Below are 57,024 nucleotides of genomic sequence, written 5' to 3'. Positions count from 1 at the left end.
AGCGGCGCGCTGTCCCCGGCGGGCTCGGGACCGGCGGACTCCGTACGGCGCCAGGCGAGCGGCACGACGAGCGGCGGGCCCTGCGGAGGAACCGGCGCGGAAGCCGAGAACGCCTCCGGCCGGGCGGAGTTGAGCGCGAGGGACCGCTCGCCGAGCAGTGCCCTGGCCGGCCGCGCCGACGGTCCCGGGGGCGCGGGCAGCGGCACCGGCGCGGGCCTCCGCCCGGGCGCCTGCACGGGGGCGGAGGGCGTGCCCGGGGTCGCCGCACGCCCCTGTCCCCGGCCGCCGGGCCCGCCCGGTGTGGCGCCGGGTCCCGCCGGGGACGCGGGGGCGCCTGCCGGGTTCCCCGCCCCCGCCCGGGAAGGACCGCCGCCGGGCCGCCCGGCACCGGAGGGACGGCCGGAGAGCCCACCGGAGGACCGCTGCCCGGCCGGACCGGTCGACGGGGCCGCGCCGTCGGCTGCACTGCGCTGGACCGGGGCCCGGCGGGCGGCAGACGATGCCGGGCCGGGTGTGGTCGCGGTGGACGGCAGCGAGGGCAGCGGCGCACCGATGCCCGCCCGACGCGGCCGGGGCCCGCTTCCCCCGGAGCCCGGTGGCTCGCCTTCGGCTCCGGGCGCGGTGGGCCGCCGGTCCCGGGACACCTCGTTCGCACGGGTGTCCCCCGCCCGGGACGGCCCGGCTCCGGCGGTCCTGCCACCGGCCCCGGGCGTCCGCCCCGCAGGTTCCTGCGGCTTCGGCTGCGGGGCATCGCCCGTCTCCGGGGCCTTCTGTACGGACGCCGTGGTGTCCCGGCCCACCACGGGCAGCGGGGCGGACGGCTCCGGAGCGGAGGGGCCGCCGGCGCCGGACGCGGGTGCCGGTACGGCGCCGGGAGGCAGCGCGCCCAACGGCGCGCCCAGACCGGGCCGCACCCGGCGCGGCCCACCGGCCCCGTCCGCGGCCCCCTCCGCGATCCCGTCCCGGGGCTCGTTCCCGTGCCCGTCCCCCGGCGTGGGCCGTACGGCTCCGTCCACGGTGGCGCGCTGGACGGACGGCTCCGCTCCCCCGGTCCCGCCCGGTGGTGGGGCGTCCGCCGGTCGCCGTCCGGCGGCCTCCGGGAGGGGATCGCCGTGGGCCGTGGCGGCGCGCCCCGCCCGGGAGCCGGGCGAGGAGTCGTCGGGGTCCTGCGCACCGTCCGGCCGGAGGGCGACGAGTGTCCGCAGCGGCACGGCCGGGCGCCGGGCCACGATCAGCGAGGGCCCGGTGCGGACGGGACGCACAGCGGCAGGCCGTACCGCCCGCGAACCGCCCGCCGTCCCGGAGCTCGCGCTCCCCGAACCCGCCGCCCCGGGGCCCGAGTTCCCGGAGCCCGCGTTCCCGAGGCCCTGGCGGCCGGAGCCCGGTGTACCGAACTCGCGCGGCCCGGCGCCCCGGTCGGCAGAGCCCGTCGCCCCGGAACCGTGCCCCCGACCCGAACCCCCGGCATCCGCACCCTGGTTGGTGGAGCCCGTCGTCCCGGACCCGTGGCGGCCGGAGTGGTCAGGGCGACCGGAGTATCCGGAGCGGCCGGAGCCGTGGGTGCCTGTACCTGTGCCCGTGCCCGTCGCTCCGGCGCCCCGGGAGCCCTGGCCGGAACCTGTGACGCCGGAACCCTGGTGCCCGGAACGGGAGGAACCGGATCCTGTATGGCCGGAGCCGGAACCCGGGGAAGCAGACCCCGGGGAGCCCGATCCGGGGCTTCGGGAAGCGGTGGTGGCCCCGGTGCGCCGGGCGCCGGACCCCGCACCGGGCCCCGATGTGCGCCCCTGCCCCGGCGTACGGCCCGACCCCGACACGCCCGCGCCCCCGGAGCCGGGCTCAACCACCGCACGCTGCACAACCGTTGCGGGCTCCGTCCCCTGCGCGGCGGTGGTGTCCGGGCCCGGGGCGGGGCGCACGGCGCGCAGGAGCAGTGGTGTGCTCCGGGGTGATGCGGGGCGCGGCGGTGTGGCGCTCGGCGGTACCGGCCGGGCGACGCCGTGCAGCAGGCCGGGGGGCGCGGAGGGCAGCACCGCGTGGCCGAGCCCGGTACCGAACCGGGGGTTCTGCCAGGAGGCCAGCGAGGACCGGAAGCGCAGGCCGTCGCTGACGCCGAGGGCGCCGGACGAGAGCGTCGTGGACGGCGGGGCCACCCGCCGCCATCCTCCGTCCCAGCCGTCGACGGCGGCCGGGGGCGCACCACCGGACACCGCACGCTCCCCGGCGGGCTCCGCACGCACTCCACGCTCTTCCCGCGCCTGGTGAACTCCGCGCGCCTCGCGGACTCCACGGTCCGGGCGAGCCCCACGCGCCTCGCGCGCCTCGCGCGCCGGCGCTGCCGCCGCCCCGCTGCGCCGCCGTCTCCGAAAAAGGAACCCCACCTGATCAACCGCCTTCGTTCACACGGGTGTTGATCCGCGCGATCTCCCGCACCCACTGCTGACGCTCCGCGTGGGTGAGGTCGAGGATGTCCTCGCGCTGCCAATGGAAGTGGTAGGCGACGTACGCGATCTCCTCCCGGAGCCTGGGGAGGGCGTACGTCACGATTCCCCCAGGCGCCCACCGGACAGGTCCACCTCGAACGAGCCCTGGCACAGGGGGCAGGTCACGGCGGCGTGCGTGTGGCCCTCGCTGTTGATGCGGCGGTAGAAGTCCTGGAGGAACGCGACGTCCGTGGCGTACATCCGCTCGACGACTCCGGCGTGCACATCGGTGACGGTGCCCAGCCGGGTGATGACCTGGCTCAGCAGCACCACACCGAGGTAGGCCGGGTTCTCCTTCACGCGCAGGTCGATCTGCGGCCGCAGTTCGTCCCGCGCGGTGGCCAGCCGCATGGCGCCGGTGCGGTGCACGGTGCCGTCGTCGTCGACGTATCCGCGCGGCAGCTCGAAGGTGAACTCGGTGCCCGGCGTGGGCCCTCGGCCGCCCGCCGGCGCCTCCGCCGCGGGGGACGGCGCCGGTTGCGGGAGGGCGGACGGTGCGGCCTCGTGCGGTGCGTCGCGCTGCCCGGACGGCGCGGTGGCCTCCAGGAACTCTTCGAGGTTGCTGGTGGAGACCTTCCTGCGTTTCATTCGACCACGATCTCCTCGAAGGTGATCGTCACGCTCTCGGTCGCGGCGCTGGACTCGCCGGCCTTGAGGGACGGTCCTTCCCATTTGCTCGCCCAGCCCTGCATCAGCTGGATACGGCGGATCGTCTCGCCCGTGGAGTCCTTGATCTCGATCGTGAGGTTCTGCCGCGCGGTGTCGACGGCGCCGTTGTTCAGCGTCTCCTTGATCCACTTGGTGAATTCGCTGCTCTTGTCGAGGCCGCGGGTGATGGTCACCTCGCCCGACTGCCGGGCGCCGGGCTGCTTGCGGATGATCTGCTTGCCGTCGGAGGAGACCTGGCGGACCTCGACGACCTCCTCCTCCACGGTCAGACCGCTGACCTCCTGGATGGATTCGACGAGATAGCCGCCCAGTTGCACGCCGAACACATGGGTGGAAAGAGCGTCGCCCTCAGCCATGGATGCTTGTCACCTTTCCCGGTACCGGACCCTGCGGGTCACTCGTTGACGAGGCTCGTGCTGTCGGAGAACTGGGCCAGCCGGAAGACCACGAACTCGGCGGGCTTCACGGGCGCCACCCCGATCTCGCACACGACCTGACCCAGGTCGATCGACTCGGGCGGGTTGTTGTCGCGGTCGCACTTCACATAGAAGGCTTCGGCGGCCGTGCTGCCGAACAGCGCGCCACGGCGCCACTCCTCGGTGAGGAAGGCGGTGATGTTGCGCCGGATGCTCGACCAGAGCCGGTCGTCGTTCGGCTCGAACACCACCCACTGGGTGCCCAACAGGATGGACTCCTCCAGGTAGTTGAAGAGCCGGCGGACGTTGAGGTAGCGCCAGGCCGGGTCGGAGGAGAGCGTCCGGGCGCCCCAGATGCGGATGCCCCGGCCGGGAAAGGCCCGGATGCAGTTGACGCCGATGGGGTTGAGGAGGTCCTGTTCGCCCTTGCTCAGCCGGATCTCCAGATCCACGGCGCCGCGCACGACCTCGTTGGCGGGCGCCTTGTGCACGCCGCGTTCGCCGTCGCTGCGGGCCCATACCCCGGCGGCGTGCCCGCTCGGCGGGACGAGGGTGTTGCGGCCGGTGGCCGGGTCGAACACCTTGATCCAGGGGTAGTAGAGGGCGGCGTAGCGGGAGTCGAAGGCGGCCTCGTCGTTGCGCCAGGTGCGGACCCGCTGTGCGTTCATACCGGGCGGTGCGTCCAGGACGGCCACCCGGTCGCCCATCTGCTCGCAGTGCGAAAGGACCGCGAGCTGCACGGTCTTGACACCCTCGGCGTCGAGGTCGCCGCGCAGATGGGCGCTCATCAGGTCCGGCACCGCGACCATCGTGATCTCGTCGACCGTCTCCAGGCCGGCGAAGCCGGTGCGGGCGGCGGCGTCGCCGACGTACTCGCTCGCGTCCAGCCGTACCGGGCCGTCGGGGACCGCACCGCCCGCCGTGGACGTTCCCGCGGGTTCGGCGGGCGGTGCGGGGGCCAGGGCGAGGCGCTGCTTCTCGGGCCGGGTCTGGGGTGCGCCGGACTGCTCGGTGATCTCGACGTACTTCGACTCCCGTGCCTGGGTGACGAGATAGCTCTTGACGTTCTTGCGGACCGAGGCGTCGTAGGTCTCGACGGCCTTGTCGCCCAGCCGGACCACCAGCCGGAACCGGTCCTCCGGCGGGTTGTCCCCCTCCGGGTCGGCGACCTCGACCGAGACCGTCCCCTCGACACCGGGCCGCACCGACACCAGGAAGCCGCCGAGCGCCGTGGGCGCGGGGACGGGGGCGACGGCGGGCGCCGTGGTGCCGCCGCCTCCGGCGCCGGGTGCGTCCTCGGCGGGTCCGCCGATACGGACGACGTAGGCGGTGCCGCCGCCGTTGGCGAAGTAGCCGTACACCGCGTGTGCGAGGTAGGTGCCGTCCGTGAAGCCGCCGAAGACCTGGGTGTACTGGTCCCAGTTGGTGACGAGGGTCGGCCGGTGGAACGGGCCCGACTCCGCGAACCCGACGAAGGCGGCGACCGCGGTGCCCACACCTTCGATGGGCCGGGCTCCGGACTGCACCTCCTCCACGTAGACGCCCGGGGTGAGGTACGACGGCATGCTCGCTCCCATCAGGTGGGCCACTGGGTCGCTGCCGAGTCTCGTCCGGCGGCGGACGCGGGCAGTAGGCCCCAGGGTCCCGGCGGCGGGGCAGACATGCTGCCTTCCGGGGCAGTTGGTGCTGCTGCGCACGGCAGCGGGTCAGCCGTCCCGTCCCGCGCCGCCCCGCACGTCCGGCAGCCACGGCTCGAACTCGCCCTCGACGACGAGCCGTCCGAGCTTGCGGTACTCCTGGAGCACGGCGGAGGCGATCTGGGCCATCCCCAGCGGCCGGCCCGACTCCGCCGCGAGGTAGGCGGCGGTCACCGCGCAGGCGCGGATGGAGCCGCCGGACAGCTCGAACCGGCGGGCGCACAGCTCCAGATCGAGTGCGGCGTCGCGGGGCAGGCGCGTGCCGAGGCAGGTGTTCCACAGGGCGAGCCGCTGCTGCTCGCCGGGCAGCGGGAACTCCGCGATCACATCCAGGCGCCGGGTGAACGCCTCGTCCAGGTTGGAGCGCAGATTCGTGGTGAGCACGGCGATGCCGTCGAAGGACTCCATGCGCTGGAGGAGATAGGCGGATTCGATGTTGGCGTGGCGGTCGTGCGCGTCCTTGACCTGGGAGCGTCTGCCGAAGATGGCGTCGGCCTCGTCGAAGAGCAGCACGGCGTTCACCTCGGACGCCTCGGCGAAGATCCGTTCGAGGTTCTTCTCGGTCTCGCCGACGTACTTGTCGACGACCGTGGACAGGTCCACCACGTACAGATCCAGGCCGAGGTCGGCGGCGACCACCTCGGCCGACATGGTCTTGCCCGTACCGGACTCCCCGGCGAACAGCGCGATGACGCCGCGTCCGCGTCCCCCGCCGGGCCGCATCCCCCACTGGCCGAGCACCTGTTCGCGGTGGCGGGCGCGCAGGGACAGCTCCCGCAGCTGCCGCAGCGCGGTGTCGGGCAGCACCAGGTCGTCCCACCCGACGGCGGGTTCGATACGGCGGGCGAGCAGTTCGAGAGCCGCGCCGTTCTGCGCGCGGACGGCGGCACGCACATGGTGCGCGGACACCGGCCGCCCGTCCACGGCGGCCGTGCGGACGGCGACGTCGGCGGCCCTGCGGACCTGTGCGGCGCCGAGCCGGCAGGAGGCGGCGACCTCGCTCAGCGTGTGCGCGTCCGGCGTCCGCACGGCCGCGCCCGGCGCACCCAGCACGCCGGCCGCTTCGGCGAGCGCCCGCTGCCACTGTGCGGCCCGGACGCGCACCGGGGCCGGGCCGACGACGAAGGGCACCGGGCTCTCCCGCGACCACAGCGGATCCCAGCCCGTTCTGCCGTGCAGGACGAGCGGCACACCGGCGGCCGCGGCGCACAGCTCGTGCAGCAGCCGGGCCCGCTCCGGCCGCCCGGGCTCCAGCAGATCCACCGGCCCCAGCACGATGCCGCTCGCCCCGAGGCCCGCCTCCGTGGTCAGTGCGCGCCGTACCCGGGCCGGGTCGGGTGCGGCGAGGAGGCCGGCGAGGTCCACGACGAGGGCGCGCCTGCCGGTGGCGGTGAGCGCGTCGACGGCGACCGACGCGGCGTCCCCGCCCTTCTCCCGCAGATAGACGGGCCCGCCGCCGGTGGCCACGGCGTCCGCCACCCGCCGGGTCAGCTCCGGACCGGCGGCGGCGTCGACGGCGGCATCGGCGTCGGTGTCCGTACCGGTGTCGGTCCCGGTGGCGCTGTCGGTGCCGTCGGTGGCGTGGCCGTCGGCTCCCTGCCCGGTGAAGGCACCGGTGAAGGCTCCGGTGACGGGCTCGGCCCCGGTCCCGGTCGCGCCCCCGTCCTCGGTCGCGGCGGCGGGTTCCTGACGGACGAGGCCCAGCAGGCGGGCGTCGAGCGCGTCGTCGCCGAGCAGATGGGCCGTCACCCGGTCGGGTACCCGCAACACCCGGGTGAGCAGCGGGCGTTCGGCCTCGGTGATCTCCACCAGCCCGCGGGCGACGAGCGGCGCGGCCGGGGCGAGCCGGAAGCGTCCGGGCCCCGCCGGGTGCAGACCGCACAGCTGGAGGGCGAGGCCGACGGTGGGCCGGCGCCGGGTCAGATCGTCGTTGAGGTAGCCGTAGAGCGGCTCGAACCGGGCGTCGAGATCGGGGGCCATGGCGACGAGGAGCAGCTCGGTGTCGAGGGCGTCGAGCGCGTGTCCCGCGGCCAGCCGGCCGAGCCGGGTCGCGGCCGGCGGCGGGGGCAGGTGCGCGGCGTCCACGGCGGCGGCCAGGGCGTCGGGCGGGGACGCCAGGAGGTCCTCGGCGGCCTCCGGGGTGAGGTACTGGCCCCGGTAGGGGTCGTCGGGCTGCGGGTCGACGGCCCGGCGGTCGGCCACCGCCCGTCGCACGCGCTGTTCGACGCGGGCGAGCCCGGCCCACAGGGCGTCGTCCGGCACGGGAGCCGTGCGCGAGGGGCCCGGGTCCGAGAGCTCCTTCAGGCGCACCGTCATCGGGGGTGTCCCCGGCGTCGGCGGCGGGCCGGGACGCGGCGTTCGCGGGGAGCGGCGAAGCCGTCGGGGCCGGGGTCGGCCCTGTCCTCGTACCGCAGCCGGCGGCCGGTACCGGCGGGCCGGCCCTCGCTCTGCTGGGCGGAGCGCAGCACGAGGCCCTCGGTGACCGGCGGGCCGGTGCGGGTCCGGTCGCCGGCGAGCGGTGCGCTGACCCGTACGTCCACGGAGGCCTTCAGCTCACCGCCGAGCGCCGACCACACCTCGGCGGCCGAGGGCCCCTGCCCGCCGCCGCCCGCCGTCTCGATGCCGACGGCCAGGCCGAGTGCGGCGAGGGAGCCGGTGCACAGCTCGGCGGGCAGCACCTCGGTGCCGGCCAGACAGGTCAGCACCTGGGACAGCAGCCGGTGTTCGTCCTGCGGGCGGCTCGTCCAGGCGGTGACGAGGTAGGTCAGGGCGAACCAGCGCGGCGGGGTGCGCCGGCCGACGCACACGCCGTGCTCGTCGTACTCCGGTGCCGTGCCGCTCTCCCGGCGCGCGGGGTCCTCGCGGATGTCGTAGAGGAAGACGCTGACGGTCGGTGCGTTGCGCCGGGCCGCCCAGTCCTTGGTGGGCGCGTCGAAGACCAACTCGACGCCGCTCTCCTGGAGTCCGGAGCCCGCCAGCAGCGCCCGCAGGGCCTCGTCGACTTCGTGGATCACCGGCGTGCCACCTCGTCGGGCGGTGCGACGCTGCCGTTGACGACCAGGAACCGGGTGGTGACCGGGCTGAAGCCGGGTCCCCTGGCGGTGATGGTGCGCGGCCCCGTCTGGTCCTTGGCGAGGATCAGCAGCTGGGCGATGAAGGTCCCGTCGGCGCCGGGGACCGTCGGCGCTGCCGCCGCGGTGATCCCCGGCTTCCAGCTGAGCCGCACCCGGGCTCCCGGCGGGAAGTCCTTGCCGCGCACGGAGGTGACGAACCCGGGTTTGCCGACCTTCGGCACGGCGACGATCCGGGGCTGGAGTATCCGCAGCCGTTCCCTGGCCACGTTGTCGCCCGGGTCGGCGTCGGTGCCGCTGGTGGTGAGCTTCGCGGTGATCGTGGCCCGGAGCGCCTTGTCCGGGGAGAGCACCACGCGGACGACGGTGGAGGCGCCCGGCGCCAGGTCACCGAGCGCGCACTCCCCCGCCGAGCAGCCGGCGGGCAGCGGCCCGGCCGGGACGGTGGCGGGCAGTCCCAGGCGCAGCCGCAGCCCGGTCGCCAGCGCGTTGCGCCCGTTGCGCACCGTGTACGTCACCACGACGCGGCCGCCCACGTAGCCCGGGTCGGGCTGGGCGTCGACCGTCACACCGGGCCCGGCCGACGGCGCGGGCGGCGCCGGCGGTGGCGACGGCGGCGGTGCGGAGGGCGGTGGCGAGGTCTGCGGAGGCGACGGGGTGGGGCCCGGGGACGGCGGCGGGGTCGCCGGCTCGACGGGCACCACGGTGCGTGCCGCGTTGTCGTCCGGCCGGGGATCGACGACCGCTCCGCCGACGGACCAGCCGACGGGCTGGTCGCCGGGCGTCACACCGGTCAGCCGCGCGGTGATCCGTACCTCGGCGCCGGGCGCGAGCACCCCGAGATCGCACCGCAGGGCCGACAGCGAGCACCGGCCCTCGTCCGTGCTGAGCCGGTCCAGGCGCACACCGGCGGGCACGGCGACGGTGAGCCGGGTGCCCGGCGCGTGCGCGGGCCCGTTGTTGGTCACGGTCGCCGTGACGGAGCCGGAGCTGTCCACCTCGATCGGGGGCGCGGTGGCCGGGGCGTCCACCGCCAGATCGACGGACTGCTGGTAGGCGGGCTCCTTCTGCCGTCCGGGGAGCCGGTGGTCGAGCGGGGTCACGCGCCCGGTGCCGGGTTCCAGGACGGACAGCGCCTCGGGCGAGTGCCCGTCCACCGTGCGGCGTGCGGTGAAGACCAGCCGGCTGCCGTCCGGTGACCACGCCACGTCGCGCGGCTGGAACGGGCCGGTCTGCGAGGTGTCCGGCAGAGCGCGGCGGCAGGCGTCCGCGTCGTCGCCCGCGGCGGCGGGCAGCAGGACCCGGCAGCCGTCGCCGTCCACCGGGGCGAGCAGGATGCCGTTGCGTTCGTTGACGCGGCCGCCGCCGTCCTTGCGGTTGAACGCCACGTTCCCGCCGTCCGGGGAGAACGCCGGGCTGTCGTCGATCACTTCGCAGCGGCCGGGGCACATCCGCGCGCTCAGGTCCCGCTGTCGGTCGAGCGCGTCGGCGGGCGCCGTCCACACATGTTTGTTGCCGCCGTGGCCGTCGATCACCTGGGTGCGGGTGAACGCCAGCGTGGAGCCGTCCGATGACCACGCGGGCTGGGCGTCGGCGCTGTCGGTCCGTCCCGGGGGCGGGACGATCCGGTCGACGATCCGGCCGGTGGCGACGTCGGCGATCAGGATGCGTCCCTTCCCCGCGTCCGGCCCGGTGCCGCCGGGCGAACTCCTGGTGAAGGCGAGGAGCTTGCCGTCGGGTGAGAAGGCCGGGTCGGTGTCCCAGACGTCGGGTCCGCGGCCGTCGAGCGGCAGTTCACGGGGGCGGGAGCCGTCGGCTTCGGTCAGCCAGATGCGTTCGGTCCGCCCGGCCTCGGAGTCGAGGAAGCGGGTGACGACGATCTGCCGGCCGTCCGGGGTGTAGCTCTGCCGCTCCGTCCACGGGTCGTACCCCTCGGCGGGCTGGAAGAGCGGGTCGGTTCCGTCCTCGGTGCCGGTGGAGGCGGCGGGGTCCTCCTTGAGGACGGAGAGGCCGAGGTCGCGCGGGTCGGCCCCGTCCTGCCGCATGTCCTGGAGCGTGGCGTGGTACCGGGTCTCGGCGCTGGTGCGGGTGACGACGGCCGTGCCGTCCGGTGTGGAGCCCAGCCAGGTCGGTGAGTCGACGTTGCGGTCCTCGCTCAGCACCAGCTCGGGGTAGCCGGTTTCGTGCGCCCGGGTCCGGTAGACGTTGTCGAAGCCCGTGACGCAGCCGCACGCCTCGTTGGGGCTGAGGAAGAGCAGTTGCTCGCCGTCCGGGAGCCAGGCGGCCGAGCGGGTCCGCCAGCCGGCCTGTTCCCCGTCCAGGAGGGGCTCGTCGGTGCCGTCGCCGTCGGTCACCCGCAGCCGGGGGCCGTTCCCGTCGCCCTCGTCGAGGGTGTAGGCCACCAGCGACCGGTGCGCGGGGTCGTCCACGGGGTTCCACTCCGGTTCGGTGGCGTCGCCGGCGGGCCCGTCGCTGATGCGCTGCGCCGGCCCGCCGGACAGGGCCCGGGTGTAGATCTGTTTGCCGCGGAGGGGGTCGGCGTCGCTGGAGTAGGCGATCCGGGTGCCGTCCGGGGAGAACGTCGGCGAGGTCTCGTCGGCGGGGGTGTCGGTCAGCCGGCGCGCGCCCGAACCGTCGGTGCCGACCTGCCACAGATCGCGCTGGGTTCCGCCGGGGCCGGGCTCGGCCGAGTCGAACACCACGGATCTGCCGTCGGGGGCGAGCGCGGGATGCCCCGCGTCCCTGCCGGTGGTCAACTTCCGTACGGAGCCGTCGGTTCCGCGCAGATAGACCTGCGGTTTCGGGCTGTCGCGCAGGCTGGTGAACACCAGCAGGCCGCCGCGTGCCGAGGACTGCTGGTCGAAGTGGGCGGGGCCGGAGCCGAAGAGTGCCACGCTCTTCGCCTCCGACCCCGGGGCGCCGTCGACCCGGCCCATGCTGCGGTGTTCCGTCCCCGCGAAGACGATCCGGCCCGGGGCCGCCTCCGGTGCGTCCGGCCCGGGCGCGGCGGCGGCGGAGCCGGCCCCCGGGCCGGTGACGGCGGTGAGCAGCGAGGCCAGCAGCACCAGGACGGCCGCAGGTCCGCCCCACCGGGAACGTCCCGCCGGGCCCACAGTGCCGGTCACGGCCCACCTCGCAGTCGCCGGAAGTGTGTTCCGGACGAGCCTTGCCGTGCCCGGCGGGCGGCGCCAGGCCCCGAGTACCCGTGCCGGGGGAAGACGCCGCTGTGCTTTCGGGCAACCGCGCGGGTGCCCGGTACCCGGTCCGGCGGCGCGGTGGGTCAGATGAGCCCGTGGCGCATCGCGTAGCCGACCGCGTGTGCGCGGTTGCGCAGATGCAGCCGGGTGGCGACCTCGTGCAGCACGTTCTTGACCGTGCGCTCGGAGTAGGAGGTCTTCTGGGCGATCTCCGTGGTGTCGAAGCCCTCCGAGACCAGCCGGAGCATGTCGGCCTCGCGGGTCGTCAGGGTGGAGAGCGTCAGCCCGCGCGGATCGAGGACGGTGCGCTGGAGGCTGCTGACGTGGTCGAGGAGCTTGCCCAGCAGGTCCCCGGGGAGGACGCCCTCGCCGTTGGCCATCGCGGTGACCAGGTGCAGCAGCCGCCCCCGGTCGACCTCGGCCCGGCGCAGCACGGCGGCCACCCCGCACTCGATCATCGTCTGTAAGGTGTCCGCCTCGAAGGAGCCGACGACCAGGCCGGTCCGGGTGGCCGTGTTCCGTTGCAGCCGGCGCAGCAGGCGCACGGTGGGCTCGTTGACGCAGTCCACCACCACGAGCGACACCTGGGCCTCGTCGGCGTCCTCGTCGTCGACCAGTTCCAACTCCGGCTGCTGGCGCAGCTGTTGGACGGCGCCCGCGTACAGGATGGCGTCCTCGGCGTACAGGGCGACGGAGATCCGGCCCTGCCGCACGGGGGTGCGGGGTGTGGCCGTCGGCCAGGCGGCGGAGCCGCGGTACTGTCCTGCCGCGGCGGCCCGGTACTCGGTGGTGGTCAACTGCTCGTCACTGGTGTGCTGTTCTTCGGCGCAAGTCATCGCTCGGTACCTGTCTCTTCCGGAGGTTCCCTGTGTGCGGTCTGCTGGCGGGTCCGGCCCCGGCCGCCCGGCGGGGCGCTCCGGTGCTCCGGCCCGGTGCGGTGGTACGGCGGCGGGGGAAGGGCAACGCGCGGGTGTTCCGCGAAGGCACCGGACGTGCCCGTTCTTTGCCCCGGACGCCCCTTCCGCGCGGCGTGCGGCGCTCTACGTTGGCGGCGTGACCACATCTGCCGAACGCGAGATGCCGGCTGTGACGGTGTCGCCCGGGGAGACGGCGACGACCAGCCTGACCATCCGCAACGACACCGACATCGTCGAGGCGTACGCACTCCAGGTCGTCGGGGACTGTGCGGAATGGAGCACCGTCGAGCCGGCACGGGTGTCGCTGTACCCGGGCACTTCCGAGACCGTGACGGTGCGGCTGACTCCCCCGCGCTCGCCCGAGGTGCGGGCCGGCGACGTACCGCTCGGCGTGCGCGTGCTCCCCGGGGAACAGCCGGACCTGGTCACCGTTCCGGAGACGACCGTCACCGTCACCCCCTTCCACGAGCTGCGGCGGGAGCTGGAGCCCCGGCGCCGGCGCGGCTGGCTCGGCGCGCGCTACCGGGTCCGGGTGCGCAACCAGGGCAACGCGCCGGTGACGGTCCCGCTGGCCGGCACCCAGGACGGCGAGGAGCTGCGATTCGCCCTCCAGCAGGGGCAACCGCGCCTGGAGCCGGGCGAGTCGGCCGAGGCGGGGCTGCGGGTGCGGGCCGTCAAGCCGATCTGGTTCGGCGCCCCGGTCACCTGGACCTTCGGCGTGGACACGGCCGGGGCGCTGGACGAGAAGGAGCAGACAGCGGCGGCGGAGGTCCGGCAGCCGCCGCTGGAGGGCGAGTTCGTCCAGCTGTCGGTGTTCCCGAAGTGGCTGCTGGCGCTGCTCGCCGCGCTGCTGGCCCTGCTGCTCGCCTGGTTCGCGCTGGTCCGCCCGGCGGTCCGCAGCACCGCCAAGCAGGCCGCGCACGACGCCGCCGAGGAGCGCGCCGCGAAGGGCGGCGCCGAGCAGGACGGCGACGGCGGCGCCGGCAGCGGCACCGCCCCGGGAGGCAAGAAGGACGGGGCGGGCGGGAAGGCGGACGGCCAGGGCTCCGGCCCGGGCGGCGGCGGGGGCGGCAACGGCGGCACGGTCACCGGTCCGGACGTCGTGCCGGGCAGCGGGCGGCAGAGTTCGGCGACGATCGACGTCCAGTCCGGCGGCGGCGACCGGAAGGCGGGAACGTACGAGGTGCCCGAGGGAAAGGTGCTGGGGATCACCGACATCGTGGTGGCGAATTTCCAGGGCGACGAGGGCCTGGTGACGATCAAGTTCGGCAAGCGGAAGATCACGACGATCGCGCTGGAGACGTTCCGCAATCAGGACTATCACTGGGTCACCCCCATCCGGATCTCCGAGGGCGCCACCGTCACCGCCGACGTGACCTGCACAAAGCCCGGCACACCGGCCACCGGCAAGCGGGCATCCGGCTGTCACGAGGTACTGAACGTGAGCGGCACGCTGAGCGATCTGAAACGGTGAAGAGAGGCTCCGAGGCGTTCACTGCCTGCTGTGCAAGAAGAAGACACCGGAACGTTTCTCGTCCAGGTGTGCCCACAGGAAACGGACGTTCCCAGCCAATCCCGTGCGCAACTTGACGCATTCGATACACCTGCGTGCACGGCCCCGTCGGGCAGGGCCGCACGGGCATCCCCAGGTGCCCCACCGGCCCCTCGAATGTGCCCGCACGGCCCTCGACGCGCACCAACTGCCCGTGTATGCAGGGGCGTTCGGAGCGGTTCCCGCACACACCGGGGCCGCCGCCGGGCCCCGGGAGGCGTTCAGGCCCGCTCGTCCTCCTGGCGGAACGCGGCGACCAGGGCGTGGGGCGCGTCGGCGCCGAACATCCACTCGTGGAGCCGGTCGCCGTCGAGGGCGGCCTCGGTGCCGCGCGGGAACATGGCCCGCTCGTACTCGGCGAGGGCCGCCTCGGTGCGGCCCGGGTGCGCGGCGAGCGCCTTGCCGAGTTCGGCCCCGTCCAGCATGGCCAGGTTGGCGCCTTCACCGTTCGGCCCGGACAGGTGCGCGGCGTCGCCGAGCAGCGTCACACCGGGCACCCGGTCCCAGCGGTGGCCGGCCGGCAGTCCGCTGAGGGGCCGCAGGACCGGAGCGGTGTCGCTTTCGGTGATCAGCGCGGTCAGCTCCGGGGCCCAGCCGTCGAATTCCCGCGCGATCCTTGCGAGAGCCGCCGCGCCGTCGGTGAAGTCGACGGCCGCGAACCACTCCTGCGGTTCGGACAGCGCCAGATAGGTGTGCAGCGTGCCGCCCTTCTCCCGGTGGGCCTGGATCCCCCGGCCCGGGGCGAGCGCCAGGAGCGAGCCGCCGCCGACGGTCTTCGCGGCGGCCGGGTGCCGGACGTCGGCGTCGTACAGCCAGGTCTCGACGAACGACCGGCCGATGTAGGCGGGTACGGCGTCGGAGAGCAGCGGCCGGACGCGGGACCAGGCGCCGTCCGCGCCGACCAGCAGCTCCGTCACGACGGTGCCGCCGTCGGCGAAGGAAACCTCGTGGCGGCCCCCGCCCAGTGCGCGCACGCCGGTCGCCTTGTGCCCCCACCGCACGGTGCCGGCGGGCAGCGAGTCGAGCAGCAGCTGCCGCAGTTCGCCGCGCTGGACCTCGGGGCGGCCTCCCGAGCCGTCGTCGGGCCGCTCCAGCAGGACGTTCGCGTCCCGGTCGAGGATCCGTATCGCCTCGCGGCCCTCCAGGACGAGCTCCCGGAACGCGTCCGTCAAGCCGGCCTCCTCCAGCGCGAGTTGGCCGTTCTCCTCGTGGATGTCGAGCATCCCGCCCTGGGAGCGCGCCGTCGGCGAGGGCTCGGCCTCGTGGACGGTCGCCGGGATGCCGTGGACGTGCAGGACGCGGGCGAGCACGAGGCCGCCGAGTCCGGCTCCGATGATCGTGACAGGGGTGTGCATGGTGACTCCGTCTCCGGGCAGGTCGGCGCGCGCCCCGGCGGACACCGGTGCGGCGAAGGGGTGTTGGGGTGTGTGCGGGTACGTCGGGCGCGGCCGGGCCGCGGGGGTGCGGCTACGACCGGCTCGGCCGGGGCAGCTCCGCGGTGATCTTCGTGAGCAGGGTGTGCAGCGCCTTGCGCTCGGACTCGTCCAGCGGGGCCAGGATCGTCTCCTCCACGGCCTTCACCTCCGACTCCAGGCCGGCGATGAGCTGCCGGGCGGCCGGCGTCGCGTGGACGCGTTTGCTGCGCTCGTTCCCGGGCTCCGTGCGGCGCTCGACGAGACCGCGGCGTTCGAGCCCCCGCAGCAGGCTGGAGACGCTCGCCGGGCTCGTGCGCGTCACCTCCGCGATGTCGCGCTGGATCGCCCCGGGGTTGCGCACCAGATAGCCCAGCACGAAGCCCTGCTCATGGCTGAGTTCGCGCTTCCGCATCCCGTCCTCGCCGACCTTGCGCTGGGCCCACACGATCCAGCGCATGAGGTCGAGGCTGCCGGCTGATGTGACTTCCTCTGCGCCCATGACAGGAACCTTAACAGTTAGAACTCGAACAGTCAAAGCTCGAACATTCCACCCCGCGACAGCACGGAGGAACCGGACACTCCCCTGTTGCTCGTGTTCCGGCGCATGGCAGGCTGCCGTGACATGTCCATAACGGCGTGCGCGCGGGGCCGTCGGCCGGCCGCGGGCGCCGCCGTCCGTCGGGAGGACCCCCCATGCGTGTCTTTCGCGCTCCCCTGACGGCCGCGGTCTCCACCGCGGCCCTGCTGACACTGGCCCAGGCACCGGCCGGCGCCGCGGCCGTCCCCCACCACGCCGCCGGCCCGCCGTCCGCCTACGCCGCACCCGAGGGCTACTACGACGACGCCGAGGGCAAGAGCGGGCCGGAACTGAAGTCGGCGCTGCACGGCATCATCAAGGAGTCCGAGACGCTCTCCTACGACGAGGTGTGGGACGCGCTCAAGGAGACCGACCAGGACCCGGACAACTCCTCGAACGTCGTCCTGCTCTACACGGGCCGCTCCCAGAGCGCCGACGACCACGGCGGCGACGCCGACCAGTGGAACCGGGAGCACGTGTGGGCCAAGTCCCACGGAGACTTCGGCACGTCACCGGGCCCGGGCACCGACGTCCACCATCTGCGCCCGACCGATGTCTCGGTCAACAGCCAACGCGGCAACAAGGACTTCGACAACGGCGGCGAGGAGCTTCAGGAGGCGCCCGGCAACCGCACGGACGACGACTCCTTCGAGCCCCGGGACGAGGTGAAGGGCGATGTGGCGCGCATGGTCCTGTACATGGCGGTGCGCTACGAGGGCGACGACTCCTTCCCCGACCTGGAGCCGAACGACAAGGTCGACAACGGCTCGGCCCCCGAGCTGGGGCGGCTGTCGGTACTGAAGGAGTGGAGCGAGCAGGACCCGCCGGACGACTTCGAGAAGCGCCGCAACGACGTCATATACGACCGCTTCCAGCACAACCGCAATCCGTTCGTCGACCACCCGGAATGGGTGGGCGAGATCTGGTCCTGACGCCCCCGCCCGATCGGCCGTGACGCCCACGCCCGGCCGGTCGTGACGCCCGCTTCCCCGCCGGCGGTCCGCACGGGCCGCCGGCGGGGGCGACCCGGCCGACGGGGACGGCCCTCCGCTCAGGGCCGGGCGCCGTTCGCCTCGACCGCCGCCGCCACGAAGGCGGCCACGAGCGGCCGGCGGTCGGTCTGCGACCAGGCGAGGACGAGCCGGCTCTCCGGCGCGTCCGTCACGGTCCGGTAGGCCAGGTCCGGCTGTTCCGGCCGGGCCAGCGAGCGCGGCAGCACCGCGACGATGCGGCCGAGCCGGATCAGCTGGGCCATCTGCGCCCCGTCGGAGATCTCCGGTCCGTCGGCGGGATCGGGCCCGCCCGTCCACCGCACGCCCTTCCAGCGCGGCAGGGTCTCGTCCGCCAGATCGGCCAGCGTCAACTCCGCGCGTGCGGCGAGCCGGTGGCCGCGCGGCAGGATCGCCACCCGGTCCTCGACGGCCAGCGTCTCGTGGTCGAGGCCGGTCAGATCGTCGAACGGCGCGTACAGCAGCGCCACATCGGCCCGCCCGTCGCGGACGTGTTCGGCGCGGTCGGTGGCGCCGCCGAACACGATGTCGACCTGGCGTGCGTCGGGCTGCCGTGCGTAGGCGGCGAGGATCCCGGAGAGCAGATCGGCGTCGCCGCCGGGCTTGATGACCAGCCGCAGCGGCGCCTCGGTGTTCCCGGCCCGGCGCGCCATCTCGACGGCGGCGCCCACCGCCTGGAGCGCGTGCCGACCGTGGTGCAGCAGCGCCTCACCGGCCGGGGTCAGGGCGACCCGGCGGCTCGACCGCTCCAGCAGCCGGACGCCCAGCCGGGACTCCATGCGCCGGACCGTCTTCGACAGCGCCGGCTGGGCGAGGGCCAGACGTGCGGCGGCGCGGCCGAAGTGCAGTTCCTCGGCCAGCACGACGAAGTACTCCAGCTCGCGGGTCTCCAGGTCGCTCATGGCTCCCAGGGTACCGCGCAGCGATTCCCTCCGGTTATCGCCGCAGAACGAGGCGATCTTGGACACTCCCCGAGTACCCGCAGTTCACTGGAGGCATGTTGCACCACACGATGATCGTCTCCTTTGACGCACCGATTCCTGACAGCGATCTCGACCAGTACCTCAAGGAGCTGGAGGACCTGATGATGGGGTCCGGGCACGTCCGGACGTTCGCGGCCCGGCGCCATCTGCGGGTTCCCGGTGACGACCACAGCCCCGTGTTCGTCTCCACCGCCGTCATCCAGTTCGGCCTGCCCGACCTCGACGCCCTGAACGCCGTCTTCGCCCTGCCCGGGGCGGGGGAACTGATCCGGCGCTGGCAGGCCCGCTACCCGTACAAGGCCGTCTGGGTCAACCACGAGCCGCTGTCGTGACCGGCACCGGAGCGTCCGCGGGTTCCGGGACATCCCCGGGATCCGCGGGCTTCGCGGGATCCGCGGGATTCGCGGGGAAGGCCGGGCTGGTCACCGGCGCCGCGAGCGGTATCGGGCGGGCGAGCGCCCGGGAGTTCGCCCGGCGGGGCGCCGCGGTCGGTGTGCTCGACCTCGACGAGCGGGGCGCCGCCGAAACGGTGGAGCTGATCGTGGCCGAGGGCGGCACGGCCGAGGCGGTCGTCTGCGACACCGGTGCCGAGGACTCCGTGCGGCAGGCCGTGGACCGGGTCGTCGAGGCGTTCGGCGGGCTCGACTTCGCGCTCAACAACGCGGCCGTCGCCTCCACCGACCACCGGCTCGACGAGCTGTCGCTCGCCCAGTGGGAGCACGTGCTGCGCACCAACCTCACCGGCACGTTCCTGTGCATGAAGTACGAGCTGCCCGCGCTCCGGCGGCGCGGCGGCGGCGCGATCGTCAACACCGCGTCCAACGGCGGCCTGTACGCGATCCCGGGCGCACCGGACTATGTCGCGAGCAAGCACGGTGTCGTCGGGCTGTCGAAGACGGCCGCCGTCGACCACGCGCCGGACGGCATCCGCGTCAACGCGCTGTGCCCGGCGCTGACCAGGACCGCCGGGCTCGACGCGGTCGCGGCGCGCGCCGGGGGCGATCTGGTCGCACGGCAGGCGGCGGCCACGCCGCTCGGGCGGCCGGCCGATCCGGAGGAAGTGGCGGCCGCCGCCGTGTGGTTGTGCTCCCCCGAGGCGTCCTATGTGACCGGCATCGCCCTGTCGGTCGACGGCGGCCGGCGGGCCTGACACCCCGCGCCCGGGCGGGCGGCGGTCAGCCGGACGGCTGCCGGTCCGCCCGGGCGGCGATCCGTGCGAGTTCGGCGTCGAGCACCTCGCGCGGGCTCTCGGTGAGGCTGGCGAGCGCGACGGCCGCGGTGACGATGACGTCGCACAGTTCACCCCGCACGTCCTCGGCGGTGTGGGTGGTGCCCTTGCGGGGATTCTGTCCCCGCGCGCCGATCCACGCCTGGGCGACCTCGCCGACCTCTTCGGTGAGCTTCAGGATGCGCTGGCCCAACTCCTCGGCCCCGCGGCCGTTGTGGGCGTCGAGCCAGTCGACGAGCCGCTGGACGGTGGACCACTGGTCGGATGTGAGCATGTGCCTCTTCACGGTTCCACGGTCGGGCCCGGCCGTGGTGCACGGCGGGCGGGCCGGCGAGCGCCCGGGCGCCCCCGCGGCGGCGAGCCGCGCGGGACGGCCGGTGCCGGACGACGGGCGCAGCCTACGCCGCCCGCCGGGCTCACGTGCGCCAGTGGTCGAGCAGTTCGGCGGTCGTGGTGACGGTCGCGACCAGGGACAGCGTGTGGCGCAGCACGGCGGCGGTGTAGTCGGCGGGCACCCCGGCCACCGCGTCGGCGGGCACCACGGCGGTGTATCCGAGGTTGACGGCGTCGAACACGGCGTTGGGCACGGCCACGTTCGTGGAGACGCCGGTGACGACGAGGCAGCGGATGCCGAGGTTGCGCAGCAGCGCGTCGACGTCCGTGCCGGCCAGCGGGGAGAGCCCGTGCAGCCGCCGGACGGTCAGGTCCTCCTCGGCGACGGGTACCGGTGCGGCGATCCGCACGGCGTCGGAGCCGGTGAGCTGGCGCACCGGCAGGCGTTCGGCGGCGCGCAGCAGCGGGGCGTTGCGGCCCGCGCCCCTGCCGTCGGGCCGGCGTTCGGCGACCGCGTGCAGCACCTGCACGCCCCGCTCGTGCGCGGCCCCGACGAGCCGGGCGATCCGCTCCAGCGTGCCCGACGCACGGGCCTCGTGGGCGAGTTCGGGCAGTGCGCTCTCCTCGCCGACGACGCCGCGCTGGCACTCGACGGTGAGCAGGGCGGTGGTGCCGGGCTCGGGCAGTGCTGGGCGGGCCGTCACGACCACCACCCCTTCCGCTGCGGCGGCTTCGGATCCCGGGCGGCGGCATTGCGCACCGCCGGGTACGCCCCCATGCTGTCTGACGGAGCGTCAGAAGTTAAGCCCCGGGGAGGCGGACGTGAGCCAGGACGGCGGGCAGCGCAGGGGACGACGGATCATGATGGCGCCGCAGGAACGGGACGCCTTCCTCACCGGCCAGCGCACCTGCCGGATGGCCTCGGTGGACGCGCACGGCGCACCGCACCTGAGCGCCCTGTGGTTCGCCTGGGACGGCAGCGCGCTGTGGCTCTACTCGCTGGTGCGCAGCAGGCGCTTCAGACAGCTCGCCGCCCGGCCGCACACGGCGGTGCTGGTCGACGACGGCCACGAGTACGGCGAGCTGCGCGGGGTGGAGCTGACCGGCCGGGTGGAGCGGGTCGGGGAGGCGCCGCGCACCGGGGAGCCGTGCCCGGAACTCGACGCCGTCGAGCCCCTGTTCGCGGCCAAGTACTTCCGTCTCGACCGGATGCCGCACGACGGACGCCACGCGTGGCTGCGCCTGGTGCCCGACGCCGTCGTCTCCTGGGACTTCCGCAAGCTGTGAGCGCGGCCGGGGTCACTCGTAGCGGCGCGGGGACGCGGGGCGCACGGCGGCGGCGACGGCCTCGGCCAGGCGCCGTGCCGCACCGTCGTCCAGCGGGGAGACCGTCACCCGCAGCCCCGGCGCGGAGGCCAGCCGGAAGCGGGCACCCGGGGCGACCGCCCAGCCCTCCCGCAGCAGCCGGGCGACCGGGCCCGTCTCCTCCGCCACGGGGATCCACACGTTCATGCCGCTGCGCCCGCGCCCGGTGACGCCCCGGGCGGCCAGCTCCTCCAGCAGCCGCGCGCGCCGCCGCCCGTAGGAGGCGGCCACCGCGCCCGGATCCACGGCGTCCGTGCGCCACAGATGCACCAGGGCGCGCTGGAGCAGATGGCTGACCCAACCGGGGCCCAGCCGCTGCCGGCCGCGCACCCGGTCCACGGTGACCGCGTCCCCGGCCAGCACCGCCAGCCGCAGATCGGGGCCGTACGCCTTCGCCGCCGAGCGCGCCAGCGCCCAGTGCCGGGTGGCGCCGGACAGCGGGTGCAGCGGCAGATCGACGATGCCGTGCCCGTGGTCGTCCTCGACGAGCAGCGTCTCGGGGCGGGCAGCGAGCACCTCCCGCAGCAGCGCGGCCCGTTCGGCGGTGACGGCGGCGCCGGTCGGGTTCTGCGCCCGCGCGGTGAGGACGAGGGCACGGGCACCCTGGTCCAGCGCCTCCTCCAGCGCGGCGGGCAGCGGCCCTTCGTCGTCGAGCGCGACGGGGACGGGGCGCAGCCCCAGGGCGGGGACGAGGTCGAGCAGGCTGCCCCAGCCGGGGTCCTCGACGGCGACCCGGTCCCCGGGGCGCAGATGGGCCGCGAGGACGCGCTCGATGGCGTCCAGCGAGCCGGAGGTGACGGCGAGCGCGTCCGCGGGCACCCCGTCGGCGGCCAGCATCTCGCGGGCGAGCGCCTCGAACCCGGGGTCGATGTCCGGCGCCCCGTACAGCACGGGCTCCGGTGCGGCCGCCGCCGCGGCGAACGCCTCGCCCAGCGGCGGCAGCAGCGCGGGGTCCGGGTTGCCGGCCGCCAGGTCGACGCCGTCGGGCGGCACCTCCACGCGGGCGCTCTCGCGGGGCGCCGTGGCCGGCCGGTGCCGCACCCGGGTGCCCCGGCGGCCCGCGGTCTCCACCACACCGCGGTCCCGCAGCGTGCGGTAGGCGGCGGCCACCGTGTTCGGGTTGACGCCCAGTGTGCTCGCCAACTCCCGCAGCGGCGGCAGGGGTTGGCCGGGCGCCAGCTCCCCGGCGCCGACCGCGCGCTCGATGCCGGCCGCGATCTCTGCTGCGCCCCGGCCCGTGATCCGATACTCTCCTAGCACAAAGAACAGTATGCACTAGTTCAAAAGCTCGCGCACATCCCACCCGAGGGGGAGCCGCCATGCCCGCAGACCAGCCGACCTCCAGGCAGCCCGACCCCGGCCGACAGGGCGTACAACAGCCCGACGAGGCGTCCGCCGCCTACGGCCCGACGGCCCGGACGCGGCCGACGCGCGCCCGCGAACGCGCCGGCTACGACCGCGAGCTGGTGCACGCGATCCTCGACGACGACTACCTGTGCCACCTCGGCTTCGTCCGCGACGGCGCCCCCGTCGTCCTGCCGACGCTCTACGCACGCGTCGGCGAACGGCTGTACGTGCACGGCTCGACGGGCTCCCGGCCGCTGCGGGAGGCCGGGCGGCCGGAGCCGGGGATGCCGGTGTGCCTCACCGTCACCCGCGTCGACGGGCTGGTGCTGGCCAAATCGGCCTTCCACCACTCGGTCAACTACCGCTCCGTCGTGGTGCACGGGCTCGCGAGGCAGGTCACCGACCCGGCGGAGCGCTGCGCCGCGCTGGACGCGCTCGTGGAGAACATCGTCCCGGGCCGGGCGGACGACTCACGGCGGGCCGACGCCAAGGAACTGGCCGCCACCGCCGTCGTCCGGGTGGACCTCACCGAAGCCTCGGCCAAGGTCCGCACCGGCGGCCCGGAGGACGAGCCGGAGGACCGGAACCTCCCGTACTGGTCCGGCGTACTGCCCGTCTCCCGCACCTACGGAACGCCGGTGCCCGCCGACGAACCGGGGCCCGGCATCCCGGTGCCCGGCTACCTCACCGCACGCTGACGCCGGTGGAGCCCTCGCCCGCCTCCGGCTCCGGCAGCGCCCCCGCGCCGGACGCCCCCGGCCCCGAACCGGCCACCCGCGAGGGCTCCTTCGGTGTGGCGCCCTGTGCGATGAGCGCGCCCAGCAGCACCACGGCGCCCCCGGCGAGCTGCACCCCGGTGAGGCGCTCACCCAGCAGCACCCACGCCAGCACGGTCGCCAGCACCGCCTCCAGACAGGCCACCACCCCGGCGACCTGCGGTGAGAGCCTGCGTACCGAGACGACCCCGGTCAGATAGGCCGTCACGGTCGCGACGAGCACGATCCACACCAGCAGCGCGAAGGCGGGCACCGGGCTGCCGTCCATCCGCGCCGTGCCCGCCAGCGCGCTCCACCGCGTCTCCCACGGCCGGGCGACGAGCGTGAGGACGGCCGTGCCGACCAGGAGCCCGAACGCGATGACGCCCAGCGGGTCGGCGGGCGGCCTGCCGTCGTCCCCGCCGCTGCCGTGGTCGGACAGCACGAAGTAGCCGACCTGGCAGCACGCGGCGCCCAGCCCCAGCAGCACACCGAGGCCGTCCAGCCGCAGCCCGGCCCACACCTCCACCACACAGCCGAGCCCGCCGACGGCGAGGACCACACCGACGGCGGCTGCCCGGCTGACCGGACGGCGCTGCACGCACCGCACCCACACCAGCACCAGCGCGGGCGCCAGGTACTCGATCAGCAGGGCGACCCCCACGGGAATACGGGAGAGCGCCGCGAAGTAGAAGCCCTGCACCCCCGCGACGGCCAGCAGCCCGAAGCCGAGGAGCAGCGCGGGGCGTTCGCGCACGAGCCCCCTGTGCCGCCAGGCGACCGGGAGCAGGACGAGCGCGGCGCCGGCGACCCGCAGCCAGGTGACGTGCAGCGGTGCGAGGCCCGCCTCGATCAGCGGCTTGGCGGCGACCCCGGAGCCGCCGAAGGCGAAGGCCGACAGCAGGGCGAGGCCGAGCCCGGACGCGGGGGCGCGCACCCCGGCCTGCGCGGAAGTGGAGTCAGGCATCGGCGCATCATCTCACCAGGCGACAGGAGGGTCGTCCTCCTCGCCTCCTGACACCGCACCGGCGCGCACCCCGGCCGGGCCGCCGCCTTCCAACTTCCGCCGCGCAGACGCATTGACGGGCCCCTGCGGCCCCCCTAGGTTCGCTGGGCAGCATTTCGAACGCCTTACGAAATACCGAACATGAGGGGTCCACTTCGTCATGCGCATCACGCACATCAGCACGCACGTGGTCGGCACGCCCTGGCGCAACCTCACCTACGTCCAGGTCCACACGGACGAGGGCCTGACCGGCGTGGGCGAGACCCGGATGCTCGGCCACACCGACGCGCTCCTCGGCTATCTGCACGAGGCGGAGCGCAACCACATCGCCGGCTCCGACCCGTTCGCCGTCGAGGACCTGGTGCGGCGCATGAAGTACGGCGACTACGGGCGGGCCGGCGAGATCGTGATGTCCGGCATCGCCTGTGTGGAGACGGCCTGTTGGGACATCAAGGGCAAGGCGCTGGGCGTGCCGGTCTGGCAGCTCCTCGGCGGCAGCGTCACCGACCGGGTCAAGGCGTACGCCAACGGCTGGTACACGACCGAGCGCACCCCCGAGGCGTACCACGAGGCCGCGCGGGCGGTGGTCGAGCGGGGCTACCGGGCGCTGAAGATCGACCCCTTCGGCACCGGCCGTCTGGAGCTGGACCACGACGAGACCTGCCGCGCCGTCGCCCTCATCGAGGCCGTGCGGGACGCCATCGGCCCGGACGCCGAACTCATGCTGGAGATGCACGGCCGCTTCAGCCCGGCGACGGCCGTCCGGCTCGCACGGGAGATGGCGCCCTTCCGGCCGGCGTGGCTGGAGGAGCCGGTGCCGCCGGAGAACCTCAAGGCGCTCGCCAAGGTCGCCGGTCAGGTGGAGGCGCCGGTGGCCACCGGGGAGCGGATCCACGACCGGATCGAGTTCCGCGAGCTGTTCGAGTCGCAGGCCGCCGACATCATCCAGCCCGACGTCGGCCACCTCGGAGGCATCGCGGAGACCCGCAAGCTGGCCGCGACCGCGGAGACCCACTACATGCTCGTCGCCCCGCACAACGTGGGCGGGTCCGTCCTGACCGCCGCCACGCTCCAACTGGCCGCGTGCACCCCGAACTTCAAGATCCTGGAGCACTTCAACGACTTCGCCGACGCCGAGATCAAACAGGTGGTGCGGGGCGCGCCCGAGGTCGTCGACGGGTACTTCGCGCTGCCGCAGGAGCCCGGGCTGGGCGTCGAGTTCGACCCCGAGGCCGCGGCCCGGTTCCCCCAGCAGCAGGCCCGGTTCGACCTGTGGGCCGAGGGCTGGGAGAAGCGCACACCGGCCGGACGGGAGGACCGGTGACGACGGGCACCCCGGGCGGCGGGGGCGGTGCGGACACCGGACGGGCAGCAGGCGCAGCAGATGCCGCGGGCGCCGAGACGGCGCGCTCGCTCGTCGTCGAACGGCCCGGGCGGCACCGGATCGCGCTCGCCCCTCCCCCGCTGCCGGGCCCCGGCGAGCTGCGGATCGCCGTCCACGCGGCGGGAATCTGCGCGAGCGACCGCGAACTCTACGAGGGCACCCGCGCCGAGGGGTATGTCCGCTACCCCGTCACGCCGGGGCACGAGTGGTCCGGCACGGTGCGGGCCGTCGGCCCCGGTGTGGATCCGGGGCTCGTCGGGCGCAAGGCGGTGGCGGAGGGCTTCCGGGCCTGTCTGCGCTGTGCCCGCTGCCGGGAGGGCGCGACGAGCCTGTGCCTGTCCGGGTACGACGAGACCGGCTTCACCCGCCCCGGCGGCTTCGCCGAACATCTGGTGGTGCCCGCCCGGCTGGTGCACCCGCTGCCCGACGACGCCGATCTGCGGGCGGCGGCGCTGCTGGAACCGGCCGCCGTCGTCTCGGCCGCCGTGCTGGCCGCCGCGCCCCGGCCCGGCGAGCGGATCGCCGTCCTCGGCGCGGGCACGCTGGGCCTGCTCGCCGTGCAGCTGCTCGCGGCCTGGTCGCCGGCGCGGCTGCTGGCCGTCGACCCGCGGCGCCCGCGGGCCGAGGCGGCGCTGACGATGGGCGCGACCGACGCGTGCACCCCCGCCGAACTCGGCCTCGACCAGGGCACGGACGCCGCGCACCCCTACGACCTGGTCCTGGAGACGGCCGGGGCGCCGAGCACGGCGCACGACGCCTGTCTGCTGGCCCGCCGGGGCGGGCGCGTGGTGCTGACGGGCATGTTCGAGGCCGGCGCGACGGGTATCGACCCGGTCCGGCTGTCGGTCGCCCAGCTCACCGTCCGCTCCGTCTTCGGCGCCTCTTCCGCCGCCTGGTCGTACGCCGTGCAGGCGTTCTCCGCCGGGCTCCTCGACCCCGCCCGACTCGTCACGCACGAGCTGCCGTTGGAGCGGTTCGGCGAGGCGGTGGCGCTGCTCGGCGGCGACGACCCGACCGTCGGCAAGGTACTGCTCCGGCCCTGACACCCGGCCCCGGCCACCGCACACCCGGTCGCCGTCCCGGCCTCCGTGACACCGAACACCCCCGGGAGAACCGTGACTTCACACTCCGCAGGACCCCGACGGCCCGGCGCCTCCGCACTGGCCGCGCTGGGCCTCGCCGCACCGCCCGAACATCCCGACGACGCCTCCCCGTACACCTTTCCCGACGGCGGCACCTGGCGCACCGAAGTGCCCTCCTGCGAGGGCCCGGAGGCGCTCGCCACCGTGCTGGAGACCGCCCGGGCGCTCGATGTCCCCATCCACCGGATCAGTCAGGGCAGCGGCGTCTGGATGCTGACCGACGCCGAGATCAGCGAGATGGTGGCGGCCTGCGCGGCACACGACATCGAGCTGTGCCTGTTCACCGGGCCCCGCGGCACCTGGGACATCGGCGCCGCCACCCGCACCGACAGCGGCGGGGGCGGGGCACGCGCCCGCGGGCACGACGCCGTCGCCGCATGCGTCGAGGACGCGCAGCGCGCCACCGCGCTCGGTGTCCGCTGCCTCCTCGTCGCCGACGAGGGCGTCCTGTGGCTGCTGCACCGGCTGCGTGCCGCCGGCGAACTGCCCGCCGACACCACGCTCAAGGTCTCCGCGCTCATCGGCCCCGTGAACCCCGTCGCCTACGGCATCCACGAGCGGCTCGGCGCCGACTCCCTCAACATCCCCTCCGATCTGACGCTCCAGCACCTGACGGAGATCCGCCGGTTCAGCCGCGCGCCCATGGACCTCTATCTGGAGGCGCCCGACGACCTCGGCGGCTATGTGCGGATGTACGAAGCGGCCGAGCTGATCCGGCGCGGCGCGCCCCTGTATCTGAAGTTCGGCCTGAGCAAGGCCCCGGGGATCTACCCCTACGGCGCCCATCTGCGCGCCCTCGCCCTGGACTCCGCGCGCGAGCGGGTGCGCCGGGGCCGGCTCGCCCTCGATCTGCTCGCCCGGCTGGGCGCGGACGGCGGCATGTCTCCGCCCGGCTCCCGCCTCCCGGGCCCGCTCCAGCGCTTTCCCCTGCCCGAGAGGAGCTGACCATGCACACCCGCACACCGGATCCCGTGCGGCCCCGGCGGTACGGCACGCCGGATCCCCGACGCCGCCGCAGAGGCGTCGCGGCGCTGACCGCCGCCGCGCTGCTCGTCGTCTCGCTCGCCGCCTGTGGCCAGGAGGCCAAGGGCGGCAGCCGGTACCGGCCGGACAAGGGCAAGGGCGGCACCGTCGGCCTCGCGATGCCCACCAAGTCCTCCGAGCGCTGGATAGCCGACGGCAAGAACATGGCCCGGCAGTTCGAGAAGGCGGGCTACGAGGCCGACCTCCAGTTCGGCGACGACAAGGTGGAGAACCAGGTCGCCCAGGTGGAGAACATGATCGCCAAGGGGCACCGGCTGCTCGTCATCGCCGCCATCGACGGCTCGGCCCTCACCGATGTGCTCCGGCGGGCCAAGGACGCCGGCATCCCCGTCATCTCCTACGACCGGCTCATCCTCGGCACCGAGAACGTCGACTACTACGCCTCCTTCGACAACGAGCGGGTCGGCCGCCTCCAGGGCCAGTACCTGGTGGACAAGCTGCGGCTCAAGGAGAAGAAGGACGAGACGTTCGACATCGAGCTGTTCGCCGGCTCCCCGGACGACAACAACACCCGGTACTTCTGGAACGGCGCCATGAAGGTGCTGCGCCCGTACTTCAAGAGCGGACAGCTCCGCGTCCGCTCGCACCAGACGAAGATGAACCAGGCCACCACGCTGCGCTGGGACGGAGGCACGGCGCAGAAGCGGATGGACGACCTGATCAGCAAGAACTACGGCTCCGAGGACGTCGACGCGGTGCTCTCCCCGTACGACGGGATCTCCATCGGCATCATCTCCGCGCTCAAGAGCGCCGGCTACGGCACCAAGGCCAAGCCCTACCCCGTGGTGACCGGGCAGGACGCCGAGCTGGCCTCCGTCAAGTCGATCCTGGCCGGGAACCAGACGCAGACCGTCTACAAGGACACCCGCAAACTCGCCCGGCAGGCCGTGCAGATGGGCGACGCCGTGCTCACCGGGAAGAAGCCCGAGGTCAACGACACGAAGACCTACGACAACGGCAAGAAGGTCGTCCCCTCCTATCTGCTGGACCCGGTGAGCATCGACAAGTCCAACGTCCAGCGGCTCGTCGAGGACGGCTACTACAAGGCAGGGCAGCTCACATGACGGCCCCGGTCCTCCAGATGCGGTCGATCACCAAGACCTTCCCCGGGGTCACGGCGCTGAGCGGCGTCGATCTGACGGTGCGCGCCGGTGAGGTGCACGCCGTGTGCGGCGAGAACGGCGCCGGCAAGTCCACCTTGATGAAGGTGCTCAGCGGGGTGCATCCGCACGGCAGTTACTCCGGGGAGATCCTCTTCGGGGGCGAGCCGGCCGCGTTCCGGGACATCCGGGCCAGCGAGCAGCAGGGCATCGTCATCATCCACCAGGAGCTGGCGCTGATCCCGCAGCTCTCGCTGGCCGAGAACATCTTCCTCGGCAACGAGAACGCCCGGCGCGGGATCATCGGCTGGAGCACGACCCTGCGCCGCGCCGCCGCACTGCTGCGCCGGGTCGGTGTGCCGGACAAGCCGCAGACCCGGATCGCCGATGTCGGCGTCGGCAAGCAGCAGTTGGTGGAGATCGCCAAGGCGCTGTCGAAGGAGGTGCGGCTGCTCATCCTGGACGAGCCGACGGCCGCGCTGAACGACGAGGACAGCGACAAGCTGCTCGACCTCATCCTGGAGCTGCGCGACCAGGGCATCGCCTGCATCCTCATCTCGCACAAGCTGAACGAGATCCGCAAGGTCGCCGACCGGGTGACGATCCTGCGGGACGGCCGGACCATCGAGACGCTCACGGTGCGCGAGGCGCCAGGCGATCCCGCGGACGTCTCCGAGGACCGGATCATCCGCGGCATGGTCGGCCGCGACCTCGACCACCGCTTCCCCGAACGCTCCCGCTACGAGGGCGAGGACGCGGGACGCACCGCGCTGTCGGTCTCCGGCTGGACGGTGCGCCACCCGGTCGACCCGCAGCGCAGGGTCGTCGACGGCGTCTCGCTGGAGGTGCGCAGGGGCGAGATCGTCGGCGTCGCCGGGCTGATGGGCGCCGGGCGCACCGAGTTGGCGATGAGCGTCTTCGGCCGCTCCTACGGCCAGTACGAGCGCGGCACGCTGCACATCGACGGCCGCGAGGTGCGGGCCCGAACGGTGCCGGAGGCCGTCGCGCACGGCCTCGCCTATGTCACCGAGGACCGCAAGACCTACGGCCTCAACCTCATCGACACCATCAACCGCAACATCTCCCTGGCGTCCCTGCCGAAGCTCACCCGGCGCGGCGTGGTGGACGAACACCAGGAGCGCCGGGTCGCTGAGGGCTACCGGGACTCGATGAACATCAAGGCACCGACGGTCTTCGAGCAGGTCCAGCGGCTGTCCGGCGGCAACCAGCAGAAGGTCGTCCTCAGCAAGTGGATCCACGCCGACCCCGAGGTGCTGATCCTCGACGAGCCCACGCGCGGCATCGACGTCTCGGCCAAGTACGAGATCTACACGGTCATCGACCAACTGGCCGCGCGCGGCAAGGCGGTGCTGTTCATCTCCTCCGAACTGCCCGAGCTGCTCGGGATGTGCGACCGGATCTACACGATGGCCGCCGGCCGGCTGACCGGCGAGGTGCCCCGCGCGGAGGCCACCCAGGAGGTGCTCATGCGCCGCATGACCCAGGACGACGACTCATGACCCAGGACAGAGGCTGAGGTCCCACATGACCACCACCACGACCACCCCCACCGGCACTCCCCCGGACGGCGGCCCCGGACGGCGGTCCGCCGGCGCGGCGCTGCTGAACAGCCTGCGCACCAACATGCGCCAGTACGGCATGCTGATCGCGCTGGTCTTCATCGTCGTGCTGTTCCAGATATGGACCGACGGCACGCTGCTGCTGCCGAACAACGTCTCCAACCTGATCCAGCAGAACGGCTACATCCTCATCCTGGCCATGGGCATGATGCTGGTCATCATCGCCGGGCACATCGATCTGTCCGTCGGCTCCCTGGTCGGCTTCGTCGGTGCCCTCTCGGCCGTGATGATGGTCAAACACGATGTGCCCTGGGTGCTCGCGCTGATCGTCTCGCTGCTGATCGGCGCGGCGGCCGGCGCCTGGCAGGGCTTCTGGGTCGCCTATATCGGCATCCCCTCGTTCATCGTGACCCTGGCGGGGATGCTGCTCTTCCGCGGCGCGACCCAGATCGTGCTGGAGGGCCAGTCGATCGCGCCGTTCCCCAAGGGCTTCCAGAACATCGCCCAGGGCTTCCTCCCCGAGATGGGCCCGTACACCCAGTACCACAACCCGACGCTGGTCATCGGGCTGCTGCTGATCGTCGCGCTGCTGTGGAAGGAGTGGCGCGACCGGCGGGCCCAGCTCGCCTACGAACTGGAGGTGCTGCCGCTCGGGCTGTGGCTCCTCAAGTGCGTGGCGATCGTGGCCGCGCTGGTGGCCTTCACCCTGACCCTGGCGAGCTTCCGGGGCGTGCCGGTGGTGCTGCTGCTGATGTGCGTGCTGCTGATCGGGCTGGGCTTCGTGATGCGCAACGCGGTCATCGGGCGGCACATCTACGCGCTGGGCGGCAACAAGGCGGCGGCCAAGCTGTCCGGCGTCAAGGACCAGCGGGTGACGTTCCTCGTCTTCGTCAACATGGGCCTGCTCGCGGCGCTGGCGGGCTGTGTCTACGCGGCACGGCTGAACGCGGCGACGCCGAACGCGGGCACCATGTTCGAACTGGAGGCGATCGCGGCCTCGTTCATCGGCGGCGCCTCGATGAGCGGCGGCGTGGGCACCGTGATGGGCGCCGTGATCGGCGGCCTGGTGCTGGGCGTGCTCAACAACGGGATGTCGCTGGTGGGCATCGGCACCGACTACCAGCAGGTCATCAAGGGGCTCGTGCTGCTGGCGGCGGTGGGCTTCGACGTGTGGAACAAACGCAGGACGGGCTCGTAGCCCACGGTGTCCCCGCGCGTCCGGCCGGACGCGCGGGGACCCGACCTGCCGCGGTCCCGGCCCGCGAGGGCGCGCGGACTCAGCCCGCGAACGGGGTGGGCGGCAGCCCGCGGCCCGCGTCCGGCAGGACGAGCAGCGACCCGGCGAGCGGATACCGATCGGGGTCGGTTCCGGTACGCGCGGTCGTGATGTAGAGGTCGCGCAGCCCCGGGCCGCCGAACGCGCAGGACGTCGGCCGGGGCACCGGCAGCGGCACGGTGCGCTCCAGCCGCCCCTCGGGGGTGTAGCGGCGCAGTGCGAAGCCGTCCCACAGGGCGACCCACACACAGCCCTCCGCGTCGACGGTCAGCCCGTCGGGGCTGCCGGCGCCGGGCTCCACCTCGGCCAGCGGCCGCCGGTCGAGCACCCGCGCACCACGGCAGGTCAGCACATCGATCCGGCGTGTGGGGGTGTCCACGTAGTACATCCGGCCGCCGTCCGGGCTCCAGCCCGTGCCGTTGCTGACGGCCACGTCGTCCAGCACGGTGGCGACCGACCCGTCCGCGCCGACCCGGATCAGCTCGCCCCCGCCGGCGGCCTCGTCGTAGCGCATGCTGCCGGCCCACAGCGCACCGTCCGGTGCGACCGCCGCGTCGTTGCCGCGCCGCCCGGGGACGGGCGCGCGGTGCAGCCAGGAGAAGCGCCCCTCGGTGTCGTAACGGCCCACGCCGTCCCGCAGGTTGACGACGAGGCCGCCGGCGGCGCGCGGATGGGCGGCGCCGACGTGCTGCTCGGTGGCCAGCACCGTGCGCACCCCGCTGTCCGGCGCGTAGGTGTGGACGCGTGAGCCGAGGATGTCCACCCACACCAGCCGCTCGCGGGCGGCGTCCCACACCGGTCCCTCGCCGAGTTCCGCCCGGGCGGCGACCGCGACCCGCACCCGGCCCTGCCGCGCCGGGGCGCTCACCGCTGCCTCCGGCTGCCGAGCCTGCGGGACAGCTCCGCCGCGCCGCTCAGCGCCAGCCCGGACAGCTCGGCCCGGCGCTCCTCGCTCCAGCGCACCATGGGCACGGAGATGCTGAGTGCCGCGACGACGGTGTCCTGCGCGTCCCGCACCGGCGCCGCCACACAGGCGACATCGGGGTTGGACTCGCGTTCCTCGACCGCCGTCCCGCGCTCCCGGATCGCGGCCAGCTCGCGGTGGAGCGCCGCCGGGTCGGTGACGGACTGCCCGGTGAGCGCCGTCAGTTCGGCGTCCGCCGGGATCCGCTCCTGCCGCACCCCGTCCGGCAGACAGGCCAGCAGCATCTTGCCGACGGCGGTGCAGTGCGCGGGAAGCCGGCGTCCGGCCGCCGACACCATCCGGACGGCCTGGGTGCTGTCGACCTTGGCGACGTAGATCACGTCGGTGCCCTCCAGCAGGGCCACATGCACCGTCTCCTCGCAGTCGGCGGCGACCCGCCGGGCGACGTCCTGCCCCTCGGCCGCCAGATCGAGCTGCTCGGCGTACCGGCTGCCCAGCTGGTAGGCGCGCACGCCCAGCCGGTAGCGACCCGGCTGGTCCGGCAGCGGTGTGAGGTAGTTGCGTGCGACGAGCGTCGTCACCAGCTCGTGCGCGGTCGTCCGCGGGAGTCCGAGCCTGCGGGTGATCTCCGGCGCCGACCAGGTGTCGGGCCCGTCGAGGAACAGTTCCAGTACGTCCAGTGCCCGGGTGACCGCCGGCACGAGGCGCCCCATCCGCCCCTCCCTCTCTCGGGGTTGCGCGTCGCGCGTCCACGCGCCTCCGCGTCTCCGCTCAGAAGTTCGGTATCCCGAACTCTGCTCGGAATACCGGACGTTCACTCTAGGCGCGGCGCCCGCAGGGGGCAACGCCGGGAACGGGACGACAGCACAGGGACGGCACATCCGGACAGCACCTCGGAATCCATCCGTCCTGGCAGGCCCTGGCAGGCCCGGACAGGCCCGGACAGGCATGGCGCGGGACCCCGGGCGACGGCACCCACCGCCACAGGACGGGCCCGGCCCGCGCGGCGAAGGCACTCGGCGCGGCGTCACACGGCAAAGGCGCTCCGGCACCGCGTCGTACGGCTCACACCGAGCCGCCGGACACCCCCAGCCGCTCGGCGAGGGCGCCGCAGTCCACGCCGGCCCGGTGCAGCACCTCGGCACCCCGGCACTCCTCGTCGGCGACGATGCCCGCGAACAGATCGATGCCCTCGGCCCGCTCGGCACCCCGGCGGGCGGCGCGCCGGACGCCGAGATCCAGCGCTGCGGTGGCGCTCGGCGACCACCCGGGCAGCCCCTCGGGCTGCTCGCTCAGCGCGGGCACGGCCCCGGAGTCCTCGACACTGCTCTGCCAGCGCAGCCCGTAGCCGATGCTGCGCTGCACGAGATACCCCAGCAGCCGGCCGACCTGCGGGCTGCCCCCGTCCAGCAGCTCCCAGACCTCGCGGTCCGCCTCCAGGATGCTGTGCAGCAGATGCGCCGTGTCGATCTGCCGGTCACCGTCGCGGGCCGCACGGCGACGCGCGGTGGCGACCATGGTCGCGAGAGCATCGCTGACCTGGTCCTCGACCGCGGCGCCGGCTGATTCGCTGGACGGTGTAGAGCTGTGCACCCAACCACCACATCACATGCACAGCCGCGGGTTCATCCGCACCCCGTGGCATATGCCGATCCGCCAGGAGTTGCGCACAGAGGTCCCACCTCTCCTCCCTGAGAAGGAGAGACGGGCCCACTCTGCTCCGGAACGGGCACGGCACACAGCGGCGGCGGGCGGCACGGAGGGCGCGGAGGCCCCGTACGACACGGGCGGCGCGGAGCGCGTGGAGAGCGCGGAGGGCACCGTCGAGCACGGGAAGAGAGGGGGCCGGGGCGGACAGCCCGACCCCGCCGGCCACCGCACGGCTCACTCCTCCTCGGCCAGGATCAGATATAGCTTCTTGCGCGCGTCGTTGACGACCGTGAGCGCCTTCTCCCGCTGCTCGTCCGTCCCGGCCGCCCACACCTGCTGGAACGCCGCGGCCAGCCCGCCGGCCGCCGCCCGCGCCTCCTGCACGGACTCGCGCTCGGCACCACCGCGCCCGGCGGCGTCCTCCCAGGGCGCCTCGGGACCGGCCTCGGCCTCGGTGCGCCCGCTCCCGGTGAGCGAGAACCGCTTCTTGCCGCCCTCGGACTCGCTCGTGATCAGCCCCTCGTCCTCCAGGAGCTGGAGAGTGGGGTAGACGGAGCCGGGGCTGGGCTTCCAGACGCCGCCGCTGCGCTCGGCGATCTCCTGGATCATCTCGTAGCCGTGCATGGGACCGTCCTTGAGCAGGGCGAGGATCGAGGCCCGCACATCGCCCCGGCGGGCCCGGCCGCGCGGCCCCCCGCGCCCGCGCCCCCGGCCGCCGAAGGGCGGACCCGCGCCGAACTGCGGGCCGAACGGGCCGGGCCCGCCGAAGGGCGAGCGCCCCCTGCCGGGCCCGTACTCGGGACCGGCCCCGGGGGCGAACCCCCTGCCGGGCCCACGGCCGTGACCGCCGCGCGCCGGGCCGCCGCGGCCTTCGTGACCGCCCCAGCGGAAGCGGGGCGTCGTCTCGTGTGTGTATGCGTAGGGATGCATCGCGATCTCCTCTCATTGCATCGTCGACTCATCGCGATGCCTCAACGATATATCGGAAGCTATCGAGCGACAAGCCCCGCTCCCCCACCCCTTCTCCGCCCCGGCGTTTCCGCCCGCTGGACGTGGTTACCCCGGAAGCCGGACAAAACCGGCAACCGGGAAGGCCGTCACCATGACCGAGAGCCCGCGCCCCGAAGGGAGCCACCCCCCGGCGGAGGGACCGGCAGGGGGAGCAGCAGCGGAGGGAGAACCGGCGCGTCGACCGGCGCACGGGCCCGCGGCGCGGGAACCGGCGGCACAGGGACCGGCCGAGGAATCGGCGAAGGAGTCGGCGAAGAGCGAGCCCGCGCGGGACACGGCGAAGGACCGGCCGGCGTCCGAGGAGCGCCCGCCGAAGACTCCGACGCAGCTGCCGAAGACCTCATGGCGCGAGGCGCTCAAGCGCACCGGGAAGAAGTACAAGCACGACAACCTCGGCGACTGGGCGGCGGCGCTCACGTACTACGGAGTGCTCTCGATCTTCCCGGCGCTGATCGCCCTGCTGTCGATCCTCGGGCTCCTCGGCCGGTCCACCACCGACTCGCTGCTGAAGAACGTGGGCAGCCTCGCCCCCGGCGCGGCGCGCGACATCCTGGAGACGATGGTCCATCAGCTCCAGAGCAGCGGCGGACGGGCGAGCATCGGGCTGATCGTCGGCATCCTGGTCGCCCTGTGGTCGGCCTCCGGCTACGTCGCGGCCTTCATGCGGGCCGGCAACGCCGTCCACGACATCGGCGAGGGCCGCCCGGTGTGGAAGACGCTGCCCACCCGGTTCGGCATCACCGTCGTCGTGGTCGTCCTGCTGGCCTGCATCGCCGTCGGCGTCGTCTTCACCGGACCGCTGGCCCGGCGGACGGGCTCGCTGATCGGTCTCGGCGACACCGCGATACTGGTGTGGAACATCGCCAAGTGGCCGGTCATGGTGCTGCTGTTCAGCCTCATCCTGGCGCTGCTGTACTGGGCCGCGCCCAACGTCCGGCGCGGCTTCCGCTGGGTGACGCCCGGCAGCCTGCTCGCCGTGGTCATCTGGCTCGTCGCCTCGGCCCTGTTCGCGGTCTACGTGGCCAACTTCAGCAGCTACAACAAGACCTACGGCAGCTTCGCGGGGATCATCATCTTCCTGGTGTGGCTGTGGATCTCCAACATCGCCGTGCTGCTCGGGCTGGCGCTCAACGCGGAGCTGGACCGCGCACGCGCGATCCGGCACGGCCACCCACCGGACAAGGAGCCGTACGCGGAACCCCGCGACACCCGCAAACTCTGAACCCCGCTCGCGGAACGGGTCCGCGGCCGGCCGGACAGTCCACGCACGGGCCGGTGCCGTGCTCCTCGCCCCCGCACGAGGGGACGTCGTCGAGTACGCGCTCCAGGTGCGGGAGCCGACCGGACCTCGGGGCTCCGCCCGCACCGGCCGGGTGCGCGTCGGGCAGCACGGCGGCGCACGGCCCGGGTCACGGCGTGGGCAGCCAGTCGACCTTCCCCGCGAGCAGCGCGTAGCCGATGAACGCGACGATGTCGATCAGCGCGTGCGCCACCACCAGCGGCCCCACCCGGCCCCAACGCCGGTACAGCAGGCCGAAGATGAGCCCCATCGCGAGGTTCCCGACGAAGCCGCCGATCCCCTGGTACAGGTGGTAGGAGCCGCGCAGCACGGCGCTCGCGGCCACCGCGCCCCACGGCCCCCACCCCAGCTGGTGCAGCCGCCGCAGCACATAGCCGACGACGATCACCTCTTCCAGCACCGCGTTCTGCACGGCGGAGAGGACCAGCACCGGGTACTTCCACCACACCTCCGGCAGCGACTCCGGCTCCACGGTGAGGTTGAACCCGCTCGCCTGCGCGGCGAGATACAGCCCGATGCCGCAGGCTCCGATGGCGGCGGCCACCGCGGCGCCCAGGCCCAGGTCGAAGCCCGGCCGCCGCCGGTCGAACCCCAGCCGGCGCAGCCCGCCCGCGCCCTCCCGGGTGAGCAGATGGGCGACGAGCGCGACCGGCACCAGCGCCGTCGCGATGCCGAACAGCTGCCAGGCCAGGTCCAGCCACGGACGCCCGGGCGCCTGCGAGGAGTTGAGCTGAGCCGCCTGGTCCGAGAGCCCGCCGGGCCGCGTCAGAGCCCCGACGAAACTGATGACCGACGAGACGGCGCTGGCTCCCAGCGACAGCGCCAGCACGAGCAGCAGCTCGGTACGGAGAACAGCCGGGCGCGGCACCTCGCCGGGCGGGGCCGGGGAGGGCGGAATGTTGTCAGGCGCCTGTGCGCGCAAGGGGACCTCCGGTCGCGAACGTCGTTGCCACTTCCTGCTCTCCCCTCGGGCCGCCCCGGCCGCCCGGCCCCACGCCGCGGCGCCGGCTCCAGTTCAGCAATCCGGCCTCATCGCCTCCGCCGTCACGCTAGGGTCGCCGAAAACCAGTACGAGGACCGCGCGACCGATCCGGGGGAGGAGCGCCGCCTCGGCGTGCCGCACCCTCGGCGCCGCCGCCCGGAAGGCTTCGAGGAGAGGCGTTCACGCCATGCCACGTCACAGCTTGCCCGACGGCTCCGGTTCCGCCGGCACGCGGGGTGCCCGTCCGACGTCCGGGCGGCGCCCGCGACGCGGGCAGGGCTCCCGTCGGCGCACCGTCGTCCTCGCCACCGCGTTCGTCGTGGCGCTCGGTGCCGGCACCGCCGTGGCAGCCCGCACCGGTGTCCTGCCGTTCACCGACGGCTGCGAGGACTCCGTCGGGCTGCGGATCGCCGCCTCCCCCGACATCGCGCCCGCGCTGCGCAGCCTGGCCGCGCACGCCCGCGAGGAGAAGACGACGTCCGACGGCCGCTGTCTGGACGTCCGGGTGAGCGAGCGCACCGGCGCCGAGGTGGCCGACAGCCTGCGGCGCGGCTCGGTGGGCGCCTCGGCCGACTACGACGTCTGGCTGCCGGACTCGCGGGTCTGGGTGGACCGCGTGACCTCCTCGGGCCGCGCGCCGCGGCTGGAGACCCTCGGCGATGTGGCGGGATCGCCGCTGGCGCTGGCCGTCGTCCCGTCGGCGGCCGGGAAGATGGGCTGGCCCGACAAGCGGTACTCGTGGTCGTCGATCGCCGGCGCGGCGACCGGCGAGGGCGATCTGCGGGTCGGCAGCGCCGATCCGGCCCGCAGCGCCACCGGGCTGCTCGCGCTCACGCGGATGCACAGCGCGGCCGTCGAGAAGGGCGGCGGGAAGTCCGAGACGCAGGCGGCGGCCGCGGCCAAACAGCTGGCCGAGCGGACCGCGCCCGGCGACTCCCAGGTGCTGGCCACCCTGCCGCGCGACGACTCCGGCGCGGAGCTGGGCAATCCACAGCGCAACCAGGCCCTCATCGTCTCCGAACAGGCCGCGTACGCCCACAACAAGGCCGCGGGCGACGCACCGGGACTGCGGCTGTTCTACCCGAAGGAGGACGCGACGGCCCTCGACTACCCGTTGACGCTGGTCGACAGCGACAAGCTGAGCACCGAGAAGAGCCGCGCCGCCCTGCGCTTCCAGACCCTCCTGGGCGACGACACGGGCCTGCGGACGCTCGCCCGGCACGGCTTCCGCAAGCCCGGCGGCAAGGCCGACGCCCGGCTCGCCCGCGCCGCCGGCGCCCGTTCACCCCAGCCCTGGAAGGCCACCCCGGGCGATCCGCCCTCCACCCGCAACGTCCGCGCCACGCTGGGCATGTGGACCATCACCGTGCAGAGCGCGCGCTTCCTGCTGGTCGTCGACGCCTCGGCGTCGATGGCGCAGCCCGTGCCGGGCCGGCCGGGCCAGTCCCGTATGGACGTCACCAAGGCGTCGCTGATCCAGGGGCTGTCCCAGTTCACCCCGCAGGACGAGGTGGGCCTGTGGGAGTTCGCCACCCGGCTCGACGGCGGCAAGGACCACCGCGAGCTGGTGCCGCTGGGCCGGCTCGGCGACCGCGTCGAGGGCGGCGGCACCCAGCGCGACGAACTCACCTCCGCCTTCGGCCGGATGGAGCCCATACCGGGCGGCGCGACGGGCCTGTACGACACGGCGCTCGCCGCCTACAAGAAGGTCCGCTCCTCCTACGCCTCCGGGAAGTTCAACGCCGTGGTGCTGCTCACCGACGGCTCCAACGAGGACCCGGGCAGCATCTCGCGCGACGAGCTGGCCCTCGGCCTGAAGGAGCAGAGCGAGGGCAAGCCGCCGCTGCCGCTGATCACCGTCGCGGTGGGCCCGGACGCCGACGAGAAGGCCGCCGAGGAGATCGCCGAGGCCACCGGCGGCTCGTCGCACCAGGTCGACGATCCGTCCCAGATCCACGAGGTCATCCTCAAGGCCATCATGGAGGCGGGGAGCCGCGGTTGAGCCCCGCGCGGTCCGGCGGTTCAGGGCCCCGGCGTCCAGGTGTGCACCGGCGCGCCCTCGTCGGCGCGCTCCACATATCCGCGGGTGACGGCCGCCAGCGCCTTGCCCCGGTCCAGCCCGCTCTCCCGCGCCCGGTGGTACGCCGCGACCTGCCACGAGGCGCCGTTGACGTGCCGCCGGCACCGCTCCTCGATGACGGACAGGCAGCGGTCGCGGTCGCTGGGCTCCACGCCCCAGGCGTCGAGCCCGGCCGCGGCGAGCGGCAGCAACTCCTCGCGCACCAGCCGCACGGCCGGCACCCGCGCCCGGCCCTGGCCGCGCCCGGTACGGGGCCACCACAGCTCGGCGTCGATGCCGTACCGGCACGCCGCGTCGAAGTTGCGTGCCGCGTCCGTGAACGGCATCCGGCTCCACACGGGCCGCGGCTCGTCCGCCAGCGCCCGCACGAGCCCGTAGTAGAAGGCGGTGTTGGCCAGCACGTCGGCGACGGTCGGTCCGGCGGGCAGCACCCGGTTCTCCACCCGCAGGTGCGGAACGCCGTCCATGACGCCGTAGACGGGGCGGTTCCAGCGGTACACCGTGCCGTTGTGCAGGGCGAGTTCGCCCAGCGCCGGGGTGCCGCCGGCGGCCAGCGTGTCCAGCGGGTCCTCGTCCTCGCAGATGGGCAGCAGGGCGGGGAAGTAGCGCAGGTTCTCCTCGAACAGGTCGTAGGCCGAGTCGATCCACCGCTCACCGAACCAGGTGCGCGGCCGTACTCCCTGGGCGCTCAGCTCCGGCGGACGGGTGTCGGTGGCCTGGAGGAACAGCGGGACCCGCGACTCGCGCCACAGCTCGTGCCCGAACAGGAAGGGCGAGTTGGCGCCCATCGCGATCTGCACGGCGCTCACCGCCTGCGCGGCGTTCCACACGTCGGCGAACCGCCCGGGCGTCACCTGGAGGTGCAGCTGGACCGAGGTGCAGGCGGCCTCGGGCGCGATGGACTCCGAGGTGCACACCAGATGTTCGGCGCCCTCGATGTCGAGGCGTACCTCTTCCCCGCGCGAGGCCATGATCTGGTCGTTGAGCAGGGTGTAGCGGTCGGCGACGGTCAGATTGGCCGAGGTGAGGTCGTCGGCCGTGAGGGTGGGCAGAATCCCGGTCATCACGATGCGCGCGTTCACCTCGCGGGCCTGCCGGTCGGCGTACGCGAGCCCGGTGCGGAGTTCCTCGGCGAGTTGGTCCAGCACTCTCCCGGAGAGCGCGTGCGGCACGATATTCACTTCGAGGTTGAACTGCCCCAACTCGGTCTGGAAATCCCGGCTCGCGATCTGTTCGAGGACCCGGGTATTCGTCATCATCGGCTGTCCGCCGGCGTCGGCGAGATTCAGTTCTATCTCCAGCCCCATGAGATTGCGCGGCCGGTCGAACCGCCTCCCGTCCAACAACAGCCGGAGCGCGCGCAGACATGCGCGCAGCTTCTCCCGGTACCGCCGCCGGTCGGCCAGGTCGAACCTGTCGGCCACGACCTTCTCTCCCATGGAGGGTCCTCCCCTGTCGCCCCTGTTGTTCGAGTGCCCGTGCGAACGTGCACCGATGATGCCCCTCCGGACGAGCGATACGCCTTACACGACTGTCGAAGGCGGGTAACCGACGCTAGGCTGGCGAATGCGCGTCGGCACATTCCGTGGGCATACGGCAGGACTTCTCACCCCGTCGGAACCGTGATAAATCACGGTCGACATCAGGCCGTACGCGCCCCCCACGCAATACGAGGTCACTCGCTCACGCCCCCCGGTCCCGCAGGTGGAGACCCCGGGGATTCGGCCTGTTGCCCCCTTCCACGAAACGCGGCGGCCGGTTAGCGGAAACCTCACTCGAACATATCTCGTATAAACTTCGCCCCAGAGGCGGGAGTTGACGCGTATCGCGCCCCCGTTCGACGGCCCGCGCCCGCGATCCCCCGCCCTCGTGCCGACGCCGCTGTCCGCGCGCTCCTGAGCTCGACAGTCTCCGACGAGAGGCGACCCGCTATGCCGCTGCACGCTCCCCCGGCCCCCGCAGCTGCCCTGCGCAGCATCCTGACCGCACTCGGCTCACCGACCGCACTCCGCAGCTCCCGTGTACCCGCCGCCGTCCGCACCGCGACCGGCCCCCTCCACCCCGAACTCCCGCTTCCCGTACACGAGTTGGCGCGGGTCGCGGCACACGGACGGACCGGGCCGCCCGTCACCCGGCTCACCGGCTGGCGCTTCCTGCTACGCGAGGAGACCGGGGCCCCCGAGCACCCCGAGAGCTCCGAGCACACCGCGCAGACCGGACACTCCACGCAGGCCGGACACCCGGCCCCCGAGGCCCCCGGCGGCCGCGGCCGGTCCGGCCATGTGTGCGCCGCCGAGGCGGTGCTCACCGCCGACGGCTGGGCCTTCGGCCACTTCTCCCAGGGCCCGTACGTCTTCTCGGGCCTGCGGGCGCTGCGCCAGGCCGAGTCGCTGACGGCCGCCTTCCAACCCCGGCTGCTGTCGGTGCCCGAGCTGTACATGGTGATGCTCTGGCTGCACGCGAACCCGTCGGCCGACCCCGCGACGAGCACACCCGGCCCGGCGGATCTGCTGGTGCCGCTGGCCCCCGCGCCGCCCGGCATCGCCTCGCACACCTCCCACCGGATGGACGCGCTCCTGCCGCAGCTCACCCGCCGCCTGCTCACACCCCCGCTGCTGCGCGGCACGGCCCCCGGTGCCGAGCGGCCCGCGGCCGTGGACACCGCGGGGCTGTGACACCGGCACCCCGGCGGAGACGGGCCTGACCGTCACACGCCACCGGCCGCGCCGGCGCACCGAGGTGCGCCGGCGCGGCCGTGTGCGGTCCCGGCGGGCCGGGTGCGCGTGCGTACCCCAAAGGGTCAACGCCCCGTGTCCGGCGGCTTGTTGGGCGCAACCACCCGCCCGGGTGACGCGTCTGAGCGGATGGGTACGTGCTGACCCGAAATCCCTGCGGATTCGAGCCGGCGGCGCAACACTGGGGGAAGACCGCAACGTACGGGGGGACGTCCATGGACAGTCACAGCCGCAGGACTCAGACCACTCGACGGAAGACGACAGCGACCATGTGCCAGCACCAGCCACCGTGCCCGACAGCGGACTCAGCAGACCGGGAGGCGGCCCAGCCCGTCGCCCACCACCCCGAACAGGGCTGGAGTCTGCTCTGCAACGGCGTCCTCCTCTTCGAGGACACCGGTGAGCTGCTGCCGGACGGCAAGATCATCGACCCGCACCGCCCCCCGGGCACCCGGCACGTCACCACGGCCGCCTGAGCGGGCGCGCCGCTCCACGAGAACTGAAACCCCTGGAAGAACAGCGGACAAAGGGCCGGCACGGCAGTCGCCGTACCGGCCCTTCTCCGTGCTCCGCCGCGCGGGACGCGGCGCGCTCAGCCGCTCAGCCGTCGTACTCCGCCACCGGCGGGCACGAGCAGACCAGGTTGCGGTCGCCGTACGCGCCGTCGATCCGGCGCACCGGCGGCCAGTACTTGTCGGCTGCGTGCACGCCCGCGGGGAACACGGCCTCCGTACGGCCGTAGCCGTGCTCCCACTCACGGCCCAGCTGGGCCGCGGTGTGCGGCGCGTTGCGCAGCGGGTTGTCGTCCGCGTCCCACTCCCCCGAGCCGACCCGGTCGATCTCGGCACGGATGGCGATCATCGCCTCGCAGAACCGGTCGAGTTCGGCCAGGTCCTCGCTCTCCGTCGGCTCCGTCATCAGCGTCCCCGCGACGGGGAAGGACATCGTCGGCGCGTGGAAGCCGTAGTCGATCAGCCGCTTGGCGACGTCGTCGATGCTCACGCCCGTCTGCTTGGTCAGCCCGCGCACATCGATGATGCACTCGTGCGCCACCAGCCCGCCGGGCCCGGTGTAGAGCACCGGGTAGTGCGGCTCCAGCCGCTTGGCGATGTAGTTGGCGCTGAGCACCGCGACCTGCGTGGCCCTGCGCAGCCCCTCGCCGCCCATCAGCCGCACATACGCCCACGAGATCGGCAGGATGCCCGCCGAGCCCCACGGAGCCCCGGAGACCGGACCGATCCCCGTCTCCGGCCCGGCCTCGGGCTGGAGCGGATGGTTGGGCAGATACGGCGCCAGATGCGCCCGCACCCCGATCGGCCCGACGCCCGGACCGCCGCCGCCGTGCGGGATGCAGAAGGTCTTGTGCAGATTCAGATGCGAGACGTCCGCACCGAACCGGCCCGGCTTCGCCAGCCCCAGCAGCGCGTTGAGGTTCGCGCCGTCCACGTACACCTGGCCGCCCGCGTCGTGCACGGCCGCGCACACCTCGGTGATGTGCTCCTCGAAGACGCCGTGCGTCGAGGGGTAGGTGACCATGAGCACCGCCAGCTCGTCGGCGTGCTTGTCGATCTTCTCGCGCAGATCGGCCACGTCGACGTCGCCGTTGTCGCTGGTCTTGACGACGACGACCTTCATCCCCGCCATCACCGCGCTCGCCGCGTTGGTGCCGTGCGCCGACGAGGGGATGAGGCACACGGTGCGCTGCGCGTCACCGTTGGCCCGGTGGTAGGCACGCACGGCCAGCAGCCCGGCGAACTCGCCCTGCGAGCCGGCGTTGGGCTGCAACGAGACCTTGTCGTACCCGGTGACCTCGGCGAGCCGCTCCTCCAGCTCGCGGATCAGCGTCAGATACCCGGCGGCCTGGTCGACCGGCGCGAAGGGGTGCAGCCCCCCGAACTCCGGCCAGGTCACCGGCTCCATCTCGGTGGTGGCGTTGAGCTTCATCGTGCACGAGCCGAGCGGGATCATGCCGCGGTCCAGCGCGTAGTCCCGGTCGGACAGCCGGCGCAGATAGCGCAGCATGGCCGTCTCGGAGCGGTGCTCGTGGAAGACCGGGTGCGTCAGGTACTCGTCCTCGCGCAGCAGTGCGTCCGGCAGCGCGTCCCCGGTGCGCCCGTCCAGCTCGTCGATGTCGGCGTCGGGCACCCCGAACGCCTGCCAGACGGTGCGCAGCTGCTCGCGCGCGGTGGTCTCGTCGCAGGCGATGCCGACGTGGTCGCCGTCGACCTGCCGCAGGTTGACACCGCTCTCGCACGCCCGCCGGACGATCTCGGCGGCCCGGCCGGGCACCCGCGCGGTCACCGTGTCGAAGAACGCGTCGTGCACCAGCTCCACGCCGCCGGCGCGCAGCCCCTCGGCGAGGACGGCCGCGTACCGGTGGGTCCGGCGGGCGATCGCCGCCAGCCCGTCCGGGCCGTGGTAGGCCGCGTACATCCCCGCCATGACGGCGAGCAGGACCTGCGCGGTGCAGATGTTGCTGGTGGCCTTCTCCCGGCGGATGTGCTGCTCCCGCGTCTGGAGCGCCAGCCTGTAGGCCGGTTCGCCGTCCACGTCCTTGGAGACGCCGACGAGCCGCCCGGGGAGGCTGCGTGCGAACTTCTCGCGCACCGCCATGTACCCGGCGTGCGGACCGCCGAAGCCCATCGGCACCCCGAACCGCTGGCTGGAGCCCACGGCGATGTCGGCCCCCAGCTCGCCGGGCGAGGTGAGCAGCGTCAGCGCCAGCAGATCGGCGGCGACGGTCACCACGGCCCCGAGTTCATGGGCCCGCTCGATCACCGCGCGGTGGTCCCGCACCGCACCGGACGCACCGGGGTACTGGAGCAGCACGCCGAACACCCCGCGCTCGGCGACCTCTTCCGGAACACCGTCGTCCAGATCCGCGACGACGATCTCCACCCCCGTCGGCTCGGCCCGCGTCCGCAGCACCGCGACCGTCTGCGGCAGACAGTCGGCGTCCACCAGGAAGACACCGTTCTTGACCTTGCCCACCCGGCGGGAGAGCGCCATCGCCTCGGCCGCCGCCGTCGATTCGTCCAGCAGCGAGGCGCCCGAGGTCGGCAGCCCCGTCAGATCGGAGATCACCGTCTGGAAGTTGAGCAGCGCCTCCAGCCGGCCCTGCGAGATCTCCGGCTGGTACGGGGTGTACGCCGTGTACCAGGCCGGGTTCTCCATGACGTTGCGCAGCACGACGGGGGGTGTGAACGTGCCGTAGTACCCCAGGCCGATCATCGAGTGCAGCACCCGGTTCCGCCCGGCGAGCGCGCGCAGCTCGGCCAGCACGTCCGCCTCGCTGCGGGCCTCGGGCAGCGCCAGCCGCTCGGTGCTCTTGATCACCTCGGGGACGGCAGCGGCGGTCAGCTCGTCGAGGGAGCCGTAGCCGACCTGCGCGAGCATCTTGGCCTGCGCACCGGCGTCCGGCCCGATATGGCGGCTCTCGAACGGTGCGCCGCGCTCCAGCGCGGCCAGCGGGGTGCGATGGGAAGTCATCTGGGGGCCTCCTGGTCTCTGCGACCTTCGAGGGCACCTGGGACGGGTGCCCGGACGGCCTCCCCCTCTGTCATCTCAACCTGAGAGCTTCACCGGTCCCGCCCACAGTCCCGGCCGGTCCGGCTTTCACCGTCGGTGAGGAGGGGCCCCGGCGATGGCTCCCCGGGCCCGCCCTGCTTTCCAGAGTGACCTCGTCCGCGCGGTACCTGAGCCTGAGAGATTCCGGGGAGGAGTTGCTCCTTCGGCGCCTCCGGCAGTTCACCGGAGAACTCTCCCGCGCGGGGTCGACAGCCACTTGCGAGCCTATCAGCGAGGGACCGTCCGGTAACCGGGTCCGCACTCGAGTGGCCAATAACCGAGAAGTACCGTTTCGTTGTGAGTACGAGTCCGACGCCCAGGGCGAACCGTGGGAGGGAGACAACCGTGCAGACCGAGATCGACCCCCGGAGCCTGATCGGCCGCAAGGCGTTCGACAGCGAGGGCACCAAGATCGGCACAGTCGACGAGGTCTACCTCGACGACGCGACCGGCAGCCCGGAGTGGGCGGCCGTCCGTACCGGCCTGTTCACCCGTGACGCCTTCGTCCCGCTCGAACCGAGCAGCGTCGCCGAGGACGGCCTGCGCGTCCCCTACGAACGCTCCCTGATCAAGGGCGCCCCGGACCTCGGCGTCGGCCGGCACCTCTCCCCCGAACAGGAGCTGGAGCTGTACCGGCACTACGGCCTGGACGTCCCGGCCGACGACTCCGCCACGCCCCCCGACCGCGACTTCGGCCGCATAGCCGGGGCCGAGGAGTGACCCACCGGGTCCTCCCGGCCCCACCCCCACCCGGGCACTGAGAACCGCACACTCGCCCGCCCCCGGGCCACACGCCCCGGCCCAACTGCTCAGGCCCGGTCCGAGAGCCGGGGCCGGTCTGCCCCGGCCAGAGGGAGCCCGGAACCAGGCTTCCCAGACCAGGGAGGGCCAGGGCCACGCTGCCCGATACCGACGGCCACGCCCGGGGCCGGACCCGCGCACAGCCGGAGCCAGGCCGCCCGGGCCCGATTCCAGGCGGGGGCCGAGGTGTCCAGGTCCGAAGCCGGGCCGCGGGCCAGGGCCGGGACGAGGCCCGGCTAGCGTGCCGGCTCCGCCCCGCCCCGCTCCGCCGCGGCCCGGCCCCCGGCCAGCACCTCCGCGATCGCGGCATCCAGCATCCGCGGCTCCGCCGGCTGCAACTCGGGATCGTCCACCGAGAACGTCCGCACCCGCCCCGGCGGCGTATCCGGCTCCTCGAAGCGGACGGTCACCTTCCCGACGCCGCTGCCCTGCACCCAGCCCCGGCCGTACCCGGCATGCCGCACATCCCGCCCCGGGACCCACCGGCGGTCCTGCACCGTGTCCTCCTCGACCGGCTCCGGCACGCCCCCGGTGTCCTCGGCAGAGCCGACCTCCCCGGCCTCCTCCCCCACCGCCTCGGCCTTCTCCGCCTCACCGGCCTCCTGCGCTGCCTGCGCGAACAGATCCTCCTGTGTGAAGTCCGCGAGCCCGCTCACGCCCACGCCCAGCAGCCGCACCCCCGCCGTGGTGTCCACCCCGTCGAGCAGCCGCTGCGCGGCCTCCTTGACCACTCCCGGATCGTCCGTCGGCCCGCGCAGCGTCTCGGAGCGGGTCAGCGTGGAGAAGTCGTAGCTGCGCACCTTGATCACGACGGTGCGCCCCGAGCGCCCGGCGGCGCGCAGCCGCGTCACACAGCGCTCGGCCAGCCGCTCCACCTCCCACCGCACCCGCGTGCGGTCGGTGAGGTCCACGTCGTAGGTGTCCTCGACCGAGACCGACTTGGCGTCCCGCTCCGCGACCACCGGACGCTCGTCCACCCCGTGCGCCATCGCGTACACCGAGGCCCCGTGCGCCTTGCCCAGCAGCCGCACCAGCTCCTCGGACCCCGCCTCGGCCGTCTCCCCCACGGTCGTGATGCCGGCCCTGCGCAGCGTCTCGGCCGTGGCCGGGCCGACGCCCGGCAGGATCCGCACCGGCATCGGCGCCAGCATGTCCCGCTCGGTACCCGGCTCGATGAGTACGATCCCGTCCGGTTTGGCCTGCTCGGAGGCGATCTTGGCGAGCATCTTCGACCCCGCGAGCCCCACCGAGCCGCTCAGCCCGGTGGCCGCCCGGATCGCCGCCCGCAGCCGCTCCCCCACCCGGTGCGCCCCGTCGGCGTCCCGCACCGGCCGGGCCGGCGCCTCGGCGGCCTCCAGATCGACGAACGCCTCGTCCAGACTGAGCGGCTCCACCAGCGGCGAGAGCTCGTGCAGCAGCTCCATGACGACGTCGCTCACCTTGCGGTAGAGCCCGAAGCGCGGCCCCAGATAGGCGGCGTTCGGACACAGCCGCCGGGCCTGCGCCGTCGGCATCGCCGAGTGCACCCCGAAGCGCCGGGCCTCGTAGGAAGCGGTGGAGACGACCCCGCGGGGCCCGAGCCCGCCGACGATCACCGGCTTCCCGCGCAGGCTGGGCTTGGAAGCCTGCTCAACGGCGGCGAAGAAGGCATCCATGTCCAGATGCAGGATGGTCGGCTGGTCCCTCACATCTGCCGATGGTGCCGTACGGGTCCGACAATCTCAGCCGGCGCGGTTGCGCCGACGTGCCAGCTCGTCCTCGGGGTGATGGCCGATCAGCGTCTCGCCGGTGTCCACCCGCTCCCCGTGCAGCTGCGAGAGCGCCCCCTCGACGTCCTTCCAGACGACGCCGACGGCGATACCGAACACGCCCTGTCCGCCCTGGAGCAGATCGACGACCTCGTCGGGCGAGGAGCACTCGTAGACGGTGGCCCCGTCGCTCATCAGCGTCATCCGCGCCAGGTCCGTCCTGCCGCGCGAGCGCAGATGGCGCACGGCGGCGCGGATGTTCTGGAGCGAGACGCCGGTGTCCAGCAGCCGCTTCACGATCTTGAGGACGACGATGTCCCGGAAGCTGTAGAGCCGCTGGCTGCCCGATCCGTAGGCGGGTCTGATGCTGGGCTCGACCAGGCCGGTGCGGGCCCAGTAGTCGAGTTGCCGGTAGGTGATGCCGGCCGCGGAACAGGCGGTGGGGCCTCGATACCCGACCTCGTCCGGCGCCGGGTCCACGGTGGTGTTCAAGGAATCGGACGGTGGCCCGGCCGGGCCACCGGAGAGGGGGGAATCGCCAGCCGCTGTATCTCCACCGCCGGTGCTCACCACGCCGACCTCCGTCCTTCACATCCCGGGTTGCCCCGGAACCTGCCCACCTGAAGGTAGGCAGTCGCCCCGAGTGCGTCAACGATCGCCACACTCGGCACGGCGGGTGATAATCCCCTCCGGAGTGGTTTCGTGTACCCGTGAGCGGGAATAGCTGGCCGTTTGGCCGAAGCCGCCGTAACCGGCGCCATCATCGGCAGCCCGGTGCCGCTCACTGGTTGCTGGTGCCGAAGTCCTCCGGCGAGATCTGGTCGAGGAACTCGCGGAACTTCTCCACTTCGTCCTCCTGCTCGTCCGGAATCGCGATACCGGCGTCGTCCAGCACGTCGTCACTGCCGTAGATCGGCGTCCCCGTGCGGAGAGCCAGCGCTATGGCGTCGGACGGGCGGGCGCTCACTTCGACACCGCTGGCGAAGACCAGCTCGGCATAGAAGACGCCTTCCCGCAGGTCGACGATGCGGACCGCGGTGAGCTCCTGTCCCACTGCTTCCAGGACGTCCTTGAACAGGTCATGGGTGAGTGGGCGTGCGGGGGTCATGCCCTGTTGTGCGAAGGCGATCGCGGTCGCCTCTCCGGGGCCGATCCAGATGGGGAGGTAGCGATCGCCTCCCACTTCTCGCAGGAGCACGATCGGTTGGTTGGTGGGCATTTCCACCCGGACACCCACGACGTCGAGCTCATTCACACAGCAACCCTAGGCCGTGCCACGCCTGTTTGGGTAGTCGGGCCGCCTTCGGCGAGGGCATCCGTGTGCCGAATCAGTCACCGTGCGGGCCCAGCGAGGACCGGACGAAGGCCGCGTGGAGCCGTACGGACAGCGCCGCGATCTCCTCGGCCGTGCGCTCGGCGTGGGCGCGGGTGCGCGCGTCCGGGTGCCGCCGCAGCGGGGCGACGATGCTGGCGACCAGATCGGTCTGGCGCTCGGCGGCGATCTTCACCGCGCGCAGATGCCGGGCCTGCAACCCGTATCCGCCCAGCTCGGCGGCGAGCCGGGCCACCGCGGCCTGGGCCGGCGCATAGGAGCCGTCCGGCCGGGCGTCGAGCAGTCCGTACGCCTCCCAGTCGGCGAGCTGCTCCTCGCCGGCGCCGGCCGCCGCGAGCACTCCCGCCCGGCCCATACGCGCGGTGCCACCGGCGTGCGCCGGCGCGGCGGCGGCGTCGGCCGGTTCCGCCGGTGCTGCACCACCGGGCCGGGAGGCTTCCTCCTGGAAGCGCTGCGCGATCGCGGAGAGCGACAGGCACTCGTCCCGCCGCAGCCGCAGCACCCGGCGCAGCCGCTCGACCTCCCGCGGCCCGAAAAGCCGGTGCCCGGACGCCGAGCGCCCGGGCACCACGAGGCCCTCGGCCTCGAAGAAACGGATCGTGGAGACGGTCGTACCGGGAAACTCCGCACGCAGCTCCCTGGCGACCGCGCCGACGCTCATCGGGAAACGCTCCCCGGTGGCGTCGGCCCGGGTCACCTCGGGGACTCCGTGCGGCATGGGGCCTCCCGTGGGCGGGTCAGGGGTTCCGCGGGCTCGTGAAGAAGACCAGCCGGTACTTGCCGATCTGCACCTCGTCCCCGTTGCCCAGCGGGACGCCGGACTCGATGCGCTCGCGGTTGACGTAGGTGCCGTTCAGGCTTCCGACGTCGCTGACCGTGAAGACGCCGTCCGGGCCGCGGCGGAATTCCACGTGGCGGCGGGAGACGGTCACATCGTCCAGGAAGATGTCGCTCTCCGGGTGGCGCCCCGCTGTGGTCAGCTCGTTGTCCAGCAGGAAACGGCTGCCGGAGTTCGGGCCGCGCCGCACGATCAGCAGCGCAGAGCCCATCGGGAGGGCGTCCACGGCCGCCTGTGCCTCGGGCGGCAGCACCGGTGAGGCGTGCTGCCCGGTCACCTCCGCCTCGTAGGCCTCCAGCCCGGAGATGGAGATCGTGGACGTCGTCTCGGACGACTCCACGGGAGCGCCGCCCTTGAGAGGGGCTCCGCAGTTGGAGCAGAAGCGGCTCGTCTCCGATACGCCCGCTCCGCACCTGTTACACACCGGCAAGGAAGACCCTCCACCCGTCGACGAGGTTGGCGGTGCCTGGGAACCTATGCGGCCCTGCGCACCAGGGTCAACAGAAGCAGCGCCGTGACCACCCGAATTGTCCCCGGGACGGGAAGCGACCTCGTCCCGGAACAGGGGGCGCTCGCCGCTGTTTTCAGGCGCCCCCGGCGTGTCCCCGGGACGGGCGGCGGCACGATGCCGCGCGGCACCCGCACCGCCGTCGCGGCGGTTCTTGCCGAACAACTTCGCAAAAAAACTCACGGGCGATTCCCCTCGCACGAAACAGACCCGCCCGTGGGGCAGGACGAACCCTCAATGCTCTCACTGGTCACACAGGATGCCTGGACAACGTCCGTGACCTGTAGACAGTTTCCACCACGCAGTGGTGAACGGACCTGGCGACCCCCCGCAACTCCTATCACCATCTCACTGCGATGACGACCGAGCGTAATCAGGACGCTTCGCCTGTCGCAAGGCGTCCACTGTGATCTTCTCAGAGCGGCTGATGGACGCTTTCGCCTGCTTGTTCTTGAGCGTCTGCACCACTCCGCCGGGGATGTTCAGGGCCGGTTCGAGATCGGCCGGCTTGCCGATGACCTCGAACCGGTACGGCTGGCTGACCCCGTGTCCGTCCACGCTCACGCCCCCGCCGCTGTCGGAGAAGTAGGTACTCGCCACGACGCGCACGCCGTTGATCTGGATCGCCTCCGCTCCCGCGGCACGCAGCTCCTGGACGGCGTCGAGCAGCGTGTCCGAATCGGTGGCGCCCTTGGGGTCGTTGATCGTCAGGCGGATACCCGGGCCCTCGGCGGCGACGGTGCCCGCCAGGACACCGAGCTGGGCCTCCTTCTCGGCCGTCTGCTTGCGGGCCTCCTCGGCCTGGTCGGAGCTGTTGTCCAGCTCGGTGCGGTGCTTGTCCAGCTCCCGCTTCTCGTCCTCCAGGCGCTTGGTGCGGTCGTCGAGTTCGTCGAGGATGCGCACCAGGTCCTCGTGACGGGCGCCGCGCAGCGCGCTGTTCTCGCTCGTGGAACGCACCTGGATGGCCAGGCCGAGCCCCAGGACGAACAGCAGGAGCGCCACGATGAGTTGCGCGCGCGTCACCCGCGGTGGCCACACGGCCTTGGCGAGGCGCTGCCGGCCGGTCAGCGCACCGCCGCCGTCACCGGTACCGCCCTGCGACTCGGACTGCGGCTCCGGCTCCGGCCGGGGCTCGGGCCGCGGTTCCGGGCCGGCCTCCGGCCGCGGCCGCTCGGGCGGGAGCGCCCGTTTCCGGTCCGACGGCGGTCCGCTGCCGCCCGGCGTACGGCCGCTGTCCGGCGTCCGGTCCTGGTCCGGGGGTGGGGTCTCGTCGCTCACCGGCCTCACGCCCTGAAGATGTGCCGGCGGATGGCCGCGGCGTTGGAGAAGATGCGGATGCCGAGCACGACGACCACCCCGGTGGACAGCTGGGCGCCGACGCCGAGCTTGTCACCGAGGAAGACGATCAGCGCGGCCACGACCACGTTCGACAGGAACGAGACGACGAAGACCTTGTCGTCGAAGATGCCGTCCAGCATGGCGCGCAGACCGCCGAAGACGGCGTCCAGCGCGGCCACGACGGCGATGGGCAGATAGGGCTCGACGACCGTCGGCACCACAGGCCGGACGACCAGTCCTGCCACGACTCCCACCACGAGGCCCAGTACGGCGATCACGATGTGCTGCCCTTTCCTGTCTGCACAGGTTTCGCTGTTCGAATGATCAGGCTCGGAGCGGCCTGCAACCGCACCTTGTCCTGCACGGAGATGTTCGTTCTGACGCCGTAGTCCTTGTGCAGCACGTAGAGGTACCGGCCGTCCACGCTGTCCTGGAAACGGTCGCTGAGCTTCCGCCCCGGCCCCACCGCGAGCAGCGTATACGGCGGCACGAGCGGCTTGTTGTCGACGAGGATCGCATCGCCCGCCGCCCGGATCGCCGAGCGCGACGTGAGACGCTCGCCGTTGACGGAAACGGCCTCGGCGCCGGACTGCCACAGGCCGTTGACCACGCGCTGGAGATCACGGTCCCGGATGCGGCCGGTGTCGGAGAAGCCGTCGCTGCGGCGCGGCCCGTCGCCCTCGCCCGAACTGCTGTCCTCCGCGTCGTCGACGACGAGTTTGACGCCCGGGCCCTCCACGGGCGTGGCACCGGCCAACAGCGAGGTGGTTCTGCCGCGTTCGTTGCCGTGCTTTTCCAGCGCCTCGCGCTGCTTCTTCTCGACGGAGGCCCGCAGGCCGTCGACGTCCTTCTGGAGCGCGTCGGCGTTCTGGTTGCCGCTCTCGATCCGCTCGATGAGCTCCTGCTTCTCCTTCGCGATGGTCGGCGCGGAGAGCCGGGCCTGCGCGGCACCGACGGTGACGACGAGCGCCGCGAGCACGAGCCCGGCCGCGAGCCCCAGTTTCGCGCGCAGGGTGCGCGGCAGTCCGGAACGGCCCTCGACCCCACGCCGGGCTGCGGCCTGCGCATAGCCGTCGTCGAGGCTGTGCTCCATCACATTGGTCAGCAGCGACATGGAGGCGTCGGGCCGCGCAGACCTCGATGCGGTGTTCCCCCGGGGGCGCTGCTGCGGCATGCCGCACATCGTCGCACGTCGCGTCCCTACCGCCGAAACGGGCCCACTCGTGCGACGTACGGCGGGACTTGCGCGCGAATCCGGCAGGCCCCGCCGTACGGGAGGTCAGCGTCCGGCGCTGTCCACGACCTCGGCCCACTCGTCGAGGAGGGCCTCGGCCGACTCCTCGTCGGGGCCCTCGGCCCACAGGTGGGTCACGGCCTCGGCCGGGTCGGGCAGCACCATCACCCAGCGGCCGTCGGACTCGACGACGCGCACACCGTCGGTCGTGTCGACCGACCGGTCACCCGCCGCCTCGACGACCGTACGCATCACAAGTCCCTTGACCGCCCAGGGTGTTGCCAGGTCGCGGCGGTGCACATGGGCGCGCGGGATACGGGCGTCGATCTGGCTCAGCGTCAGCTGCGTACGGGCGACCAGCCCGATGAGCCGCACGAAGGCCGCCGAACCGTCGTAGACCGAGCTGAACTCGGGGACGATGAAGCCGCCGCGGCCGTCGCCGCCGAAGACGGTCGCCTCGTCACGGCAGACGCGGGTGAGGTCGTCGGGCGAACTCGTCGTCCACTCGACCTGCGTGCCGTGGTACGCGGCGACCTGCTCGGCGATCCGCGTCGTGGTCACCGGCAGCGCCACCCGGCCGCTGCGCCGCTCGGCGGCCACCAGGTCCAGCATCACCAGCAGGGCCCGGTCGTCCTCGACGATGCACCCGTGCTCGTCCACCAGCGACAGCCGCTCGCCCACCGGGTCGAACCGCACACCGAACGCCGCGCGTGCGGAGGCCACGATCTCGCCGAGGCGCACCAGCCCGGCCCGCCGCGTCTCCGCCGTCTCGGTCGGGCGCGATTCGTCCAGGCCCGGGTTGATCGTCAGCGAGTCGACGCCCAACCGCCCCAGCAGGCTGGGCAGCACGAGCCCCGCACTGCCGTTGGACGCGTCGACGACGACCTTCAGCCCGGACTCGGCGATGCCCGCGGTGTCCACGGCGCGCAGCAGCGCTCCCGTGTAGGAGTCGTACACGCTGGACGGGAAGTGCAGGTCCCCGATCTCCCCGGGGAACGCCCTGCGGTACTCCTGGCGTGCGTAGACGCGGTCGAGCTTGCGCTGGCCGGCCTGCGAGAGATCGGCGCCGCGCTCGTCGAGGAACATGATGTCGACCGAGTCCGGCACCCCGGGCGTCGTACGGATCATGATGCCGCCGGCGGTGCCCCGCGCCGTCTGCTGGCGGGCGACGGGCAGCGGGACGTTCTCCAGGTCCCGGACGTCCATCGCGCTGCTCTGCAAAGCGGAGATCATCGCGCGCTTGAGGGCGCGCGCACCGCGGGAGTGGTCCCGGGCCGTGGTGACCGTCGAGCCCTTCTTCAGGGTCGTCGCGTACGCACCGGCGAGACGGACGGCCACCTCGGGGGTGATCTCGACGTTCAGGATGCCGGAGACGCCGCGCGCCCCGAACAGATGCGCCTGGCCCCGCGACTCCCAGATGACCGAGGTGTTGACGAAGGCGCCGGCCTCGATCGTCTTGAACGGATAGACCCGCACATTGCCCTGGACGATCGATTCCTCACCGATGAAGCACTCGTCGCCGACGACCGCTCCGTCCTCCAGCCGCGCCGCCCGCATGACATCGGTGTTCTTGCCGATCACACAGCCGCGCAGATTGCACTGCGGGCCGATGTAGACGTTGTCGTCGACGACGGCACGGTGCAGGAAGGCCCCGCTCTTGACGACGACGTTCGAGCCGATCACCGAGTGTTCCCGGATCTCGGCGCCGGCCTCGACCTTGGCGTAGTCGCCGATGAACAGGGGGCCGCGGAGCGTGGCGTCGGGATGCACCTCGGCGCCCTCCGCCACCCAGACCCCCGGCGAGATCTCGAAGCCGTCCCGCTCGGCGTCGACCTTGCCCTCCAGCGCGTCGGCCTGCGCCTTGACGTAGCTCTCCAGGGTGCCGACGTCTTCCCAGTAACCCTCCGCGACATAGCCGTAGATGGGCTTGCCTTCCTTCATCAGCCGCGGAAAGACGTCTCCCGACCAGTCCACCGAGACATCCGACTCCACGTAATCGAAGACCTCGGGCTCCATCACATAGATGCCGGTGTTCACGGTGTCGGAGAAGACCTGCCCCCAGGTCGGCTTCTCCAGAAAGCGCTCGACCCGGCCGTCCTCGTCGACGATGGTGATGCCGAATTCGAGCGGGTTCGGCACCCGGGTCAGACAGACGGTGACCATCGCTCCGCGTTCCCGGTGGAAACGGATGAGATCGCTCAGATCGAAGTCGGTGAGCGCATCCCCGGAGATGACGAGAAAGGCATCGTCCTTGAGCGCCTCCTCGGCGTTCTTGACGCTGCCCGCGGTGCCGAGCGGCTTCTCCTCGTGGGCGTACGTCAGCTCCATACCGAGCTCCTCGCCGTCCCCGAAATAATTCTTCACGAGGGAGGCCAGGAATTGGACGGTCACAACGGTTTCCGTCAGCCCATGCCGTTTGAGCAGCCGCAGAACGTGCTCCATGATGGGCCGGTTGACCACCGGCAGCAGGGGCTTGGGCATGCTCGCGGTCATGGGCCGAAGACGCGTGCCTTCGCCACCAGCCATTACGACGGCCTTCATGTACGGAACGCCCTCCTCGCACAGACGACGGTAAATGCCGACTTCCACCCCGTTCGGGGGCTGCCCTCATCGCGTCACCGGATGGGCAGCCAGCAGCTGCGACGTCGAAAGACGGGCTCAGTCGGCCGGGGCACCCGCCTTGACGAGTCGGCGGACCTGGACCACGTAGAGGACCCCTGCCCACCAGTACAGAGCAGTACCCCAACCTGCGAACGCCCATCCGAAAATTGCAGCGAGCGAGGCCAGCCAACCACCACCGTCGCTGAGGAGCAACAGGGGGAACGCGTACATGAGATTGAAGGTGGCGGCCTTGCCGAGGAAGTTGACCTGCGGTGGAGCGTATCCGTGCCGGTCCAGCACCCAGACCATGACGAGCAGCACCAACTCCCGGAGCAGCAGTACACCGGTGAGCCAGATGGGGAGGATCTCCCGCCAGGTGAGCCCGAGAAGCGTGGAAAGGATGTACAGCCGGTCCGCGGCGGGGTCCAGAATCCGGCCGAGGCTGCTGATCTGGTTCCAGCGTCGCGCGAGCTTTCCGTCGAGATAGTCGCTCACACCGCTCGCGGCGAGCACCAGAAGCGCCCATCCGTCGCAGTTCGGCCCCCCGAAGACGGGCCACAGGATGAGCCACAGGAACACCGGCACCCCGACCAGGCGCGCCATGCTGAGGATGTTCGGGATGGTGAGGACCCGGTCCGTCTGGACCCGTGTCTCCTGGACCTCCACCCGGCCTCCCGTGAAGTAGCAGTAACGGCAATCCAGACGACCTTACCCGGACGTGCTCACCCACCGTGCACGGGGGTTGGCCCCGTACTCCCACCGTGGAATCGACCTCGGCCGGCGCCTCCGTAAGGCCGGCGAGCACGGCATTTCCGGACATGAAAAC

Annotated in this window: 49 protein-coding genes and 1 riboswitch; of the genes, 17 read left to right on the top strand and 32 right to left on the bottom strand. The window is 73.2% G+C overall.

All coding sequences use genetic code 11. The features are described 5' to 3' along the window. Positions 1-2,385: 2,385 nt before the first annotated feature. The 8 genes from SCA03_RS34955 to SCA03_RS03495 all read right to left on the bottom strand — a co-directional run bounded on the left by SCA03_RS34955 (position 2,386) and on the right by SCA03_RS03495 (position 12,369). Positions 2,386-2,544 carry a DUF6760 family protein gene (locus SCA03_RS34955; protein WP_018492281.1) on the bottom strand — a complete coding sequence of 53 codons (159 nt, stop codon included), beginning with the start codon at positions 2,542-2,544 and terminating at the stop codon, positions 2,386-2,388. Next, positions 2,541-3,071 (bottom strand): hypothetical protein, encoded by a 531-nt coding sequence (locus tag SCA03_RS03525; protein WP_030889724.1) that lies wholly within the window; start codon positions 3,069-3,071, stop codon positions 2,541-2,543. Before SCA03_RS03525 ends, SCA03_RS34955 begins: the two co-directional genes overlap by 4 nt. Next, a complete protein-coding gene (locus SCA03_RS03520; RefSeq protein ID WP_030884459.1) occupies positions 3,068-3,508 on the bottom strand; it encodes a phage tail protein in 441 nt (146 codons plus the stop codon). The genes SCA03_RS03525 and SCA03_RS03520 overlap by 4 nt, the downstream gene beginning before the upstream one ends. Positions 3,509-3,546: 38 nt before the next feature. Next, a complete protein-coding gene (locus tag SCA03_RS03515; RefSeq protein ID WP_086815365.1) occupies positions 3,547-5,133 on the bottom strand; it encodes a phage tail sheath family protein in 1,587 nt (528 codons plus the stop codon). 141 nt (positions 5,134-5,274) lie between these two features. Beyond that, the gene (locus tag SCA03_RS03510; RefSeq protein ID WP_086815363.1) at positions 5,275-7,581 is read right to left on the bottom strand and encodes an ATP-binding protein; all 2,307 of its coding nucleotides are present in this window, start codon (positions 7,579-7,581) and stop codon (positions 5,275-5,277) included. Then, positions 7,578-8,279 carry a Pvc16 family protein gene (locus SCA03_RS03505; RefSeq protein WP_030884445.1) on the bottom strand — a complete coding sequence of 234 codons (702 nt, stop codon included), beginning with the start codon at positions 8,277-8,279 and terminating at the stop codon, positions 7,578-7,580. Before SCA03_RS03505 ends, SCA03_RS03510 begins: the two co-directional genes overlap by 4 nt. Next, positions 8,276-11,461 carry a DUF11 domain-containing protein gene (locus SCA03_RS03500; protein WP_141275196.1) on the bottom strand — a complete coding sequence of 1,062 codons (3,186 nt, stop codon included), beginning with the start codon at positions 11,459-11,461 and terminating at the stop codon, positions 8,276-8,278. The genes SCA03_RS03505 and SCA03_RS03500 overlap by 4 nt, the downstream gene beginning before the upstream one ends. 155 nt (positions 11,462-11,616) lie before the next feature. Next, entirely contained in the window at positions 11,617-12,369 is a 753-nt protein-coding gene (locus SCA03_RS03495) for a helix-turn-helix transcriptional regulator (RefSeq protein WP_086817834.1), read from the bottom strand. Positions 12,370-12,610: 241 nt separating this feature from the next. Between SCA03_RS03495 and SCA03_RS03490 the strand changes: the two genes are divergently transcribed. Beyond that, entirely contained in the window at positions 12,611-13,924 is a 1,314-nt protein-coding gene (locus SCA03_RS03490) for a COG1470 family protein (RefSeq protein WP_141275231.1), read from the top strand. Between the two features lie 299 nt (positions 13,925-14,223). On the opposite strand, the gene SCA03_RS03485 is transcribed toward SCA03_RS03490, so the two are convergent. Beyond that, on the bottom strand, positions 14,224-15,357 hold the full coding sequence (locus SCA03_RS03485) for an FAD-dependent oxidoreductase (RefSeq protein ID WP_086814783.1): 1,134 nt from the start codon (positions 15,355-15,357) through the stop codon (positions 14,224-14,226). Between the two features lie 112 nt (positions 15,358-15,469). Next, positions 15,470-15,916, bottom strand: coding sequence for a MarR family winged helix-turn-helix transcriptional regulator (locus SCA03_RS03480; RefSeq protein ID WP_030889741.1), 447 nt, complete (start codon positions 15,914-15,916; stop codon positions 15,470-15,472). A gap of 194 nt (positions 15,917-16,110) precedes the next feature. Here SCA03_RS03480 and SCA03_RS03475 point away from each other — a divergent pair, with 194 nt between their 5' ends. Next, positions 16,111-16,926: an endonuclease I family protein gene (locus SCA03_RS03475; protein WP_030884428.1), complete on the top strand. Its 816-nt coding sequence runs from the start codon at positions 16,111-16,113 to the stop codon at positions 16,924-16,926. A 119-nt stretch (positions 16,927-17,045) separates the two neighbouring features. Here SCA03_RS03475 and SCA03_RS03470 read toward each other — a convergent pair whose 3' ends face one another. Then, positions 17,046-17,906 (bottom strand): LysR family transcriptional regulator, encoded by an 861-nt coding sequence (locus SCA03_RS03470; protein WP_030884425.1) that lies wholly within the window; start codon positions 17,904-17,906, stop codon positions 17,046-17,048. Between the two features lie 95 nt (positions 17,907-18,001). On the opposite strand from SCA03_RS03470, the gene SCA03_RS03465 reads away from it, so the two are divergent. Both SCA03_RS03465 and SCA03_RS03460 read left to right on the top strand, forming a co-directional pair. Continuing rightward, a complete protein-coding gene (locus SCA03_RS03465; protein WP_030884422.1) occupies positions 18,002-18,319 on the top strand; it encodes a hypothetical protein in 318 nt (105 codons plus the stop codon). A gap of 86 nt (positions 18,320-18,405) precedes the next feature. After that, the gene (locus SCA03_RS03460) at positions 18,406-19,137 is read left to right on the top strand and encodes an SDR family NAD(P)-dependent oxidoreductase (RefSeq protein ID WP_030884420.1); all 732 of its coding nucleotides are present in this window, start codon (positions 18,406-18,408) and stop codon (positions 19,135-19,137) included. Between the two features lie 25 nt (positions 19,138-19,162). Here the strand turns inward: SCA03_RS03460 and SCA03_RS03455 are convergent, their stop codons facing one another. After that, positions 19,163-19,489, bottom strand: coding sequence for a MazG-like family protein (locus SCA03_RS03455; protein WP_030889745.1), 327 nt, complete (start codon positions 19,487-19,489; stop codon positions 19,163-19,165). Between the two features lie 142 nt (positions 19,490-19,631). Further along, positions 19,632-20,252, bottom strand: a complete 621-nt coding sequence (locus SCA03_RS03450; protein WP_230988470.1) for a cysteine hydrolase family protein — start codon at positions 20,250-20,252, stop codon at positions 19,632-19,634. 157 nt (positions 20,253-20,409) lie between these two features. Here SCA03_RS03450 and SCA03_RS03445 point away from each other — a divergent pair, with 157 nt between their 5' ends. Beyond that, entirely contained in the window at positions 20,410-20,835 is a 426-nt protein-coding gene (locus SCA03_RS03445) for a pyridoxamine 5'-phosphate oxidase family protein (RefSeq protein WP_030884412.1), read from the top strand. Between the two features lie 12 nt (positions 20,836-20,847). On the opposite strand, the gene SCA03_RS03440 is transcribed toward SCA03_RS03445, so the two are convergent. Next, the gene (locus tag SCA03_RS03440) at positions 20,848-22,173 is read right to left on the bottom strand and encodes an aminotransferase class I/II-fold pyridoxal phosphate-dependent enzyme (protein ID WP_030889748.1); all 1,326 of its coding nucleotides are present in this window, start codon (positions 22,171-22,173) and stop codon (positions 20,848-20,850) included. Between the two features lie 59 nt (positions 22,174-22,232). Here SCA03_RS03440 and SCA03_RS03435 point away from each other — a divergent pair, with 59 nt between their 5' ends. After that, positions 22,233-22,958, top strand: coding sequence for a pyridoxamine 5'-phosphate oxidase family protein (locus SCA03_RS03435; RefSeq protein WP_030884407.1), 726 nt, complete (start codon positions 22,233-22,235; stop codon positions 22,956-22,958). Here SCA03_RS03435 and SCA03_RS03430 read toward each other — a convergent pair. Further along, positions 22,945-23,982 (bottom strand): EamA family transporter, encoded by a 1,038-nt coding sequence (locus tag SCA03_RS03430; protein ID WP_086814785.1) that lies wholly within the window; start codon positions 23,980-23,982, stop codon positions 22,945-22,947. The genes SCA03_RS03435 and SCA03_RS03430 overlap by 14 nt on opposite strands. Positions 23,983-24,181: 199 nt before the next feature. Between SCA03_RS03430 and SCA03_RS03425 the strand changes: the two genes are divergently transcribed. The 6 genes from SCA03_RS03425 (at position 24,182) to mmsB (ending at position 31,469) form a co-directional block, all read left to right on the top strand. After that, positions 24,182-25,345: a mandelate racemase/muconate lactonizing enzyme family protein gene (locus tag SCA03_RS03425; protein WP_030884401.1), complete on the top strand. Its 1,164-nt coding sequence runs from the start codon at positions 24,182-24,184 to the stop codon at positions 25,343-25,345. A 119-nt stretch (positions 25,346-25,464) separates the two neighbouring features. Beyond that, positions 25,465-26,448 (top strand): zinc-dependent alcohol dehydrogenase, encoded by a 984-nt coding sequence (locus tag SCA03_RS03420; RefSeq protein ID WP_051857075.1) that lies wholly within the window; start codon positions 25,465-25,467, stop codon positions 26,446-26,448. Between the two features lie 72 nt (positions 26,449-26,520). After that, positions 26,521-27,492, top strand: a complete 972-nt coding sequence (locus SCA03_RS03415) for a hypothetical protein (protein ID WP_030884394.1) — start codon at positions 26,521-26,523, stop codon at positions 27,490-27,492. Between the two features lie 2 nt (positions 27,493-27,494). Continuing rightward, entirely contained in the window at positions 27,495-28,655 is a 1,161-nt protein-coding gene (chvE, locus tag SCA03_RS03410; protein WP_086814788.1) for a multiple monosaccharide ABC transporter substrate-binding protein, read from the top strand. Then, the gene (mmsA, locus tag SCA03_RS03405; protein WP_030884387.1) at positions 28,652-30,211 is read left to right on the top strand and encodes a multiple monosaccharide ABC transporter ATP-binding protein; all 1,560 of its coding nucleotides are present in this window, start codon (positions 28,652-28,654) and stop codon (positions 30,209-30,211) included. Before chvE ends, mmsA begins: the two co-directional genes overlap by 4 nt. A gap of 25 nt (positions 30,212-30,236) precedes the next feature. Then, the gene (gene mmsB / locus SCA03_RS03400) at positions 30,237-31,469 is read left to right on the top strand and encodes a multiple monosaccharide ABC transporter permease (RefSeq protein ID WP_030884382.1); all 1,233 of its coding nucleotides are present in this window, start codon (positions 30,237-30,239) and stop codon (positions 31,467-31,469) included. A 79-nt stretch (positions 31,470-31,548) separates the two neighbouring features. On the opposite strand, the gene SCA03_RS03395 is transcribed toward mmsB, so the two are convergent. The 4 genes from SCA03_RS03395 to SCA03_RS03380 form a co-directional block, all read right to left on the bottom strand. Continuing rightward, on the bottom strand, positions 31,549-32,415 hold the full coding sequence (locus SCA03_RS03395) for an SMP-30/gluconolactonase/LRE family protein (RefSeq protein ID WP_086814789.1): 867 nt from the start codon (positions 32,413-32,415) through the stop codon (positions 31,549-31,551). Next, positions 32,412-33,185, bottom strand: coding sequence for an IclR family transcriptional regulator (locus SCA03_RS03390; protein ID WP_086814790.1), 774 nt, complete (start codon positions 33,183-33,185; stop codon positions 32,412-32,414). Before SCA03_RS03390 ends, SCA03_RS03395 begins: the two co-directional genes overlap by 4 nt. A gap of 352 nt (positions 33,186-33,537) precedes the next feature. Beyond that, positions 33,538-34,065, bottom strand: a complete 528-nt coding sequence (locus SCA03_RS03385) for a Clp protease N-terminal domain-containing protein (protein WP_030884373.1) — start codon at positions 34,063-34,065, stop codon at positions 33,538-33,540. Positions 34,066-34,356: 291 nt separating this feature from the next. Continuing rightward, positions 34,357-35,052, bottom strand: a complete 696-nt coding sequence (locus SCA03_RS03380; RefSeq protein WP_086814791.1) for a PadR family transcriptional regulator — start codon at positions 35,050-35,052, stop codon at positions 34,357-34,359. A 172-nt stretch (positions 35,053-35,224) separates the two neighbouring features. On the opposite strand from SCA03_RS03380, the gene SCA03_RS03375 reads away from it, so the two are divergent. Then, positions 35,225-36,355 carry a YihY/virulence factor BrkB family protein gene (locus SCA03_RS03375; RefSeq protein ID WP_051845882.1) on the top strand — a complete coding sequence of 377 codons (1,131 nt, stop codon included), beginning with the start codon at positions 35,225-35,227 and terminating at the stop codon, positions 36,353-36,355. 187 nt (positions 36,356-36,542) lie between these two features. Here SCA03_RS03375 and SCA03_RS03370 read toward each other — a convergent pair whose 3' ends face one another. Then, complete coding sequence (locus SCA03_RS03370; protein ID WP_170298026.1) at positions 36,543-37,355, bottom strand: CPBP family intramembrane glutamic endopeptidase; 813 nt, start codon at positions 37,353-37,355, stop codon at positions 36,543-36,545. Between the two features lie 247 nt (positions 37,356-37,602). On the opposite strand from SCA03_RS03370, the gene SCA03_RS03365 reads away from it, so the two are divergent. After that, positions 37,603-39,417 (top strand): substrate-binding and VWA domain-containing protein, encoded by a 1,815-nt coding sequence (locus SCA03_RS03365; protein WP_030884360.1) that lies wholly within the window; start codon positions 37,603-37,605, stop codon positions 39,415-39,417. Between the two features lie 20 nt (positions 39,418-39,437). Here the strand turns inward: SCA03_RS03365 and SCA03_RS03360 are convergent, their stop codons facing one another. Then, entirely contained in the window at positions 39,438-40,934 is a 1,497-nt protein-coding gene (locus tag SCA03_RS03360; RefSeq protein ID WP_030884356.1) for a glutamate-cysteine ligase family protein, read from the bottom strand. A 492-nt stretch (positions 40,935-41,426) separates the two neighbouring features. On the opposite strand from SCA03_RS03360, the gene SCA03_RS03355 reads away from it, so the two are divergent. Then, on the top strand, positions 41,427-42,170 hold the full coding sequence (locus tag SCA03_RS03355) for a hypothetical protein (protein WP_141275195.1): 744 nt from the start codon (positions 41,427-41,429) through the stop codon (positions 42,168-42,170). 329 nt (positions 42,171-42,499) lie between these two features. Further along, positions 42,500-42,706 carry a DUF5999 family protein gene (locus SCA03_RS03350; RefSeq protein ID WP_030884350.1) on the top strand — a complete coding sequence of 69 codons (207 nt, stop codon included), beginning with the start codon at positions 42,500-42,502 and terminating at the stop codon, positions 42,704-42,706. A 124-nt stretch (positions 42,707-42,830) separates the two neighbouring features. Here the strand turns inward: SCA03_RS03350 and gcvP are convergent, their stop codons facing one another. Next, positions 42,831-45,719: an aminomethyl-transferring glycine dehydrogenase gene (gcvP, locus tag SCA03_RS03345; protein ID WP_141275194.1), complete on the bottom strand. Its 2,889-nt coding sequence runs from the start codon at positions 45,717-45,719 to the stop codon at positions 42,831-42,833. A gap of 190 nt (positions 45,720-45,909) precedes the next feature. Beyond that, positions 45,910-46,006, bottom strand: a riboswitch (glycine riboswitch). A 136-nt stretch (positions 46,007-46,142) separates the two neighbouring features. Between gcvP and SCA03_RS03340 the strand changes: the two genes are divergently transcribed. Then, on the top strand, positions 46,143-46,517 hold the full coding sequence (locus SCA03_RS03340) for a PRC-barrel domain-containing protein (protein ID WP_030884345.1): 375 nt from the start codon (positions 46,143-46,145) through the stop codon (positions 46,515-46,517). A gap of 317 nt (positions 46,518-46,834) precedes the next feature. Here the strand turns inward: SCA03_RS03340 and SCA03_RS03335 are convergent, their stop codons facing one another. The 10 genes from SCA03_RS03335 to clsA all read right to left on the bottom strand — a co-directional run bounded on the left by SCA03_RS03335 (position 46,835) and on the right by clsA (position 56,864). Continuing rightward, positions 46,835-48,286, bottom strand: coding sequence for a DNA polymerase IV (locus tag SCA03_RS03335; protein ID WP_141275193.1), 1,452 nt, complete (start codon positions 48,284-48,286; stop codon positions 46,835-46,837). 33 nt (positions 48,287-48,319) lie between these two features. Then, positions 48,320-48,919 carry a MerR family transcriptional regulator gene (locus SCA03_RS03330; protein WP_030884340.1) on the bottom strand — a complete coding sequence of 200 codons (600 nt, stop codon included), beginning with the start codon at positions 48,917-48,919 and terminating at the stop codon, positions 48,320-48,322. A 208-nt stretch (positions 48,920-49,127) separates the two neighbouring features. Beyond that, positions 49,128-49,601 carry a bifunctional nuclease family protein gene (locus SCA03_RS03325; protein ID WP_030884337.1) on the bottom strand — a complete coding sequence of 158 codons (474 nt, stop codon included), beginning with the start codon at positions 49,599-49,601 and terminating at the stop codon, positions 49,128-49,130. A 73-nt stretch (positions 49,602-49,674) separates the two neighbouring features. Further along, positions 49,675-50,397 (bottom strand): transcriptional regulator FtsR, encoded by a 723-nt coding sequence (gene ftsR / locus SCA03_RS03320; RefSeq protein WP_051857074.1) that lies wholly within the window; start codon positions 50,395-50,397, stop codon positions 49,675-49,677. Between the two features lie 19 nt (positions 50,398-50,416). Continuing rightward, a complete protein-coding gene (locus SCA03_RS03315; protein WP_078873976.1) occupies positions 50,417-51,250 on the bottom strand; it encodes a zinc-ribbon and FHA domain-containing protein in 834 nt (277 codons plus the stop codon). Positions 51,251-51,373: 123 nt separating this feature from the next. Next, positions 51,374-52,303 carry a DUF881 domain-containing protein gene (locus tag SCA03_RS03310; RefSeq protein ID WP_086815689.1) on the bottom strand — a complete coding sequence of 310 codons (930 nt, stop codon included), beginning with the start codon at positions 52,301-52,303 and terminating at the stop codon, positions 51,374-51,376. Between the two features lie 5 nt (positions 52,304-52,308). Beyond that, positions 52,309-52,641, bottom strand: coding sequence for a small basic family protein (locus tag SCA03_RS03305; RefSeq protein WP_030884327.1), 333 nt, complete (start codon positions 52,639-52,641; stop codon positions 52,309-52,311). After that, positions 52,638-53,537, bottom strand: coding sequence for a DUF881 domain-containing protein (locus tag SCA03_RS03300; RefSeq protein ID WP_169729641.1), 900 nt, complete (start codon positions 53,535-53,537; stop codon positions 52,638-52,640). Before SCA03_RS03300 ends, SCA03_RS03305 begins: the two co-directional genes overlap by 4 nt. Positions 53,538-53,642: 105 nt before the next feature. Continuing rightward, positions 53,643-56,138, bottom strand: coding sequence for a mannose-1-phosphate guanyltransferase (locus SCA03_RS03295; protein ID WP_030889799.1), 2,496 nt, complete (start codon positions 56,136-56,138; stop codon positions 53,643-53,645). 117 nt (positions 56,139-56,255) lie between these two features. Beyond that, positions 56,256-56,864: a cardiolipin synthase ClsA gene (gene clsA, locus SCA03_RS03290; RefSeq protein ID WP_030884317.1), complete on the bottom strand. Its 609-nt coding sequence runs from the start codon at positions 56,862-56,864 to the stop codon at positions 56,256-56,258. Positions 56,865-57,024: the final 160 nt, after the last annotated feature.

Source organism: Streptomyces cacaoi, from assembly GCF_006539165.1.
GTDB lineage: Bacteria > Actinomycetota > Actinomycetes > Streptomycetales > Streptomycetaceae > Streptomyces > Streptomyces cacaoi.
This window is presented reverse-complemented; position numbering and strand designations above follow the sequence as displayed.

What these genes read in the sequence shown, in the direction of transcription:
- SCA03_RS03425 (WP_030884401.1), top strand. Translation starts at nt 24,182, where the DNA reads ATGCGCATCACGCACATCAGCACGCACGTGGTCGGCACGCCCTGGCGC.
- SCA03_RS03510 (WP_086815363.1), bottom strand. Translation starts at nt 7,581, where the DNA reads ATGACGGTGCGCCTGAAGGAGCTCTCGGACCCGGGCCCCTCGCGCACG.
- SCA03_RS03435 (WP_030884407.1), top strand. Translation starts at nt 22,233, where the DNA reads ATGCCCGCAGACCAGCCGACCTCCAGGCAGCCCGACCCCGGCCGACAG.
- SCA03_RS03360 (WP_030884356.1), bottom strand. Translation starts at nt 40,934, where the DNA reads ATGGGAGAGAAGGTCGTGGCCGACAGGTTCGACCTGGCCGACCGGCGG.
- SCA03_RS03300 (WP_169729641.1), bottom strand. Translation starts at nt 53,537, where the DNA reads ATGCCGCAGCAGCGCCCCCGGGGGAACACCGCATCGAGGTCTGCGCGG.
- ftsR (WP_051857074.1), bottom strand. Translation starts at nt 50,397, where the DNA reads ATGCCGCACGGAGTCCCCGAGGTGACCCGGGCCGACGCCACCGGGGAG.
- SCA03_RS03475 (WP_030884428.1), top strand. Translation starts at nt 16,111, where the DNA reads ATGCGTGTCTTTCGCGCTCCCCTGACGGCCGCGGTCTCCACCGCGGCC.
- mmsB (WP_030884382.1), top strand. Translation starts at nt 30,237, where the DNA reads ATGACCACCACCACGACCACCCCCACCGGCACTCCCCCGGACGGCGGC.
- SCA03_RS03490 (WP_141275231.1), top strand. Translation starts at nt 12,611, where the DNA reads ATGCCGGCTGTGACGGTGTCGCCCGGGGAGACGGCGACGACCAGCCTG.
- SCA03_RS03355 (WP_141275195.1), top strand. Translation starts at nt 41,427, where the DNA reads ATGCCGCTGCACGCTCCCCCGGCCCCCGCAGCTGCCCTGCGCAGCATC.
- SCA03_RS03485 (WP_086814783.1), bottom strand. Translation starts at nt 15,357, where the DNA reads ATGCACACCCCTGTCACGATCATCGGAGCCGGACTCGGCGGCCTCGTG.
- SCA03_RS03380 (WP_086814791.1), bottom strand. Translation starts at nt 35,052, where the DNA reads ATGCATCCCTACGCATACACACACGAGACGACGCCCCGCTTCCGCTGG.
- SCA03_RS03455 (WP_030889745.1), bottom strand. Translation starts at nt 19,489, where the DNA reads ATGCTCACATCCGACCAGTGGTCCACCGTCCAGCGGCTCGTCGACTGG.
- SCA03_RS03520 (WP_030884459.1), bottom strand. Translation starts at nt 3,508, where the DNA reads ATGGCTGAGGGCGACGCTCTTTCCACCCATGTGTTCGGCGTGCAACTG.
- SCA03_RS03515 (WP_086815365.1), bottom strand. Translation starts at nt 5,133, where the DNA reads ATGCCGTCGTACCTCACCCCGGGCGTCTACGTGGAGGAGGTGCAGTCC.
- SCA03_RS03430 (WP_086814785.1), bottom strand. Translation starts at nt 23,982, where the DNA reads ATGCCTGACTCCACTTCCGCGCAGGCCGGGGTGCGCGCCCCCGCGTCC.
- SCA03_RS03295 (WP_030889799.1), bottom strand. Translation starts at nt 56,138, where the DNA reads ATGAAGGCCGTCGTAATGGCTGGTGGCGAAGGCACGCGTCTTCGGCCC.
- SCA03_RS03390 (WP_086814790.1), bottom strand. Translation starts at nt 33,185, where the DNA reads ATGGGGCGCCTCGTGCCGGCGGTCACCCGGGCACTGGACGTACTGGAA.
- SCA03_RS03495 (WP_086817834.1), bottom strand. Translation starts at nt 12,369, where the DNA reads ATGACTTGCGCCGAAGAACAGCACACCAGTGACGAGCAGTTGACCACC.
- chvE (WP_086814788.1), top strand. Translation starts at nt 27,495, where the DNA reads ATGCACACCCGCACACCGGATCCCGTGCGGCCCCGGCGGTACGGCACG.
- SCA03_RS03465 (WP_030884422.1), top strand. Translation starts at nt 18,002, where the DNA reads ATGTTGCACCACACGATGATCGTCTCCTTTGACGCACCGATTCCTGAC.
- SCA03_RS03445 (WP_030884412.1), top strand. Translation starts at nt 20,410, where the DNA reads ATGATGGCGCCGCAGGAACGGGACGCCTTCCTCACCGGCCAGCGCACC.
- SCA03_RS03525 (WP_030889724.1), bottom strand. Translation starts at nt 3,071, where the DNA reads ATGAAACGCAGGAAGGTCTCCACCAGCAACCTCGAAGAGTTCCTGGAG.
- SCA03_RS03350 (WP_030884350.1), top strand. Translation starts at nt 42,500, where the DNA reads ATGTGCCAGCACCAGCCACCGTGCCCGACAGCGGACTCAGCAGACCGG.
- gcvP (WP_141275194.1), bottom strand. Translation starts at nt 45,719, where the DNA reads ATGACTTCCCATCGCACCCCGCTGGCCGCGCTGGAGCGCGGCGCACCG.
- SCA03_RS03470 (WP_030884425.1), bottom strand. Translation starts at nt 17,906, where the DNA reads ATGAGCGACCTGGAGACCCGCGAGCTGGAGTACTTCGTCGTGCTGGCC.
- mmsA (WP_030884387.1), top strand. Translation starts at nt 28,652, where the DNA reads ATGACGGCCCCGGTCCTCCAGATGCGGTCGATCACCAAGACCTTCCCC.
- SCA03_RS03365 (WP_030884360.1), top strand. Translation starts at nt 37,603, where the DNA reads ATGCCACGTCACAGCTTGCCCGACGGCTCCGGTTCCGCCGGCACGCGG.
- SCA03_RS03480 (WP_030889741.1), bottom strand. Translation starts at nt 15,916, where the DNA reads ATGGGCGCAGAGGAAGTCACATCAGCCGGCAGCCTCGACCTCATGCGC.
- SCA03_RS03375 (WP_051845882.1), top strand. Translation starts at nt 35,225, where the DNA reads ATGACCGAGAGCCCGCGCCCCGAAGGGAGCCACCCCCCGGCGGAGGGA.